The 54807-nt window shown below is 72.5% G+C and carries 58 protein-coding genes and 1 tRNA gene (2 of these 59 running past the window's edge); 23 read left to right on the plus strand and 36 right to left on the minus strand.

Going from position 1 to position 54807, the window contains the following annotated elements; all coding sequences use genetic code 11:
• The 5 genes from IE95_RS0102760 to IE95_RS0102780 all read right to left on the minus strand — a co-directional run.
• Nucleotides 1–623: the 5' portion of a WxL protein peptidoglycan domain-containing protein gene (locus tag IE95_RS0102760; protein WP_051702619.1), read on the minus strand. The gene continues 466 nt to the left of window position 1, outside the view; only the first 623 of its 1089 coding nucleotides appear in the window; its start codon is at nucleotides 621–623; the stop codon falls past the left edge of the window.
• 185 nt (nucleotides 624–808) lie between these two features.
• Nucleotides 809–2707: an alkaline phosphatase gene (locus IE95_RS0102765; RefSeq protein WP_030150104.1), complete on the minus strand. Its 1899-nt coding sequence runs from the start codon at nucleotides 2705–2707 to the stop codon at nucleotides 809–811.
• A 194-nt stretch (nucleotides 2708–2901) separates the two neighbouring features.
• On the minus strand, nucleotides 2902–3498 hold the full coding sequence (locus tag IE95_RS0102770) for a CE1759 family FMN reductase (protein WP_206053310.1): 597 nt from the start codon (nucleotides 3496–3498) through the stop codon (nucleotides 2902–2904).
• A complete protein-coding gene (locus tag IE95_RS0102775) occupies nucleotides 3495–4001 on the minus strand; it encodes a MarR family winged helix-turn-helix transcriptional regulator (protein ID WP_036570575.1) in 507 nt (168 codons plus the stop codon). Before IE95_RS0102775 ends, IE95_RS0102770 begins: the two co-directional genes overlap by 4 nt.
• A gap of 145 nt (nucleotides 4002–4146) precedes the next feature.
• A complete protein-coding gene (locus IE95_RS0102780; RefSeq protein WP_030150107.1) occupies nucleotides 4147–4908 on the minus strand; it encodes an isoprenyl transferase in 762 nt (253 codons plus the stop codon).
• A 374-nt stretch (nucleotides 4909–5282) separates the two neighbouring features.
• Between IE95_RS0102780 and trhA the strand changes: the two genes are divergently transcribed.
• Nucleotides 5283–5969 carry a PAQR family membrane homeostasis protein TrhA gene (gene trhA, locus IE95_RS0102785; RefSeq protein ID WP_051702653.1) on the plus strand — a complete coding sequence of 229 codons (687 nt, stop codon included), beginning with the start codon at nucleotides 5283–5285 and terminating at the stop codon, nucleotides 5967–5969.
• Nucleotides 5970–5986: 17 nt separating this feature from the next.
• On the opposite strand, the gene IE95_RS0102790 is transcribed toward trhA, so the two are convergent.
• From IE95_RS0102790 to mca, 3 genes are read right to left on the minus strand one after another with little or no spacing between them, the layout of a single operon-like run.
• On the minus strand, nucleotides 5987–6823 hold the full coding sequence (locus IE95_RS0102790; RefSeq protein ID WP_030150109.1) for a carbon-nitrogen hydrolase family protein: 837 nt from the start codon (nucleotides 6821–6823) through the stop codon (nucleotides 5987–5989).
• Nucleotide 6824: 1 nt separating this feature from the next.
• Nucleotides 6825–7208: a hypothetical protein gene (locus IE95_RS18580; protein ID WP_036570576.1), complete on the minus strand. Its 384-nt coding sequence runs from the start codon at nucleotides 7206–7208 to the stop codon at nucleotides 6825–6827.
• Nucleotides 7205–8074: a mycothiol conjugate amidase Mca gene (mca, locus tag IE95_RS0102800; RefSeq protein ID WP_030150110.1), complete on the minus strand. Its 870-nt coding sequence runs from the start codon at nucleotides 8072–8074 to the stop codon at nucleotides 7205–7207. The genes IE95_RS18580 and mca overlap by 4 nt, the downstream gene beginning before the upstream one ends.
• 166 nt (nucleotides 8075–8240) lie before the next feature.
• Between mca and IE95_RS0102805 the strand changes: the two genes are divergently transcribed.
• Complete coding sequence (locus tag IE95_RS0102805; RefSeq protein ID WP_051702621.1) at nucleotides 8241–8732, plus strand: DUF4307 domain-containing protein; 492 nt, start codon at nucleotides 8241–8243, stop codon at nucleotides 8730–8732.
• A gap of 227 nt (nucleotides 8733–8959) precedes the next feature.
• Complete coding sequence (gene greA / locus IE95_RS0102810; protein WP_030150112.1) at nucleotides 8960–9442, plus strand: transcription elongation factor GreA; 483 nt, start codon at nucleotides 8960–8962, stop codon at nucleotides 9440–9442.
• A gap of 367 nt (nucleotides 9443–9809) precedes the next feature.
• On the opposite strand, the gene ilvA is transcribed toward greA, so the two are convergent.
• Genes ilvA through IE95_RS0102825 form a run of 3 tightly spaced genes read right to left on the minus strand, consistent with a single transcriptional unit; the run spans nucleotide 9810 to nucleotide 13635 of the window.
• The gene (gene ilvA, locus IE95_RS0102815) at nucleotides 9810–10976 is read right to left on the minus strand and encodes a threonine ammonia-lyase (RefSeq protein WP_084689749.1); all 1167 of its coding nucleotides are present in this window, start codon (nucleotides 10974–10976) and stop codon (nucleotides 9810–9812) included.
• A 50-nt stretch (nucleotides 10977–11026) separates the two neighbouring features.
• Nucleotides 11027–12406: an AI-2E family transporter gene (locus IE95_RS0102820; RefSeq protein ID WP_338068430.1), complete on the minus strand. Its 1380-nt coding sequence runs from the start codon at nucleotides 12404–12406 to the stop codon at nucleotides 11027–11029.
• Complete coding sequence (locus IE95_RS0102825; protein ID WP_030150115.1) at nucleotides 12403–13635, minus strand: cystathionine gamma-synthase; 1233 nt, start codon at nucleotides 13633–13635, stop codon at nucleotides 12403–12405. Before IE95_RS0102825 ends, IE95_RS0102820 begins: the two co-directional genes overlap by 4 nt.
• A 197-nt stretch (nucleotides 13636–13832) precedes the next feature.
• On the opposite strand from IE95_RS0102825, the gene msrA reads away from it, so the two are divergent.
• On the plus strand, nucleotides 13833–14495 hold the full coding sequence (gene msrA, locus IE95_RS0102830) for a peptide-methionine (S)-S-oxide reductase MsrA (RefSeq protein WP_030150116.1): 663 nt from the start codon (nucleotides 13833–13835) through the stop codon (nucleotides 14493–14495).
• Between the two features lie 92 nt (nucleotides 14496–14587).
• Here msrA and IE95_RS18585 read toward each other — a convergent pair whose 3' ends face one another.
• Nucleotides 14588–15526 (minus strand): glycoside hydrolase family 19 protein, encoded by a 939-nt coding sequence (locus IE95_RS18585; RefSeq protein WP_240666281.1) that lies wholly within the window; start codon nucleotides 15524–15526, stop codon nucleotides 14588–14590.
• Between the two features lie 379 nt (nucleotides 15527–15905).
• Nucleotides 15906–16679: a phosphatase PAP2 family protein gene (locus tag IE95_RS0102840; RefSeq protein ID WP_051702623.1), complete on the minus strand. Its 774-nt coding sequence runs from the start codon at nucleotides 16677–16679 to the stop codon at nucleotides 15906–15908.
• A 126-nt stretch (nucleotides 16680–16805) separates the two neighbouring features.
• On the opposite strand from IE95_RS0102840, the gene IE95_RS0102845 reads away from it, so the two are divergent.
• Nucleotides 16806–17654 (plus strand): type II CAAX endopeptidase family protein, encoded by an 849-nt coding sequence (locus tag IE95_RS0102845; RefSeq protein ID WP_030150119.1) that lies wholly within the window; start codon nucleotides 16806–16808, stop codon nucleotides 17652–17654.
• 10 nt (nucleotides 17655–17664) lie between these two features.
• On the opposite strand, the gene IE95_RS0102850 is transcribed toward IE95_RS0102845, so the two are convergent.
• A complete protein-coding gene (locus IE95_RS0102850) occupies nucleotides 17665–18606 on the minus strand; it encodes a LysR family substrate-binding domain-containing protein (protein WP_051702624.1) in 942 nt (313 codons plus the stop codon).
• 59 nt (nucleotides 18607–18665) lie between these two features.
• Between IE95_RS0102850 and IE95_RS0102855 the strand changes: the two genes are divergently transcribed.
• Nucleotides 18666–19100 carry a DUF5997 family protein gene (locus IE95_RS0102855; protein ID WP_030150121.1) on the plus strand — a complete coding sequence of 145 codons (435 nt, stop codon included), beginning with the start codon at nucleotides 18666–18668 and terminating at the stop codon, nucleotides 19098–19100.
• A 102-nt stretch (nucleotides 19101–19202) separates the two neighbouring features.
• On the opposite strand, the gene IE95_RS0102860 is transcribed toward IE95_RS0102855, so the two are convergent.
• Genes IE95_RS0102860 through IE95_RS0102870 form a run of 3 tightly spaced genes read right to left on the minus strand, consistent with a single transcriptional unit; the run spans nucleotide 19203 to nucleotide 20621 of the window.
• Nucleotides 19203–19655, minus strand: a complete 453-nt coding sequence (locus IE95_RS0102860; protein WP_030150122.1) for a DUF5680 domain-containing protein — start codon at nucleotides 19653–19655, stop codon at nucleotides 19203–19205.
• A gap of 10 nt (nucleotides 19656–19665) precedes the next feature.
• Nucleotides 19666–19974: an Rdx family protein gene (locus IE95_RS0102865; RefSeq protein WP_240666282.1), complete on the minus strand. Its 309-nt coding sequence runs from the start codon at nucleotides 19972–19974 to the stop codon at nucleotides 19666–19668.
• A gap of 35 nt (nucleotides 19975–20009) precedes the next feature.
• Nucleotides 20010–20621 carry a LysE/ArgO family amino acid transporter gene (locus IE95_RS0102870; protein ID WP_030150124.1) on the minus strand — a complete coding sequence of 204 codons (612 nt, stop codon included), beginning with the start codon at nucleotides 20619–20621 and terminating at the stop codon, nucleotides 20010–20012.
• Between the two features lie 69 nt (nucleotides 20622–20690).
• On the opposite strand from IE95_RS0102870, the gene IE95_RS0102875 reads away from it, so the two are divergent.
• Both IE95_RS0102875 and IE95_RS0102880 read left to right on the plus strand, forming a co-directional pair.
• Entirely contained in the window at nucleotides 20691–21560 is an 870-nt protein-coding gene (locus IE95_RS0102875) for a LysR family transcriptional regulator ArgP (RefSeq protein WP_030150125.1), read from the plus strand.
• 170 nt (nucleotides 21561–21730) lie between these two features.
• Nucleotides 21731–22885: a class I SAM-dependent methyltransferase gene (locus tag IE95_RS0102880; RefSeq protein WP_051702655.1), complete on the plus strand. Its 1155-nt coding sequence runs from the start codon at nucleotides 21731–21733 to the stop codon at nucleotides 22883–22885.
• A gap of 40 nt (nucleotides 22886–22925) precedes the next feature.
• On the opposite strand, the gene IE95_RS0102885 is transcribed toward IE95_RS0102880, so the two are convergent.
• On the minus strand, nucleotides 22926–23330 hold the full coding sequence (locus IE95_RS0102885; protein ID WP_030150127.1) for an FKBP-type peptidyl-prolyl cis-trans isomerase: 405 nt from the start codon (nucleotides 23328–23330) through the stop codon (nucleotides 22926–22928).
• Nucleotides 23331–23540: 210 nt separating this feature from the next.
• Between IE95_RS0102885 and IE95_RS0102890 the strand changes: the two genes are divergently transcribed.
• Genes IE95_RS0102890 through IE95_RS0102900 form a run of 3 tightly spaced genes read left to right on the plus strand, consistent with a single transcriptional unit; the run spans nucleotide 23541 to nucleotide 25759 of the window.
• A complete protein-coding gene (locus IE95_RS0102890) occupies nucleotides 23541–24395 on the plus strand; it encodes an alpha/beta fold hydrolase (RefSeq protein ID WP_030150128.1) in 855 nt (284 codons plus the stop codon).
• On the plus strand, nucleotides 24388–24987 hold the full coding sequence (locus tag IE95_RS0102895) for a TetR/AcrR family transcriptional regulator (protein ID WP_030150129.1): 600 nt from the start codon (nucleotides 24388–24390) through the stop codon (nucleotides 24985–24987). The genes IE95_RS0102890 and IE95_RS0102895 overlap by 8 nt, the downstream gene beginning before the upstream one ends.
• 58 nt (nucleotides 24988–25045) lie before the next feature.
• Nucleotides 25046–25759, plus strand: a complete 714-nt coding sequence (locus tag IE95_RS0102900; protein WP_051702625.1) for a hypothetical protein — start codon at nucleotides 25046–25048, stop codon at nucleotides 25757–25759.
• Between the two features lie 173 nt (nucleotides 25760–25932).
• On the opposite strand, the gene IE95_RS0102905 is transcribed toward IE95_RS0102900, so the two are convergent.
• From IE95_RS0102905 to IE95_RS0102915, 3 genes are read right to left on the minus strand one after another with little or no spacing between them, the layout of a single operon-like run.
• Nucleotides 25933–27339: a cystathionine beta-synthase gene (locus IE95_RS0102905; protein WP_030150131.1), complete on the minus strand. Its 1407-nt coding sequence runs from the start codon at nucleotides 27337–27339 to the stop codon at nucleotides 25933–25935.
• A 7-nt stretch (nucleotides 27340–27346) separates the two neighbouring features.
• Entirely contained in the window at nucleotides 27347–27838 is a 492-nt protein-coding gene (locus IE95_RS0102910; protein WP_030150132.1) for a hypothetical protein, read from the minus strand.
• 59 nt (nucleotides 27839–27897) lie between these two features.
• Nucleotides 27898–28767 (minus strand): Bax inhibitor-1/YccA family protein, encoded by an 870-nt coding sequence (locus tag IE95_RS0102915; protein ID WP_030150133.1) that lies wholly within the window; start codon nucleotides 28765–28767, stop codon nucleotides 27898–27900.
• A 286-nt stretch (nucleotides 28768–29053) separates the two neighbouring features.
• On the opposite strand from IE95_RS0102915, the gene IE95_RS0102920 reads away from it, so the two are divergent.
• From IE95_RS0102920 to IE95_RS0102945, 5 genes are all read left to right on the plus strand, one after another.
• Complete coding sequence (locus IE95_RS0102920; protein WP_036570581.1) at nucleotides 29054–30028, plus strand: ABC transporter ATP-binding protein; 975 nt, start codon at nucleotides 29054–29056, stop codon at nucleotides 30026–30028.
• Nucleotides 30025–30873 carry an ABC transporter permease gene (locus tag IE95_RS0102925; protein WP_030150135.1) on the plus strand — a complete coding sequence of 283 codons (849 nt, stop codon included), beginning with the start codon at nucleotides 30025–30027 and terminating at the stop codon, nucleotides 30871–30873. Before IE95_RS0102920 ends, IE95_RS0102925 begins: the two co-directional genes overlap by 4 nt.
• 152 nt (nucleotides 30874–31025) lie before the next feature.
• Nucleotides 31026–32375 (plus strand): sensor histidine kinase, encoded by a 1350-nt coding sequence (locus IE95_RS19390; RefSeq protein WP_051702626.1) that lies wholly within the window; start codon nucleotides 31026–31028, stop codon nucleotides 32373–32375.
• A 50-nt stretch (nucleotides 32376–32425) separates the two neighbouring features.
• Nucleotides 32426–33130, plus strand: a complete 705-nt coding sequence (locus IE95_RS0102935) for a response regulator (RefSeq protein WP_030150137.1) — start codon at nucleotides 32426–32428, stop codon at nucleotides 33128–33130.
• Nucleotides 33131–33232: 102 nt separating this feature from the next.
• Nucleotides 33233–34510 carry an alpha/beta hydrolase family protein gene (locus tag IE95_RS0102945; RefSeq protein ID WP_030150138.1) on the plus strand — a complete coding sequence of 426 codons (1278 nt, stop codon included), beginning with the start codon at nucleotides 33233–33235 and terminating at the stop codon, nucleotides 34508–34510.
• 118 nt (nucleotides 34511–34628) lie between these two features.
• Here IE95_RS0102945 and IE95_RS0102950 read toward each other — a convergent pair whose 3' ends face one another.
• Nucleotides 34629–37823 (minus strand): efflux RND transporter permease subunit, encoded by a 3195-nt coding sequence (locus tag IE95_RS0102950; protein ID WP_030150139.1) that lies wholly within the window; start codon nucleotides 37821–37823, stop codon nucleotides 34629–34631.
• A gap of 157 nt (nucleotides 37824–37980) precedes the next feature.
• Here IE95_RS0102950 and IE95_RS19395 point away from each other — a divergent pair, with 157 nt between their 5' ends.
• The 5 genes from IE95_RS19395 to IE95_RS0102975 all read left to right on the plus strand — a co-directional run bounded on the left by IE95_RS19395 (nucleotide 37981) and on the right by IE95_RS0102975 (nucleotide 40849).
• On the plus strand, nucleotides 37981–38487 hold the full coding sequence (locus IE95_RS19395; RefSeq protein ID WP_051702627.1) for a MarR family winged helix-turn-helix transcriptional regulator: 507 nt from the start codon (nucleotides 37981–37983) through the stop codon (nucleotides 38485–38487).
• A gap of 150 nt (nucleotides 38488–38637) precedes the next feature.
• Nucleotides 38638–39267: an ArsR/SmtB family transcription factor gene (locus IE95_RS0102960; RefSeq protein ID WP_051702628.1), complete on the plus strand. Its 630-nt coding sequence runs from the start codon at nucleotides 38638–38640 to the stop codon at nucleotides 39265–39267.
• Nucleotides 39264–39491 carry a hypothetical protein gene (locus IE95_RS0102965; RefSeq protein WP_030150142.1) on the plus strand — a complete coding sequence of 76 codons (228 nt, stop codon included), beginning with the start codon at nucleotides 39264–39266 and terminating at the stop codon, nucleotides 39489–39491. The genes IE95_RS0102960 and IE95_RS0102965 overlap by 4 nt, the downstream gene beginning before the upstream one ends.
• 117 nt (nucleotides 39492–39608) lie before the next feature.
• The gene (locus IE95_RS0102970; RefSeq protein ID WP_030150143.1) at nucleotides 39609–40244 is read left to right on the plus strand and encodes a ClpP family protease; all 636 of its coding nucleotides are present in this window, start codon (nucleotides 39609–39611) and stop codon (nucleotides 40242–40244) included.
• Entirely contained in the window at nucleotides 40244–40849 is a 606-nt protein-coding gene (locus IE95_RS0102975) for an ATP-dependent Clp protease proteolytic subunit (protein ID WP_030150144.1), read from the plus strand. Before IE95_RS0102970 ends, IE95_RS0102975 begins: the two co-directional genes overlap by 1 nt.
• Nucleotides 40850–40916: 67 nt before the next feature.
• Here IE95_RS0102975 and IE95_RS19400 read toward each other — a convergent pair whose 3' ends face one another.
• Complete coding sequence (locus IE95_RS19400) at nucleotides 40917–41681, minus strand: DUF6882 domain-containing protein (RefSeq protein ID WP_051702629.1); 765 nt, start codon at nucleotides 41679–41681, stop codon at nucleotides 40917–40919.
• Nucleotides 41682–41799: 118 nt separating this feature from the next.
• The gene (locus IE95_RS21230) at nucleotides 41800–42225 is read right to left on the minus strand and encodes a helix-turn-helix domain-containing protein (RefSeq protein ID WP_084689731.1); all 426 of its coding nucleotides are present in this window, start codon (nucleotides 42223–42225) and stop codon (nucleotides 41800–41802) included.
• Nucleotides 42226–42380: 155 nt separating this feature from the next.
• Between IE95_RS21230 and IE95_RS0102990 the strand changes: the two genes are divergently transcribed.
• On the plus strand, nucleotides 42381–42776 hold the full coding sequence (locus tag IE95_RS0102990; RefSeq protein ID WP_051702630.1) for a VOC family protein: 396 nt from the start codon (nucleotides 42381–42383) through the stop codon (nucleotides 42774–42776).
• A 51-nt stretch (nucleotides 42777–42827) separates the two neighbouring features.
• Here the strand turns inward: IE95_RS0102990 and IE95_RS0102995 are convergent, their stop codons facing one another.
• The 8 genes from IE95_RS0102995 to IE95_RS0103030 all read right to left on the minus strand — a co-directional run bounded on the left by IE95_RS0102995 (nucleotide 42828) and on the right by IE95_RS0103030 (nucleotide 49238).
• A complete protein-coding gene (locus IE95_RS0102995; protein WP_030150148.1) occupies nucleotides 42828–43073 on the minus strand; it encodes a hypothetical protein in 246 nt (81 codons plus the stop codon).
• Nucleotides 43074–43307: 234 nt separating this feature from the next.
• A complete protein-coding gene (locus tag IE95_RS0103000; protein ID WP_030150149.1) occupies nucleotides 43308–43691 on the minus strand; it encodes a hypothetical protein in 384 nt (127 codons plus the stop codon).
• The gene (locus tag IE95_RS0103005) at nucleotides 43691–43888 is read right to left on the minus strand and encodes a type II toxin-antitoxin system HicA family toxin (protein WP_211249068.1); all 198 of its coding nucleotides are present in this window, start codon (nucleotides 43886–43888) and stop codon (nucleotides 43691–43693) included. Before IE95_RS0103005 ends, IE95_RS0103000 begins: the two co-directional genes overlap by 1 nt.
• A 717-nt stretch (nucleotides 43889–44605) precedes the next feature.
• Nucleotides 44606–44679, minus strand: a tRNA-Leu gene (locus IE95_RS0103010).
• 104 nt (nucleotides 44680–44783) lie between these two features.
• The gene (locus IE95_RS0103015) at nucleotides 44784–45641 is read right to left on the minus strand and encodes an oxygenase MpaB family protein (RefSeq protein WP_030150151.1); all 858 of its coding nucleotides are present in this window, start codon (nucleotides 45639–45641) and stop codon (nucleotides 44784–44786) included.
• A 123-nt stretch (nucleotides 45642–45764) separates the two neighbouring features.
• Nucleotides 45765–47324: an NAD(P)/FAD-dependent oxidoreductase gene (locus IE95_RS0103020; protein ID WP_084689732.1), complete on the minus strand. Its 1560-nt coding sequence runs from the start codon at nucleotides 47322–47324 to the stop codon at nucleotides 45765–45767.
• Between the two features lie 175 nt (nucleotides 47325–47499).
• On the minus strand, nucleotides 47500–48906 hold the full coding sequence (locus IE95_RS0103025; protein WP_030150153.1) for a hypothetical protein: 1407 nt from the start codon (nucleotides 48904–48906) through the stop codon (nucleotides 47500–47502).
• Complete coding sequence (locus IE95_RS0103030; protein WP_030150154.1) at nucleotides 48906–49238, minus strand: PadR family transcriptional regulator; 333 nt, start codon at nucleotides 49236–49238, stop codon at nucleotides 48906–48908. Before IE95_RS0103030 ends, IE95_RS0103025 begins: the two co-directional genes overlap by 1 nt.
• A gap of 278 nt (nucleotides 49239–49516) precedes the next feature.
• On the opposite strand from IE95_RS0103030, the gene IE95_RS0103035 reads away from it, so the two are divergent.
• The gene (locus IE95_RS0103035; RefSeq protein WP_030150155.1) at nucleotides 49517–50419 is read left to right on the plus strand and encodes an endonuclease domain-containing protein; all 903 of its coding nucleotides are present in this window, start codon (nucleotides 49517–49519) and stop codon (nucleotides 50417–50419) included.
• Between the two features lie 58 nt (nucleotides 50420–50477).
• Here IE95_RS0103035 and IE95_RS0103040 read toward each other — a convergent pair whose 3' ends face one another.
• From IE95_RS0103040 to eno, 4 genes are all read right to left on the minus strand, one after another.
• A complete protein-coding gene (locus IE95_RS0103040; protein ID WP_030150156.1) occupies nucleotides 50478–51431 on the minus strand; it encodes a Ppx/GppA phosphatase family protein in 954 nt (317 codons plus the stop codon).
• Nucleotides 51432–51544: 113 nt separating this feature from the next.
• The gene (locus tag IE95_RS0103045) at nucleotides 51545–52000 is read right to left on the minus strand and encodes a DUF501 domain-containing protein (RefSeq protein WP_240666290.1); all 456 of its coding nucleotides are present in this window, start codon (nucleotides 51998–52000) and stop codon (nucleotides 51545–51547) included.
• Nucleotides 52001–52412: 412 nt separating this feature from the next.
• Nucleotides 52413–53345 (minus strand): FtsB family cell division protein, encoded by a 933-nt coding sequence (locus IE95_RS20815; protein WP_206053311.1) that lies wholly within the window; start codon nucleotides 53343–53345, stop codon nucleotides 52413–52415.
• A gap of 221 nt (nucleotides 53346–53566) precedes the next feature.
• A protein-coding gene (gene eno, locus IE95_RS0103055; protein WP_030150159.1) for a phosphopyruvate hydratase crosses the window boundary here: on the minus strand, nucleotides 53567–54807 show its 3' portion. The gene runs 40 nt beyond the window's last position; the window shows 1241 of its 1281 coding nt (coding positions 41–1281); its start codon lies off the right edge, out of view — the gene reads right to left on this strand; its stop codon occupies nucleotides 53567–53569.

Consider the following 54807-nt stretch of genomic DNA (forward strand, 5'->3'; position numbering starts at 1 on the left):
GCGAACGGGTTCCAGCTCGGCGCGTAGGTCGCGCGGACGTCCGTGAGCGCGAGCGCCGGGGCCAGGTCGCCCGCCACCCGCAGGTGCACGCGGGCGCCCACGCGCGTGTCGAACGTGACGGCCGACGCGTCGCCCTCGGGGCGCGCCAGTGCCGCGACGACCCCGGCCGGGTGGTCCCCGGGCGTCGCGTCCGCAGGGACCGCGACCGTGAAGGGCACGGTCACCGACGACTCGGCGGCGACCTCGACGCGCTGGGTCGGCCCGGCCGTGTCCCCCTCACCGAGCGTGATCCACGCGCCGCCGTCGACCGGGGTCGCGCCCGCGGGGAGCAGGTCGAACTGCCCGTCCGCGGTCACGACGCCGTCGCTCGCGTACACGTCGAACGTCGCCGGGTGGTCGCTGAAGTTGGTCACGGTCACGTGGTCGTCCGCCAGCCCGCCGGGGTCGACGGTCAGGCGGAACGACACGCGCCCGTCGGGCCCGTCGGACGTCGCGGGCTCGACGGCCCACGTGGTCTTCGTGGGAGCCGGGTCGGACGCAGCGGCTGCCGGCACGCCGGGCAGCGACGCGAGGACGAGGACGAGGACGGCCGCGGGACGGACGGCGCGGGACAGGACGTTCATCGAGGAGCTCCGAGCAGAGAAGGAACACGACCCGCTCCGGTCGGCGACCTACGCGCACGGGGCACGCGACGCCGTCGGGCGGGACGTGGGCGGACGGGCGGACGGGTGCGCCGCAGGGAGACGGCCCGCCGGACCCCGGCGCGCCACGAGAGCGCACCGGGGCCCGACGGCTCGTCGGGCGAGGATCAGTCGACCGGGAAGAGCGAGACCGTCAGGGCGCCCGCGTAGTCGCCCGCGCGGGTGTCGACGAGGACCTCGAGCGCCAGGTCGGCCGAGACCGTCGTGGTGCCCTGACGCCCGTCCGCCGTCGCGGTCGCGAGCGTGGCCGGGGCCGCGAGGCCCGTTCCGCCGCCCAGGAGCGACGCGACCGGCGACCCGGCGCTCACACCGTCCTTGGCCGTGACCAGGCCCGGCGTCCAGCCGAGGTTCTGGGCGCGCAGCGTGCGCGGGCCCGACGTCAGGTCGCTCGACTGCCCCGAGACGGTCCAGCCGCCCGCACCGACCGTGGCGGCTGCACGCGAGTCGGTCACCGAGACCTCGGGGAGCCGTCCCGCGAAGCGCAGGCGGTCGCCCACGTTCTCGCCACCCGTGAGCGCGACGCCCGCACCGGCGTCCGCGACCGACAGCGTGAGCGTGCCGCCCACCTCGCCGGCCTCGGGCACCGTCGCGACGAGCGGGATGCCGTCCGCGTCGTTCGCGGCCCACAGGTCGTGCGAGACGCGGCCCACGTCGGCGTTGTCGAGGTACGCGCCGCGCACCGGGTCGGTGCCCGTCGCGGCGGCCGCGAGCAGCTCGGACCCCGGGCCCTTGGCGTACACGGGCACGAGGTGGTTGGTGTGGCCGCCGCTGTTCCAGCTCACCTGCGGGGCGCCGCCCTGCACGCCCTGGACCGGGGTCCAGGCCGGGTTCGCCGCGGGGCCCGAGAGGTAGCCGCACTCGTGGTCGGCCGTGATGACGACGAGGGTCTCGTCCCAGCTCGAGCTCTCCTCGACCCAGTCCACGACCGTCTCGATGGTCCGGTTGAAGTCGACCTGCTCCTCGACCGCGCCCGCGGTGTTGTTGTCGTGCGAGGCCCAGTCGATCGCGCCACCCTCGATCATGACGAAGAAGCCCTCGTCCGAGGCGTTGGACAGCACGTTGAGCGCGGCGTCCGTCATCTGCGGGAGCGAGGGGACGTTGTCGTTCTGCGGGGCGGTGAACGGCACGTCGCCCGGCTTCAGGGCCGTGCGGTCGGCCTGGAGCGTGCCCGCGACCTGCGCGGTGCCCAGCACGTGCGTGGGCGTGTCGCCCTCGGCGAGGGCCAGGAAGTCGTCCTTGGACTCGACCAGGTCGAACGCCGACTGGCCGTCGACGAGCTTGTTCCACTCGGTCTCGCCGATGTAGCTGTAGCTGGGCGCGGCCCGCTTGTCACCGTTGGCGTCGTACCAGGGGTTGCCCGCGCCGAAGATCACGTTGGCGCCCGAGTCCATCATGTCGGCCGCGATGTCGTGGTAGTTGTTGCGGTGCTCGTTGTGCGCCAGGTAGGACGCGGGCGTCGCGTGGGTCCACGGCACCGACGTGACGACGCCCGTGGCCTTGCCGAGCTCGAGCGCGCGCTCGGCGACGGTCTTGAGGTCCTCGTGGTTCTCGTCCTGGCCGATCACGTTGTTGAGCGTCTTGACGCCCGTCGCCAGGGTCGTGGCCGCCGCTGCGGAGTCGGTCGAGCTCTTGAGCGGTGCCGCGAAGCTGCTCCAGTTCTGCGCCGGGTCGTACGTGCTGCCGAACTGGTACGTGGACATCGCGAGGGCGACAGGGAACTCCTGGTACACCTGCGTGCCGGCCTGGCCGGGGACGGGCGTCGAGGCGCCACCGGGCTTCACGGTCGTCTGGTAGGCCGTGCGGCCGTGCTCGAACTGGCTGCCGAGGTCGACCTGGTTGAACCCCATCCCGTCACCGATGAGGTGGATGATGTTCTTCGGTCCCGGCGCCCCGGGGTCGGCGGACGGCGCGGCGAGCGCCGGCGTGGTCGAGGAGATCGCGATACCTGCCGCGAGGACGCCCGTGCCGGCGACCCGCAGCCACTTCATCGGTACACGTGAAGTCATGGTCTCTTCCCTGTCGAGGTCTGGTCCGGTCCGGAGTCGAGTTCCGGCCGGCACGTCAGAGCCAAGCGGTCAGAGGTGGCGAGGGGGTGAACGGCGAAGGGCCGCGCGGGGGCGGATGGGGTAAATGTCCGTCTCGGCCCGGCGCGCCGCGAAGGCGCCCCGCGGCAGGGTGCGCCGCGGGGAGGCGCGTCGCCTCAGTCCGGTGCGGGCAGGTCCGCGAGCCGCACGAGCTGCCCCACGGCCCGCTCGGCGCGCTCGTCGAGCCACGGCATGGGGAAGAGCTCGATCGTCCAGTCCTCCGTGGACGCGAACACGCCCGTGGGCACGATCAGGTCGCCCAGGAACGCGAACAGGGGCCGCAGCGCCTGGTCGATCACGAGGGTGTGCCGTGCGGTGCCGCCCGTGGCCGCGAGCAGCACGGGCTTGTCGACCATCGCGAGCGAGTCGACGAGGTCGAAGAACGACTTGAAGATCCCGGAGTAGGAGCCACGGAACACGGGGCTCGCGACGATCAGCAGGTCGGCCTGCTCGACCGTCTTGAGCGCGAGCTCGAGCTCTTCGCTGCGCATCCCGATCACGGTCGCGGTCGCGACGTCCTGCGCGTGCTCGCGCACCTCGATCGTGCGGGCGTCGACCGCGACACCCGTGGCCGTGAGCCGCGCGACGGTCTTGTCGAGCAGGAGGTCGGTCAGGGCCCGCGTGGTCGAGGGGAAGCTGACCCCGCCGGTCACGGCGACGACGCTGAGCGGGCGCGGTGCGGACGCTCGGGCGTCCCGGGGTCCGGCACTCACGCCGCGCTCCCGTCGCGTGCAGGGATGTCGCCCTGGGCGCCGCGGAGCTTGTCGAGCAGTCCCTTGAGGGTCGCGAGCTCGTCGGCGTCGAGGGCCCCGCCCACGTAGGCGCTGATGGTGCGGACGTGCCTGCGCCCGATCTCCTTCTGCAGGCGCGCCCCCTCGGGCGTGAGGCGGACGATCGTGCCGCGTGCGTCGTCGGGCGCGGGGACGCGCTCGACGAGGCCGCGCTGCTCGAGGCGCTCGGCCATGCGGCTGAGCGAGGGCTGGCTGATGAGGACGTGCTCGTTGAGGTCGCGCAGGCGTGTGCCACCGCCCGGGCAGGCGGCGAGCGTGAAGAGCACGTCGTACTCGCGCATGGTCAGCTCGTCCCAGATGTCGTCGGCCTGGAAGCGGCGCATGAGGGCGACCTGGGTGCGGAAGAGCGACTCCCACGCCTCGGCGGCCTCGCGCGTGGTGGCTCGGTCGTGGACGGTGGGGGGCGAGGTGGTGCTGCTGGTCATGTGTCTCTCGATCCTGCGGGGTGCACCGGCCCGACGGCGCCGCTCGCCGCGTCGGCGCACGTCACCCAGGTAGATGCGTTCGTATGAACTCGAGTGGTACAACCGGCGAGACGAGAGGTGTATTCCGGGCGGCCCGCCCGCAGGGCTATCTCCCGAGCCGCCGCTCGCGCTGCGAGTACGACCGCAGGGCGCGCAGGTAGTCGACCCGACGGAAGCTCGGCCAGTACGCCTCGCAGAAGTAGAACTCGGCGTGCGCGCTCTGCCACAGCAGGAACCCGCCCAGACGCTGCTCGCCCGACGTGCGGATCACGAGCTCGGGGTCCGGCTGCCCCTTGGTGTACAGATGCTCCTCGATGTGCTCGACGTCGAGGTTCTCGGCGAGGTCCTGGAGCGAAGCCCCGCTCGCGGCCTGCTCGCTCAGGTAGGAGCGCACGGCGTCGGCGATCTCGTGCCGGCCTCCGTACCCGATCGCTACGTTGACCTGGAGCCCGTCGACCCCGGCGGTCCGGTCCTCCGCGTCGCGCAGCGCCTTGGTGAGACGCTCGGGCAGGAGGTCGAGCCGGCCCATGACGCGCAGGCGCCAGCGGCCCGTCTCGGCGAGGTCGCACACGGCGTCCTCGATGATGTCGAGCAGCGCGCTGAGCTCCTCGCGCGAACGTGAGAGGTTGTCCGTGGAGAGCATCCAGAGCGTGACGACCTCGATCCCGAGGTCCTCGCTCCAGGTGAGGAACTCGGCGATCTTGTCGGCGCCGCGACGGTGACCGGTCGCGGCCGTCTCGCCGAAGGACTTCGCCCAGCGCCGGTTCCCGTCGAGGATGACCCCGACGTGACGCGGCATCGCCTCTCGGGGCAGGGAGCTCGCGAGCCGTCGTTCGTACAGCCCGTAGAGCAGGTGGGGCATGCGCACGTGAGGTCCTTCGCGGTGTGTAATGGATGAGCGGCGACGGGGCCGGGCAAGGCCCGGGAGCGTCGCACGGACGACACAGGCACCGAGGAGCGCTCGGGGGCGTCGCTCGCCACACGGTACCGGAGGGAGCGGTCGATTTGTCCCGAGGTCGGGCCCGGGTGACGCCTTTGCGCAGGATCTTCACAGTCCCGCACAGCAACCTACGGTGACGTAACTTACGATGGCGTAGGTTGTTCCTGAGCCACGCACGCCGACTCACGCGCAGTCCCCCGGGCCAGGGACACCTCGTCCCACCCGACCGTCGAACGATCAGGAGCACCCCCGTGGCACGACCCTCCGACCGCCCGACCTCGGGCGACACCGTCGAGAACGCCCTGGACTCGGCCGCGGACGCCGTGTCGAGCGCGAGCGCGAAGGTCGCAGAGGCCGTCAAGCCCCGGCTGCGAGGCTGGATCCACGCCGGCACGTTCCCCGTCGCCCTCGTCGCGAGCATCGTCCTCGTCGCCCTCGCGCCCCCCGTCGCGGGCAAGGTCTCGTGCGCGATCTTCGGCCTGAGCGCGTGCCTGCTGTTCGGCACGAGCGCCGTCTACCACCGCGGCACCTGGTCGCCGAAGGTCGCGGGGATGCTGCGCCGGGCCGACCACTCGAACATCTTCCTCATCATCGCGGGCACGTACACCCCGCTCGCCGTCCTGCTCCTGCCGCAGCAGACCGCGACGATCCTGCTGCTCATCGTGTGGACCGGCGCCCTGCTGGGGCTCGCCGCGCGCATCATCTGGCTGGGCGCCCCGCGCTGGGTCTACGTGCCGATCTACGTCGCGCTCGGCTGGGTCGCGGTGGGGTACATGCCGCAGTTCTGGACGACGCCGTCCGGCCCCGCGATCGTGTGGCTCGTCGCGATCGGCGGCCTGGCCTACACGCTCGGCGCGGTCGTCTACGGGCTCAAGCGCCCCAACCCGAGCCCTCGCTGGTTCGGCTTCCACGAGATCTTCCACGTGCTGACGGTCGTGGGATTCGGGTGCCACTACGCGGCGATCATGATCGCGGCGCTCAACGCCTGAGCCTGGCTGTCATCCGCTCAGCGCTGCTGCTGGTCCGTGGGCACGACGGCGTAGCGCCGGTTCGCGAGCGACGGGTTCGCGTCGCGCACCGCGACCAGGGCCTCGGGGTCGATGTCCGCGGTCCGCAGGCCCGCACGCTCGTCGAGCTCGAGCCCGACCTGCCCGTCGGGCCCCACGAGCAGCGACCTCCCGGTCACGCCCTTCCCCGCCTGCCCGACGGCGAGCACCACCGACGTGTTCTCGATCGCCCGGGCACGGGCCAGGGTGCGCCAGTGGTCGGCCTTGAGGTCACCCGCGGCCCAGGCAGCAGGCACGACCAGGACGTCGGCGCCGGCGTCGACCAACCGGCGCGCCGACTCGGGGAACCGCAGGTCGTAGCACGTCATGACGCCGAACGTCAGACCGCCCACGGTCATCGTGGTCGGGGCGGCGTCGGCCGGGCCCGGCTCCAGCCGGTCCGACTCACGGCGCCCGAACGCGTCGTAGAGGTGCACCTTGCGGTACACCCCGACAAGGTGCCCGCCCCCGTCGATCGCGACGACGGCGTTGACGGCACGGGTGGTGCCGGTGCCGGTGCCCGGAAGCGTCGTGCCCGCGACCACCGCGACCCCGGTCTCCGCCGCCCAGCGCTGGAGAGTCGTGACGAACGGTCCGTCGAGCGGCTCGGCGTGCTCGACCCCGACCCCCCGCGGGTCGAAGCCCGAGGCGTACTCGGGGAGCACCAGGAGGTCGGCCTGGAGCCGCTGAGCCTCCGTGAAGGCCGAGCGCACCACGAGCAGGTTCGCCGCGTGATCGTTCGAGACCTCGATCTGGGCGATCGTGACCCGCACCGGACCGCTCGGCGTCCGTGCCACGTCAGTCGCCGCCGCCACCGGAGTCGCCGCCCGAGCTGCCCGAGCCGCCCGAGTCGTCGCTCGGACCGTCGTGCGAGCGCGAGCCGCCGTCCGACGCACCAGACCCACCGCCGTTGCCGGGGCGGACCGACCTCTCGTCGTGCCGGACCTTGCGGAGCTGCTTGTTCATCGACAGGAACAACGCGACGCACGCGAGCGCGACCGCGAAGATCGTGAGGAACCCCGGCAGGCCCGGAGACACGTCGGTCGGTTCGAGGCCCGGGCGCAGCTCACCACCCGTCGGGGCGGGGGACGGCGTCGTCTCGGCCGTCACGCCGACGGCCCAACCGGGCCCTCCCGCGAGGTGGGACGACAGGTCGACCGCGAGCTGCGGCGTCGGGCTCATGCGTGGCCTTCCTCGGTGCGGACACCGGCGAACAGGTCGTCCTCCGGAAGCGTGGTCGGGACGCGCGACTCGGCGAGCTCGAACTCCTCGATCGGCCACACCGCGACCTCGAGGTCGCGCGGGATCGCGAAGAAGAAGCCGTCCGGGTCGATCTGCGTCGCGTGCGCGATGAGCGCCGCGTCGCGCTGCGGGAAGTACGGGGCGACCTCGACGCGCGTCGTGACCTCGCGCTCGGGGATCTCGCGCGCCGCCCGCGACTCGACCCAGTCGCTGAACGGCGACTCGAGACCGGCGTCCACCACGGCCTCGTGGATCGTGCGGATGCGGTTCATCGAGAAGTCGTGGTTGTAGTACAGCTTGAGCGGCTCCCACGCGGGCGCGCCGCCCTCGACCCGGTAGCGCTCCGGGTCGCCCGCGGCGTGGAACGCCTCGAACGCGACCTTGTGGCACATGATGTGGTCCGGGTGGGGGTAGCCACCGCTCGGGTCGTACGTCGTGATGACGTGCGGGCGGAACTCACGCACCAGCTCGACGAGCGGCGCCGCAGCCTCCTCGAGCGGGACGAGCGCGAAGCAGCCGTCCGGCAGCGGGGGCAGCGGGTCGCCCTCGGGGAGGCCCGAATCCACGAAGCCCAGCCAGCGGTGGCTCACGCCGAGCGCCCTGGCCGCCGCCGCCATCTCCGCGCGGCGCAGCTCGGCCATGCCCTCGGGGGTCGAGGGGACCTCACCGAAGCTCGGGTTGAGCACGTCGCCGCGCTCACCGCCCGTACAGCTCACGACGAGCACCTCGACGCCCTCCGCGGCGTAGCGGGCCGACGTCGCGGCGCCCTTGCTCGACTCGTCGTCAGGGTGCGCGTGGACGGCCATGAGGCGCAGCGGTGCGCCGTCGACCGTCCCGGGCGCCGATGCAGTCCGCGGGCGCGCCGTCGATTCGGTCACAGGTCCTCCAGGGGGTACTCCGGGGCGAAGAAGTTCAGAGACAATGATGACTCACGAGCAGGTAGTCCACCCAACCCCTGGACCTCGATTCACCATGACGAACAGCACTCCCCCGTCGGGAACAGCTCCGCAGGTCGGCCCTGATGCGCTCGACGAGCACGAGAACCCGATCGGGCTCGCGCCGCAGACCCCGGGACCGCAGCCGCCCGCCGGGCGCTACGGCCCCCCGTCGACGCCCGCCCGCCGCCGCCTCACGATCGCGGGCATCGTCGCCGCCGCAGTCGTCGGCGTCGGGATCACGATCTGGATCGGGCTCGGGCAGGCCTCGACCCCGGTGCGCTACGACAACTTCGGGTTCAAGGTCATCAGCTCCGAGCAGATCGACGTGACGTTCCAGGTCTCGATGGAGCCCGGCACCCAGGCCGAGTGCACGATCGACGCCCTCGCCGAGAGCTACGCGCAGGTCGGGACGGTCGACGTCGTCGTCGGACCGAGCGACCAGCTCGAAGGGCGCTACACCGTGAGCGTCGCGACGTCCGAGCTCGCCACGACCGGCATCGTCGAGAGCTGCCGCGCACTGCCCTGACGGGGGAACGGCGGTGTGATGCAGCGGACATTTGGTATCCTGAGGGATTCACGCTGCCCCAGAAGCATCAGGTCCAGCGAAACCCGCCACGCGGCGTCGGCGACCGGCCGACGTCACCACCCCGGGCAGGCAGCGGAGTCGATCTCACCCGCACCCACTGCCTCACCCTGTGCGGTCGCGTCCACCGACGTCGGCCGCCGGAACGCAAGGAAAGGAAGGAGCGAACCGTGACCGAGACCAGCGTCACCTGGCTGACCCAGGAGGCACACGACAGGCTTCAGGCCGAGTTGGCTCACCTGTCCGGTGCCGGCCGCACCGACATCGCCGAGCGCATCGCCGCCGCCCGCGACGAGGGTGACCTCAAGGAGAACGGCGGCTACCACGCCGCCCGCGAGGAGCAGGCCAAGAACGAGGCGCGCATCCGCGAGCTGACCGCGAAGCTCCGCAACGTGCAGATCGGCACGCCGCCGGACGACGGCAAGGTCGAGCCCGGCATGGTCGTCACGGCCCTGGTGGCCGGCGAGGAGATGGCGTTCCTGCTCGGCTCGCGCGAGATCGCGGGCGGCACGGACATCCGCGTGTACTCCCCGACGTCCCCGCTCGGCGAGGCCATCAACGGGACCTCGATCGGCGACAAGGTCTCGTACGCCGCCCCCAACGGGAACCAGATCCAGGTCGAGATCCTCGCGGCCAAGCCGTTCGAGGCGTGACCCACCGCTGACGCACACGGCCACCACCGACGGCGGCCGCACCGCACCGCACCGCACGGAGCGCACGCGTCACGACCACGCAGGCCCGGGAACCTCAGGGTTCCCGGGCCTGCGTGCGTCCGGGCCTGCGTGCCTGCTCGGCGGGCGCCCCCTGATGCCGCTCGGCGAGATGCGGCCAACTGGGGTCCTGCGAGTGGATCGACCCCAGATGGCCTCGTCTCACCTACGCCGCACCGACCACCCCGCGGCCCCCGGGCACCCCGTCGTCCACAGATGCCGCCGACGGCCCCCCATGGACGCACGAATCTGCCACCCTCTCCTCGTGCCCAGCGCTCTCGTCCCGCTCCCGCCCACCCCGTTCAGCCCGTCAGCCCGTCAGGACCCGGTACCCCGCGCCCCGCAGCTGCGCGACGAGCGCCTCGCAGTGCTCCTGCCCCTTGGTCTCGACCTGCATGCGCACCCACGCCTCGCCGATCGCGAGGTGCACGTCGGTGCGGTCGTGGTCGATGTGCATGATGGAGCCGCCGACCCCCGCGATGACGTCGAGCATCTGCGCGAGCGCCCCCGGCCGGTCGTCGAGCAGGACCTGCATCTGCATGTACCGGCCCGCGGCCGCGAGCCCGTGCCGCAGCACGCGCAGCAGCACCAGCGGGTCGATGTTCCCCCCGGACAGGATCACCACGACCGGGCCGTCCCACCCGGTCGGGTCGGCGAGCAGCGCAGCGACCCCTGCGGCCCCCGCCGGCTCGACGACGAGCTTGGCCCGCTCGGTGATCATCAGGAGCGCGCGCGACAGCTCGTCCTCGGTCACCGTCCGCACCTCGGCGCCCAGCTCGGAGACGATCGAGAACGGCACAAGCCCCGGGGTGCCCACCGCGATCCCGTCGGCCATGGTCGACCGGGCGAGCGACGTCGTCGGGACGCCGGCAGCGAGCGAACCCGGGTACGCCGCCGCCCGCGCAGCCTGGACCCCGACGACCTTGACGTGCGGTGCGACCTCGGCCATGGCCGCCGCGACGCCCGCGACCAGACCGCCGCCGCCGAGCGGCATGACGACCGTGCGGACCTCGGGCACCTGCTCGAGGATCTCGAGCGCGATCGTGCCCTGGCCCGCGACGACGTCCGGGTGGTCGAACGGGTGGATGAACACCGCGCCCGTGCGCTCGGCCTCGGCCTTCGCGGCCGCGAGCGTCTCGTCGACGTCGACGCCGACCAGTCGCACCTCGGCCCCGTACTCCCGGGTCGCGGCGACCTTGGGCAGCGCGGCGTCGACCGGCATGTACACGACGGCCTGGATGCCGAGCAGCCCCGCCGCGAACGCCACACCCTGGGCGTGGTTCCCGGCACTCGCCGCGACGACGCCGCGCGCCTTCTCCTCGGCCGAGAGCCGGGCCATGCGGATGTACGCGCCGCGGATCTTGAACGACCCGGCGCGCTGGAGGTTCTCGCACTTGAGCGCCACGGGCACGCCCGTGACCTGGCTGAGCGCGCGGCTCGTCTGGACCGGGGTCCGGTAGGCGACGCCGTCGAGCATGCGGGCCGCGTCGCGGATGCTGTCGAGCGTCACGGCAGGCTGAGCGAGGGTCACGCGTCCTCGCCCGCGCCAGCACCAGCGCCCGACGACGGCGCTCCCCCAGGGCGCGACGCCCTGCGCCCGGCGGTGCGCGCCGAGGCGGGCACCTTCTCGTCGTCGGCGAGGTCTTCCTCGGCACGCCGGACCATGACCGGGAGCGCGGGCCTGCCGCGTATCACGAGCGTGTCGTCGGTGCCGAGGTCCGGAAACTTGTCGTGCCCGTTGAAGTACAGGACCACCGTGTTGATCAGGGCAGCGAGCGGCACCGCGAACAGGGCCCCGACGATCCCGGCGGCGAACCCGCCGGCCGCGACCACGAGCAGCACCGCGACCGGGTGCAACGAGACCGCGTGCCCCATGAGGAACGGCTGGAGCGCGTGGCTCTCGATCTGCTGGACCGCGAGCACGATGCCCAGCATGATGAGCGCCGCGACCCACCCGTTCGCGACCAGCACGACGAGCACCGCGACCGCACCCGTGACGACCGCACCCACGATCGGGATGAACGACCCCACGAACACCAGGATGCCGAGGGGCAGCGCGAGCGACGGCACGAAGAACGCCGCGCCCACACCGATACCGACCGCGTCGACCAGCGCCACGAGGATCTGGGTGCGCGTGTAGGCGGACAGCGTGACGATGCCGCGACGCCCTGCCTGATGGATCGTGTCGCGCGACCGCGCCGGGAACAGGCCCACGCACCAGGACCAGATCGTCCGACCGTCGAGCAGGAAGAAGAACGTGCAGAACAGCGCGATCACAGCCCCCGCAGCCACGTGGCCCACGGTCGTCGCCGCGCCCAGCGCGCCGGACACGATGCTGTCCTGGCTCGAGCTGATGAACTTCTCGAGCTCCTTGAGGTAGCCGTCGACCTGCTCCACACCGATCCCGAACGGCCCCGCCTGCAGCCAGTCCATGAACTCGTTGAAGCCGTCGATCGCCTGCTCCCGGAGCTCCGAGATCCCGCTCACGATCGTGCTGCCTGCCACCGTGATGAGCCCACCCACGACCAGGAGAAGCCCCAGCAGCGCCGAGATCGAGGCCAGGCCGCGGGAGAAGCGCAGCCGCTTCTCGAGGAAACGCCGAACCGGTGTCAGCAGCACCGTGAGGAGCAGCGCGATCGCGACCGGGACCACGATGACCTTGAACAGCGCCGTGACGTACAGGCTCGCCGTGACGAGCGCACCGATCAGGAGCAGGCGCCACGACCAGGCCGCAGCGGTCTGGATCGAAGGCGGGACGGCGTCGGCACCGTGCGGCCTGCCGGCGCGCACCTTCGGGGTCGCCGCGGGCGTCGGGGCCACCGCCGTGGCGACCGCCCCTGCCGAGGCGGGCGACGTCGTCGGGCCCTGTGCCTTCTGGGCGCGGTCCCGGCGCGGTGCCGCGCTCACGCGAGAGCCCGCGTGAGGTCCGCGATCAGGTCCGCGGCGTCCTCGATGCCGACCGACAGCCGCACGAGGTCGTCCGGGACCTCGAGCGCAGAACCCGCGACCGACGCGTGCGTCATGCGCCCCGGGTGCTCGATCAACGACTCCACCCCTCCGAGCGACTCCGCGAGCGTGAACACCTGGGTGCGGGCGCAGACCGCGAGCGCCCTCTCCTCGCTCCCCACGCGGAAGGACACCATGCCCCCGAAGCCGCGCATCTGGCGCTTCGCGAGCTCGTGCCCAGCATGCGACGCGAGACCGGGGTAGACGACCTCGGTCACCGCGGGGTGCGACGCGAGGAACTCCGCGACCGCCGCCGCGTTCGCCGAGTGCCGGTCCATGCGCACCGCGAGCGTCTTGAGACCGCGCAGCGTGAGCCACGCGTCGAACGGCCCCGCGACCGCACCCGACGAGTTCTGGTGGAACCCGACCGCGTCGGCCAGGCCGCGCGTCCCCGCAGGCGAGACGAGGTCGCCCGGGAGCTCGGCGCCGTCGGCCACGACGAGCGCTCCCCCGACGACGTCGCTGTGCCCGCCGATGTACTTGGTCGTCGAGTGCACGACGACGTCCGCGCCCAGGCCGAGGGGCTGCTGCAGGTAGGGCGTCGCGAACGTGTTGTCGACCACGAGAGTCGCGCCGTGCTCGTGCGCGACCTGCGCGAGGGCCGCGATGTCGCTCACGCCCAGCAGCGGGTTGGTCGGGGTCTCGACCCACAGGACCCTCGTGCGACCCGGCTGGACCGCGGCCCGCACGGCGTCCAGGTCCGTCAGGTCCACGGCCGTGTGCTCGATGCCCCACGGGCCGAACACCCGGGCGACCAGGCGGTACGTGCCGCCGTACGCGTCGTCGGGCACCAGGACGTGGTCGCCCGGACGCAGCGTCGCCCGTAGCAGCGTGTCCTCCGCCGCGAGGCCCGAGGAGAACGCGAACCCGCGCGCCTGCGCAGCCCCGGCAGGCGTCTCGACGGCGCCGAGCGCCTCCTCGAGCGCCGTGCGGGTGGGGTTCGCGGACCGGGAGTACTCGTACCCCCCGCGCAGACCGCCGACACCGTCCTGCTTGTAGGTGGAGACCTGGTAGATCGGGGGCACGACGGCCCCCGTCGTCGCGTCCGGGTCCTGTCCCGCGTGGATGGCGCGGGTCGCGAAGCCGGTGCTCGACCAGTCGGGGTGGGAGGGAGTGCTCGCGCTGCTCATCCTGTGAGCCTACGTGTCCGGTGGCCGCGAGTTCCTGCGGAACACGACGGTTCTCGGAGAGCGGATGTGGACATCTCGCACGGACGGTCGGGACAGGGCGGCACGGACCGTCGGGACGGGACGCTTTCCGAGGCGTGCGGGGAACAGGCGACGACGGCGAGGTGTTGCCCAGGTGTCGGCTACAGGTGGAGGTAAAGATGTTCGAGTCGTTGTTCGGGTCCTCGATGAAGACCCAGATGGTCGCGCCCGAGAAGGCGCTCGCCGGGCGGGACCAGCCCGTGCTCCCCACCGCACGCCCGCACACCGTGCTGGGGACGCCGATCACCGGTCCGTGGCCCGAGGGCACGCGCGTGCTGTACCTCGCGATGGGCTGCTTCTGGGGCGCCGAGGAGATCTTCTGGCAGGTGCCGGGAGTGACCTCGACCGCCGTCGGGTACATGGGCGGCACCACGCCCAACCCCACGTACGAGGAGGTCTGCACCGCACGGACCGGGCACACCGAGACCGCGCTCGTCGCGTACGACCCGGCGGTGGTGAGCGAGGAGGAGCTGCTCAAGATCTTCTGGGAGCGCCACGACCCCACGCAGGGCTACCGGCAGGGCAACGACGTCGGCACCCAGTACCGCTCGGCGGTCTACTGGACGACGCCCGAGCAGGAGGCCGCGGTCCGTGACACCGAGGAGCGATACCAGAAGGTCCTGACCGCCCGTGGCCTGGACCCCATCACCACGGAGGTCGCCCCGGCCGAGGGCCGCACGTTCTACTACGCCGAGGACTACCACCAGCAGTACCTCGACAAGAACCCGAACGGGTACCGCTGCCACGCGACGACGGGCATCCCGTTCCCCGGCGCGGCGTGATGCCGGGCTGAGCGTCGGTGCAGAACCCCAGGTTCGTCAGGCAGCCCGCCCCGGCTGCCTGACGAACCCAGGGTTCGGGACGTCTCAGCTGCTCAGCAGGTCAGGCCCGAGCCCGGCGCGACGCCCAGGATCGCCGTGATCTTCTGGTAGCGGTCGACCCTGCTCTGGACCGAGGCCGGGTTGCCGCCGTCGCACTCCAGCGCCCCGTTGAGCGAGTTGATCGTCTGCCCGAACCCGGCGCCGCCGATCATCGCCTCGTGCGACGTCATGACGCCCGGACCGTTCTGCGTGTTCCAGTACCAGAGGGCCGTCTGCCACGCGATCGACGGGTCCTGCTCGACGAGCCACGGGTTGTTGAGCAGGTCGATGCCGAGCGCGTCACCGGCCGCCTTGTAGTTGAAGTTCCAGCTGAACATGATCGGTCCACGGCCGTAGTAGGCCTTCTGCCCGGCCGGGCAGCCGAACGGCTGCGAGTAGTCGCACTTGATCCAGTAGTTGGCCTCGTTGATCTCCTTGACGTACCTCAGACCGACCGACTCGAAGTCGGCGTGCGTCAGGAACGCCGCCGCCTCCTGGGTCCGGGTCGTCTCGGTCCCCGTGTTCGCGAACCTCGGGTACGCCGCCAGGGCGTCCACGAGGCCCTGGTAGGTGTAGAACGCGTCGCGCTTCGGGAAGATCGCGTCGAACTCGGCCTCGCTGATCACGAAGTCGGACGCGCCCCCCTGGCAGGCCCCCATGTCCACCCAGACGGACGTGGCCCCCGGGTTCTCGCGCTGCGTCCACCACTTCGCGGTGAAGTTGCGGCCGTGGTGCGAGACCGTGGCACCACCCTGGTACGCGGTGGTCTCGCTCCACGTCGCGGCGCACGGGTTCGCGGGCGCCGCGGTGGCGACCGTGAGCGGTGCTGCGGCAGGTACGTCGACCGCGGTCGCCGGCACTGCGGCGGTGGTCGCGACGACCGCGCTCACGAGCCCCACCGCGATGATCGCGGCCCCTCGGCGCATGCCGACGACAGTTCTCTTGCCAAACATCGAGCCCCCATTTGCTCATCGTTGAACAATCCTTGTGAACGGCTGGCGCCGCGGTCACAAGGTAGCGATCCGCACAAATGTCAGCAACTCGAACAAACCGTCCGGTCCGCTGAGCCTTCCTGGTGTACTCCCGGGTGCTTCGAGTCGCCCCGGGCCCGTCGAGGGCGACGCGCACAACCGCCGACGGTGACCGGCGCGGCTGCCGAGGGTGACGCCGTCGACGTCCGAAGGCGTCACCCTCGGCACGGTCGGTGGTCACCATCGGCGACCGGTCACGTCACCGTCGGCGGGCGAGATGGTCACCATCGAGTGGACGGCGGGTCACCCTCGGCGACCAGGCGCGTCACCCTCGGCAGGCCGTCGACAGCGGCCGTGCCCCTCAGCGCCGGACCAGCGCCCTCTCGTCGGCCTCGACCCGGGCGCCCGGTGCGAGCAGCACCCGGCCCACGGCCTCGTTGCGGCACAGCGCCACCAGCAACGCCGCGACCGGACCGCGCAGCGCCAGGACGAGCGCCACCACGACGCACACACCGACCGTCGCGCCGGCGACGACGTCGTGCGGGAAGTGGACCCCCTGCACCAGGCGTGCCGCACCCGTCACGATCGCGAGGGCCGCGGGCGCGGCGACCATGGCCCGGTACGGCGGGAGGCGACGTGCCCGCCGGAACCGGAGCGCCGTCGTCGTGCCGAGCGAGTCGCGCGGGCGGCCCGTGGCGAGCGCCGTGAGCACGACCGACGTCGCGAGCGCGAACGCGATGGTCGTGTGGTTGCTCGGGAAGGACCAGTCCCCCGCGGCGGGGCAGTGCGCGATCTCGATGAGGTCCCAGCACCCGCGGGGCTGCTGGACGATCGTCTTGGCGACCTCGGACGTCGCGTACGCGACCACGGTCCCGGCGCCTCCGACGAGCGCCGTCGCGACGGCGCCGAGCCCGGCCCCGCGCGCCTGCCACGCGGCGAGCAGCCACAGCAGTGCGAGGGCGATCACTCCGACCTCGGCGACCAGCTCGACGCCGGGCAGCTCCGTGGTCCGGGCCGTCACGGCGAGGTAGAGCTCGGTGCTGGGCCCGCGCAGGAGCAGCAGCGACGGCACGACCACAGCGGCCGCGAGCAGCCAGAGCAGGGCCAGGAGCAGGGGCGATCTGGGGGACTTCACCCCGGAATGGTACGGAGGTGAACGGCCGATGAACATCAGACCGCGGTCGGACCCGGACACCTCCCGCCGTCCCCCTCGCGGCCCACACCCCGCCTTCACGTCCGTGCCCGTGGCATCGTGGGGTGGATGACCGACGCCCGCACCGCCGCGACGCCCGACACCACTCGCGCCCCCGTCCGCACGACCGCCCTGCGCCTGCTGGCCGCAGCACTCGTGTGCGGGTCGGCGGTGCTCCTGTTCGCGGTGCACGTCCGGCCGCTCGGGTACGTGCCGCTCGTCGCGGGCGTGGTGCTGGGGCTCCTGGTGGACCGCCGCCTCGGTCGCGACCTGCTGCTGATCGCGCTGGGCATGGGCATCATCAGCACCATCCCGCTCGCAGCGGACCTGAGCGATGCCGGGATCGCGCGCTTCGCCGTGGTGCTCTCGCTCGCGGTGCTGGTCCCGTGGGCCGTCTCGCGGTACGTCTACCGCGACGACGCGATCCGGTTCCCGGTCCGCACCGGCAGGCGGTGGAACCGTACCCAGATCGTGTACCTGCTGGTCGTGCTCGTCGCGGGGTACCTGATCCTGCCCGCGTACTTCATCGGGTCCGGGTCGTACCAGAACTGGCCCGCGATCGAGACGCCCCAGGAGATCGCGCGCCTCTTCGTGGGCGTCAACGCGGTGGGGATCTGGGACGAGCTGTTCTTCGTGTGCGTCGTGTTCGCGCTGCTGCGCCGCCACTTCGCGTTGTGGCCCGCGAACCTTCTGCAGGCGATGGTCTTCGTGTCGTTCCTGTGGGAGCTGGGCTACCGGAGCTGGGGTCCGCTCCTGACGATCCCGTTCGCGCTGGTCCAGGGGTGGATCTTCGCCCGCACCAAGTCGCTCACGTACGTGGTGTGCGTGCACCTGCTGTTCGACGCGATCGTCTTCGCGGTCCTGGTGCACGCGCACCATCCCGAGCTGTTCGACGTGTTCGTCACGGGCGGGCGCTGAGCCCGGGGCGTCAGCGTCCCTTCTTGCGGCCCTTCATCGACTGCGACTTCCCGAGCCGCTTCGCGACGGACTTGCCGGACTTCTTGCCGCCCTGGGGTGCCTGCTTCGCACCGCTGCGCGCGGCGCTCGCCGTCCTGGCCCCCTTGGTGGTCTGCCCGGCCCTCCCGCCGTTCTTGGTGCCCGACGGCGAGCGCCCGTCCCCCTTCTTGCTCGCCTCGGGGGCGGGTGGGGTGGGGCCCGCGACGCCGCGCGAGCTGTTGGCCGTGCGGCCGCGCACGATCCCGATGAACTCCTCGACGAGGTCCGACTTCTCCTCGGTCACCCAGCCGAGCGCGACGGGCGCCTCGGGTCCCCCGTCGAGGGTCCGGTAGGTCAGGTCCTTGCGGTGGTGCAGGCGCGCGAGGGACTGCGGCACGACGAGCAGCCCGATCCCGGCCGCGACGAGCTCGATCGCGTCGGCCGTCGTCGCGGGGCGTTCCCGGGCCGGCTTGCCGGGCAGGGCAGGGGGCGCCTCGTCGTCGGCACCCGACGCAGCAGCAGAGGGAGCCCAGCCGAGCACGTCGTCGAGCGGGTGCAGGACGACCTCGTCCGCGAGGTCCGCCGCGGTGAGCGCTTCGTCACTCTCGAGGGCCGCGAACACGTGGTCGCGCGGGACCACGACGACCGGCACCTCGGTGTACATCGCGATGTGGCTCAGCCCCTCGCTGCGCACGGGGCGACGCAGGATCGCGACGTCCGCTCCGCCGTCGTGCAGGAGGGCCTCCACCTGGGAAGCCGGGACGGCGAGCGCCTCCAGGCGCACGTCGGGGACACGGTCGATCCATGTCCGCACCCACTTCGAGGGCGTCACGCCCGGGACGTACGCGAGGCGGAACCCGGGGGTCTGCGCGTCGGTGACGTCCTCGGCCGGTCGGTCGGCGTCGTGCTCGGCGCTGCGCGCAGTCTCTTCCACCCCACAACCCTAGCCGCCCCAGGACAAGGAAACCGGGCCGGGACCGATACCCTGGGACCATGAGCACCCCGCACTCCTCCCAGACCATGAAGCCCGCGACCGCGGCGAAGAAGCTCGGGGTGTACCTTCCCGCCACTCCCCCGGAGTTCCAGGAGGGGACCATCACGCGCGGCCGGCTCGAGGAGCTCGAGACGAACCCGCCCGAGTGGCTCGTCGACCTGCGCCGCAACGGCCCCCACCCGCGCCCCGTCGTGGCCGGCCGCCTCAACGTCTCGATCGCCGGCCTGGCCCGCGGCGGCGTCGAGGAAGCTCTGACCACCGAGCAGATCAACGAGCTGCGCGAGGACCCGCCGGCGTGGCTCGTGCGCGAGCGCGAGATCCAGGCCGAGGTCCGGGCGGAGGAGGAGCGCATCAAGGCGCGCGACCTCAAGAAGGCCAAGAAGGTTGCCCGCGCCAACCGCGAGGCCGAGCAGAAGGCGCCGTCGGCCGAGTGACGCCGCGTGGCGCCCGGCGGGCGCCACGCACCGCTGTGCCGTCGGGCCACCCGACGGCGCAGACGCCCCAGGGCACCCGGCGCCCCGGACACCCCGGGCGCTTCACCCGATGAAGCCGCCCGCGTACTGGAGCCAGTAGACGACCTCACCGTCCGCGGTGATCTCCTCCCGGCCCAGGAACGCGTCCCGGGTCCCCTCGCCCCGGCACGTGTACCGGAACGCCCCGTAGTCGGCGTCGACGGACTCGTGGGTGCGCGTCGTGGCCGCGTGCTCGACGAGCGCGGGCTGGAGCATGAGGTCCGCCTGCCCCTCGCTCATCGACGAGAAGTCGCCCGAGTAGGACACCGACCACACGGGCACGCCGTCGTGGTGGACCACCTCGATGCCGGGGAAGATCCCGTTGCCGATGTAGTACACGTCGCGGTAGAGCCAGGGCCCCTCGGCGAACTCGTACTGCACCGACCCCGCGAGGATCGCGGTCGTCTTCCCCTCCCCTGCGGCGTAGGTCCGGGCACGGGCGCGGGTGAGGAACGCGTAGGCGTCGTCGGCGAGCATGGCGCCGATGCTAGGAGGCGCCACCGACACGGTCGGTGTGGCCGAGCGCGAGGCCGGGGGCGACGCGGTCACGCACGATCCGCTTGAGGACGGGCACCTCCGGGAAGCCCTTGCGCTCCTTGCGGTCCCACACGAGCTCGTCGCCCACGTGGACCTGGAAGATCCCGCCCGTGCCGGGCACCAGTGCGACCTCGGTCAGCCTCGTGCCGAACGTCGTCAGGAGCTCCTGCGCGAGCCAGGCGGCGCGGAGCATCCAGTTGCACTGCGTGCAGTAGGTGACGGTCACGCGGGCAGGGGTCACGTCGGTCTGTTCGTCCACGGGCCCAGCGTGCCAGAGGTGGTGCCTGCCTCACGTCACCTGACCACGAGCACGACCGCGAGCGCGGCCATGACGAGCGCGATGACGCCGTCGAGCACGCGCCACGCGACGGGTCGCGCGAAGACGGGGGCGAGCACGCGCGCCCCGACGCCGAGCGTCACGAACCACACGATGCTCGCGATCCCCGCCCCGACGCCGAACACCCAGCGCCCGTCGTCGCCGTACCCGGCCGCGACCGAGCCCAGCAGCAGGACCGTGTCGAGGTAGACGTGCGGGTTGAGCCAGGTCAGGGCGAGGGCCGTCCCGACGGCGGCGCCCACCGACGTCCGCAAGCCCCCCTCGGCTGCTTCGAGGGTTGCGGGGCACAGCGCGCGCCGGGCCGCCTGCACCGCCAGGACCAGCAGGAACGCGGCCCCGCCCCAGCGCACGACCGCGAGCAGCACGGGGGCGCGCGAGACCAGCACCCCCAGGCCCGCGACCCCGGCCGCGATGAGGACGAGGTCCGAGAGCGCGCACACCAGCACCACGGGCAGCACGTGCTCGCGGCGCAGGCCCTGGCGCAGCACGAACGCGTTCTGCGAGCCGATCGCGACGATGAGGGACAGTCCGGTGCCGAGGCCGGCGAAGAGGGGGGCGAGGGGGAGCACGTCCTCCACGGTAGGCACGACCGGTGGTTCAGTACAGCGAATGATTCTGTCGAACCATAAGATCTGCTCATGGTGGACCTTCAGCCCGACCAGCTTCGCGCGCTCGAAGCGATCGCGACCACGGGCACGTTCGACGCCGCCGCGCAGCATCTGGGCGTGACCCCGTCGGCGGTCAGCCAGCGCATGCGAGCGCTCGAGACGGCCGTGGGTCAGGTGCTCGTGCGTCGCGGCCGGCCGGCGACGCTCACCGGCCCCGGCGAGGTGCTCGTCCGGCACGCGCGCCACCTCGCGCTCCAGCACGCCGAGGTCCTGGCCGAGCTCGACCTGACCTCGGGCAGCGCTCCCGAGCTCACGCTCGTCATCACGGGCGACGCCCTGACCACGTGGGCGCTGCCCGTGCTCGCCGAGGCGTCGTCGTGGGCGCGGCTCGAGATCCTGCGCGAGGACCAGGACCACTCGATCGACCTGCTGCGCGACGGGACGGCCGTCGCGGCGATCACGTCGGTGCCGACGGCCGTGCCCGGCTGCCGCTCGACGCCGCTCGGCCGCATGCGCTACCGCCCCATGGCGAGCCCCGCGTTCGTCGAGCGGTGGTTCCCGGGCGGTCCCACGACGGCTGCCCTCGCCGTCGCACCCGTGCTCGTCTTCGACCGCAAGGACGATCTCCAGGACCGCTACCTGGGCCGCCGACCGGGCGGCCCCCGTCACCACGTCCCGGCCTCGCACGAGTTCCTGCGCGCCGTCGAGCTCGGCATGGGCTGGGGCATGCTGCCCGACCTCCAGAGCCATGACGGCGAGGCCGCCGGACGGCTCGTCGGGTTCGACGACGCCGCGAGCCTGACCGTGCCGCAGTACTGGCAGCAGTGGCGCCTGCACTCGCCCACGCTCGACCGGGTGGCCGCCGTCGTGCGCGAGGCGGCGGCCACCCACCTGCGGTGACCTCGGCGCCCCCGCCCGGGGTCGTCCGAGCAGGGCAGACTTGTCCCGTGCCCCTTCTCCCCAGCGACGGCCCCCTGCCCGACGACGCCGCCCACCCCGACGCCTCGGCCGACCCTTCGCGCGCCGCCCGGGACCTCCTCCTCGCCGGGCTCGAGCGCTTCTCACCCGACGTGCACCCCGGCGCCGAACAGCGCACCGGCACCCGCACAGGCAGCACCACGCGCGACCCCGACCCGACGCTCGTCGCGGTCGACGCGACCGACCGCCTGCTCCTCGACGAGGCCGCGAGCGCCCTCGCGGCGGCCGGACCGGGCGAGGTCGTCGTGATCGACGACCGGTTCGGGGCGCTGACGCTGGGCGCCGCGGTGGCGCACGGGCTGACCGGCATCCGCGTGCACCAGGACGCCGTCACGGGCGAGGTCGCGCTCGACCGGAACGCCCGGGAGGCCGCACGCCGTGCCTTCCAGGGGGTGGACGCCACGTTCACGCACCTGCCCCTGGGTGAGGACCTGCTGCGCGGCGCGCGCGTCGTGCTGCTCCAGCTCCCGCGCTCGCTCGCGGCGCTGCGCGACGTCGCGGAGCACGTCGCGCGCTTCGCGGCCCCTGACGTGGTCGTGCTCGCGGGGGGCCGGATCAAGCACATGACGACGGCCATGAACGACGTCCTGGCGGAGTCGTTCACGGACGTGCGGGCGAGCCTCGCACGGCAGAAGTCCCGCGTGCTCGTGGCTCGCGGTCCCCGGCCTGGTACCGACCTCACCTACCCGGTCACGGAGCACCTGGCCGACCTGGACCTCGACGTGGTCGCGCACGGCGCGGCGTTCGCGGGTGCGAGCCTCGACCTCGGGACGCGCTTCCTGCTGGGGTTCCTCGACCGGGTCTCGCCGGGGGCGCGTGACGCCGTGGACCTGGGCTGCGGCACGGGCATCCTCGCCGTGTCCTTCGCCCGCGCGCGGCAGGGCGCCGCGGTCGTCGCGACCGACCAGTCGGAGGCGGCCGTCCGCTCGGCCCACGCCACCGCGGTCGCGGCCAGCGTCGGTGACCGGGTCCGGGTGGTGCGCGACGACGTCGGGTCCTCGCTCGCGGACCGCAGCGCCGACGTCGTGCTGTGCAACCCGCCCTTCCACCAGGGCGCGGCCCTGAGCACCGATGCGGCGCACCGCATGTTCGCGGCCGCGGGCCGCGTGCTGCGCCCGGGAGGTGAGCTGTGGACCGTGTACAACTCGCACCTGCGCTACCGGCCCGCGCTCGAGCGCGCGGTCGGGCCCACGACGCAGGAGGGCCGGGACCCCAGGTTCACGGTGACGCGCAGCGTCGCCCGCTGAGACCCCGGGGCCCCGGCCCGTCAGGCGCGAGGGGTCGAGGTCACTGGACCCCGACGACGTCCACCACGAAGACCAGCGTGTCCGTGCCGCCGATGCCCGCCTGCGGGACGCCGCGCATGCCGTAGCCGTGCTCCGGCGGGATCGAGAGCAGGACGCGCGAGCCGACGTTCTGGCCCACGAGGCCCTTGTCCCAGCCGCCGATGACCGCGCCGGTCCCGATGGGGAAGCTGATGGTCTCTCCGCGGTCGTACGACGTGTCGAAGATGCCGCCGTCCCAGACCTGACCCAGGTAGTGCACGACGATCGTGCGGCCGGCCGTCACGACCGGGCCGCTGCCCTCCTCGAGGACCTGGACCTGGAGGCCGGCGGGAGCGCCACCCTCGGGGAACGTCAGGACCGGCTTGTCGCCGAACGAGCCGGACGCGGTGGGGAGCTGCGTGCTCATGGTGCTACCTCTCGGATGGAGTTGCGGGTTCGAGGACAAGCCTAAGCGCGCGGCGCCCGCACCCGCCCGCCCGCCGAGGGTGACCGCCCCACCCGCCGAGGGTGACGCTCCCACCCGCCGAGGGTGACGCTCCCACCCGCCGAGGGTGACGAGGACTCACGCTCCCCCACTCCTTGCCCTCCATTGGCTAATGGCATTAGCCTATAAGCTATGAACACTCTCCCCACCGTCGGACTCCTACCGCGCCCCGAGGGTCGGCTCGCGTACACCGTGACCGGCACCGGCCCTCTCGTCGTCGCCGTCCCCGGCATGGGCGACCTTCGCGCGACCTACCGCGACCTCGTTCCCCCGCTCGTCGAGGCCGGCTACCGCGTGGCCGTCATGGACCTGCGCGGTCACGGGGACAGCGACACGACCTTCCGCGCGCACGGCGACGTCGCGACCGCCCAGGACCTCCTGGCTCTCGTCGAGCACCTGGGCGGCCGGGCCGTGCTCGTCGGGAACTCGATGGGAGCCGGGGCCGTCGCGTGGGCGGCCGCCGAGGCACCCGACGCCGTCGCGGGCCTCGTCCTCCTCGGCCCCTTCCTGCGCGACCGGCCCACGGGACCCGCGAAGGCCGCCGCGAGCAGGCTGCTCTACCGCGTCGCGCTCGCCCGCCCGTGGGGCGCCTCCGCCTGGGCGGGCTTCTACTCGGTGCTGACCAAGGGCCGCAAGGCCCCCTGGCATGCCGAGCACGTCGCCGCGGTCCGCGCCTCGATGCGCGAGCCGGGCCGACTGCGGAGCTTCCGCGACCTGGCGCTGACCCTGACGCACGCGCCCGTCGAGGCGCGCCTCCCCGAGGTGCACGCGCCCGCGATCGCCTTCATGGGTTCGCTCGACCCCGACTTCACGGACCCGGCCGCCGAGCTCGCCTGGATCCAGGAGGCCGTCGGCGCCCAGGGGCATCTCCTCCCCGACGTCGGGCACTACCCGCAGCACCAGGCGCCCGACGTCGTCGTGCCCGCGACCCTCATGTTCCTCGCCGGCCTGCGCGCAGGGACCCAGGGCTGGACCGCCCGTGGCTAGGGCCGGGCTGAGCCGCGAGGGTGTCACGGCGCTCGCGCTGCGCGTGGTGGACGACGGCGGAGCGCAGGGGTTCGCCGACCTCACCCTCGCGAAGGTCGCGGCCGCGGCAGGGGTCGCGACCCCGAGCCTGTACAAGCACGTCGGCTCGCTCGCCGACCTGCGACGCGCGGTCGCGCTCGTCGCGGTGACCGACCTGACGCGCGCGACCGCGGCCGCGACGATCGGCCGCTCGGGGGCCGACGCGCTGTCCGCGCTCGCGTGGGCCGTCCGCGACTTCGCGCGCGAGCACCCGGGCCGGTACGCCGCGATCCAGCTCTCGCCCGACCTCGGCGCCGCCGACGACGACCCCCTCTCGCTCGCGGGCGCCGAGACGATCGCGGTGATCGTCGCGGTGCTGCGCGGCTTCGACCTCCCGGAGGTCAGCACGGTCGATGCGATCCGCGCCGTCCGGTCCGCGGTCCACGGGTTCGTCTCGCTCGAGCTCCAGGGTGGTTTCGGCCTGCCCGACGACGTCGACCACAGCTTCGAGGTCCTCGTCCGTCTGCTCGTGGCCGGGATCGAGGACCTCTCCAACGTGTCAGAACCAGCGTGACCCCCAGGCCTCGCTCGTTCTGACAAGAGCGGGCCGCACCCACCGAAGGAGAGTCGCCGTGAACGCACCGTCGATCGACCGGACCCACCCCGACCTGGGTCTCGTCCGTCCCCGTACCGGAGCCGTCCTGCTCGCGGTCGCGGGCGTCGTCTTCCTCGTCTTCCCGCTCCTGCGCCCGTGGGTCCCCGAGGACGTCACCACCCCCGAGCTCGCGGCAGCGTTCGCCTCGGGACGCTGGATCGCGGCGCACCTGTGCGGCGCGGCCGGGTTCTGGCTGCTTCCCGCCGCGTTCCTCGGGCTGCACGAACGGCTCGCCGGGACTCGGGGCCAGGCTCCGGCGTCGGGCGCGGTCGTCACGGGCTGGCTCGGTGCCGGGCTCGTCCTGCCGTACTTCGGTGCGGAGGTCTTCGGGGTCCACGCGATCGCGCGCAACGCGGTGACGACGGGGTCCCTCGACTTCCTGACGACGATCGACGCGGTCCGGATGCAGCCCGTCGCGATGACGCTGTTCGGTCTGGGCCTGCTCGCCGTGGGCGCGAGCGGCCTGCTCGCCGCCGTGGCGGTGTGGCGCGGCGGGTTGGTTCCACGATGGCCCGGGATCCCGCTCGCCACGGGCATGGTGCTCTATCTGCCGCAGTTCTTCACGCCACCGGCAGGGCGGATCGCGCACGGGGTGCTCCTGGCGGTGGGCTGCTGGCTCGTGGCGTGGGCCCTCTCCTCGAGTGCCGAGGGTGACCTGGATCGGCCGGCGACGCCCGTTCGCCGAGGGTGACCGCCATCCATGCCGAGGGCGACGTCCGATGTCACCCTCGGCGGACGGTGCCGTCACCCTCGGCGGGCGTGTGCGTCACCCTCGACGGGCGGGTGCGTCACCCTCGGCACGCGTGTGCGTCACCCTCGGCGGGCGGGTGCGTCACCCTCGGCGGGTCGGCGGACCAGCCGGCGTCAGTGCGCCAGGAAGCCCAGCAGGTCGTGGCGCGTGAGCACCCCGACCGGGTCGCCGTCGTCGATCACGAGCAGCGCGTCGGCGTCGTGCAGCGCGGCCCGGATCGCCGCGATCCCCTCCCCTGCGCCGATGAGCGGGAAGCGCGGCTCCATGTGCTTGTCCACGCGGTCGGCGAGCGAGGCCCGCCCGGAGAAGACGGCGTCGAGCAGCGCCCGCTCGCTCACTGCCCCGGCGACCTCGCCGATCTTGACGGGCGGTTCGGCCCCGACGACGGGCATCTGCGAGACGCCGTACTCGCGCAGGATCTCGATCGCGTCGCGCACGGTCTCGCCCGGGTGGGTGTGGACGAGGCTGGGCAGCTGCCCGCTCTTGGAGCGCAGCATGTCGCCCGCGGTCACGCCCTCCTCGGCGTCGAGGAACCCGTAGGACCGCATCCAGGAGTCGTTGAAGATCTTGGAGAGGTAGCCGCGCCCGCCGTCGGGCAGGATCACGACGATCACGGCGCGCGCCGCGGCCTCGGGGTCCTCGTCCTGGAGCCGGCGGGCCAGGCGCAGCGCGGCGACGACCGCCATGCCGCACGAGCCGCCGACGAGCAGGCCCTCCTCGCGGGCGAGGCGGCGGGTCATCTCGAACGAGTCGGCGTCGCTCACCGCGATGATCTCGTCGGGCACGGTCGGGTCGTAGGCGGCGGGCCAGAAGTCCTCGCCCACACCCTCGACCAGGTAGGGACGCCCGTCGCCACCCGAGTAGACGGACCCGGCGGGGTCGGCTCCGACGACGTGCACCCGTCCACCAGCCTCAGCCGGACGCGAGGCCGAGGCGTCCTTGAGGTACCGCCCGGTCCCGGTGATGGTGCCGCCGGTCCCGACCCCTGCGACGAGGTGCGTGACGCGGCCGTCGGTGTCGGCCCAGATCTCGGGGCCGGTGCTCTCGTAGTGGGACGCGGGACCGTGGGGGTTGGCGTACTGGTTGGGCTTCCACGCCCCGGGGATCTCGGCGACCAGCCGGTCCGAGACCGAGTAGTAGGAGTCGGGGTGGTCGGGGGCCACGGCCGTCGGGGTCACGACGACGCGCGCCCCGTAGGCGGTCAGGACGTCGCGCTTGTCCTGGCTCACCTTGTCGGGGCAGACGAACACGCAGTCGTACCCCTTGCGCTGGGCCACGAGCGCGAGCCCGACCCCGGTGTTCCCCGAGGTCGGCTCGACGATGGTGCCGCCGGGCGCGAGCTCTCCGGAGGCCTCGGCCGCCTCGATCATCGTGAGCGCGATGCGGTCCTTCACGGACCCGCCCGGGTTGAGGTACTCGACCTTGGCGAGGATCGTCGCGGAGAGGCCGTCGGTCACCGATCCGAGCCGGACCAGGGGTGTCCCGCCGACGAGGTCGGAGATGTGGTGTGCGAACTTCATGCACCGATCATGCGCTGCCGAGGGCCATTCCGCCGAGCACGGCGCACAGTGCGACGCTCACGCCGACGATCACGACGAGCAGCGGGCGGTCCGCGGCGTCGCGTGCGAAGTACCGCCCGACGGCGGCGCTCAGCCCGCCCGCGACGGCCAGGTACAGCACCGACGCCAGGGCGACGCCGCTCGTCGCGGTGCCCGGGTTCCCGGTCGTGGCGCTGAGCAGCGAGCCGAGCACCATGAAGCTCCAGATCCCGACGCCGACGAATCCGAGCGCGAAGAACAGTGTCGTGGCCTTGCGCTCGTCCCACTCGCGCGAGATGCGGTGCCCGAGCCAGGCGAGCACCGCCCCGGCCGTGAGGGTCACGAGCAGGATGACGACGGCGGAGACCGTGACCCACGCGACGGCGTTGGAGACGCCACGGCCGACCAGGAGACCGTAGGGGACCTGGAGGACGAGCAGCGTGAAGGCGGCCAGCGCGAGGCCGGCGGCAAAGACCGGCACCCGCGTCGGAACGGGTTCCGATGCGGGTGCCGGGGACTTCTTCCGGGCGTCGGCCAAGGTCAGTCGCTGCTCTGCAGGATCGCGAACAGGCGCAGGAACTCGAGGTACAGCCAGATGAGCGTGACCATGAGCCCGAACGCGGCCGACCAGGCGAACTTGGCGGGCACGCCGCCCTCGACGCCGCGCTTGATCGAGTCGAAGTCGACGATGAGCGAGGCGGCTGCGAGGCCGACGGCGACGAGGCCGACGATGATGCCGATCGTGCCACCCCGCGCACCCCAGCCGTCCAGCACGCCCGTCATGATGAGGACCATGTTGATGAGCGAGAAGGCGAGGTAGCCGACCATCGCGATGAGGAGCCAGCGCGTGAACTTGGGCGTGACCCGCACCTTGCCGGACTTGAAGAGGAACAGTGCGGCAGAGAACGTCACGACGGTCGCGAGCACGGCCTGGAGGACCACGCCGTCGAACCGCGCGTCGTAGTACGCGCTGATGCCGCCGAGGAACGCACCCTGCGCGATCGTGTAGGCCACGATGAGCGCGGGGCTCGGGTTCCGCTTGAACGCGTTGACCAGACCCAGGACGAGGCCGACGATCGCGCCGCCGATCCACAGGAACGGCATGGTGTCGACGAGCTGCCAGCTGCCCGCGCCGACGACGACGAGCAGGGCGAGGAGCCCACCGGTCTTGATGATGACGTCGTCGTACGTGAGGCGCTTGGTGTCCGCGGTGGTCGCGGTCGGCGCGTCGTACATGGCGTCGAGCGTCGCGGCGTCGGCGGTCTGCGCGCCGTAGCTGCCGTACTGCGCCTGCTGGGGCGGGGTGCCGTACGCGGGGTTCTGCTGGACGGTGCCCGCAGCCCCCTGGCCGGTGCGCGCGCGCTTCGGCTCGCCGAAGATGGCGCTGTTGTTGAAGACGGGGTTGCTCATGCTTCCTCCTGGTCGCGGCGTCCAGTGCCCTCTGTCGAGGCGGGTGTCGCTGGCCGTGTTTCCATCTTATGCAACGAGCGGGTTCGCGCCGGTGTTCCCGGGGGTTTCATCCGACTTTTCCCCCTGCCGCGGACCAAGATCGCTCGACCGGCCGACGGGCGTCATCCTTGCGGCGTACGGACCCGCGCCGAGAAGATCGGCCATGAGGGGGCATCGTTCGGCCGGCTCACCTCTCTAGGCTGGGGAGGTACCCAGCCACCATCCGCAACCCACCCGAGGGGCGAGCATGATCGAAGCACGAGGCCTGACCAAGCGGTACGGGCCCAAGACCGCTGTCGACGGGATCTCCTTCACCGTCCACCCTGGCCAGGTGACGGGCTTCCTGGGCCCGAACGGCGCCGGCAAGTCGACCACGATGCGCATGATCATGGGCCTGGACCGTCCCACGGGCGGTTCCGTGACGGTCAACGGCCAGCCGTACGCCGCGCACCGTTCGCCCCTGACCGAGGTCGGGGCACTTCTCGACGCGAAGGCCGTGCACACGGGCCGCAGCGCCTACAACCACCTCCTCGCGATGGCGGCCACGCACGGCATCCCGAAGACCCGCGTGCAGGAGGTCATCGAGATGACCGGCCTGCAGTCGGTCGCGAAGAAGCGCGTCGGCGGCTTCTCGCTGGGCATGGGCCAGCGACTGGGCATCGCGTCCGCGCTGCTGGGCGACCCCAAGACGCTGATCCTCGACGAGCCGGTCAACGGCCTGGACCCCGAGGGCGTCCTGTGGGTCCGCAACCTGGCGCGCTACCTCGCCTCGGAGGGCCGCACGGTCTTCCTGTCGAGCCACCTCATGAGCGAGGTCGCGCTGACCGCGGACCACATCATCGTGATCGGCAAGGGCCGCATCATCGCCGACGCCCCGGTCAAGGACATCGTCGACGGCGGCGCTCAGCACACGGTCCGTGTCCGGACACCGCAGGCCACGCAGCTCGCCGAGCTGCTGACGCGTGACGGTGCGACGGTCACGTCCGACGAGCCGAGCCTGCTCCAGATCACGGGGGCCGAGGCCGCCGGGATCGGCGAGCTCGCCGCCGCCTCGGGCATCGTCCTGCACGAGCTCACGCCCGTGACCTCGACCCTGGAGGAGGCGTACATGCTCCTCACGGCGGACTCGGTCGAGTACCAGACCGAGTCCGCGAAGCAGCACGTGGGCCACGGCGTCGACTCTCCGGCCGACGCCCCGATCTCCGAAGGAGCCAAGCGATGACCGCCGCCACCGTCTCTCCAGCACGCCCGACGGCGCAGCGCGCGTCGTCCTCCCGTCTCACCTTCGGCGGGGTCCTGAAGTCGGAGTGGATCAAGTTCCGCTCGCTGCGTTCGACGTGGTGGACCATCGGGGCGACCGTCGTCGTCATGGTGCTGTTCAGCCTGACCATGGCGGCCTCGCTGAACTTCGCGGCGAGCGAGCCCGAGATGGCTGCCGAGATGGGCAACGTCTCGACCGTGCAGGCGCTGGTGCTGGGCTACGTGTTCGCCCAGCTCGCGGTCGCGGTCCTGGGGGCGCTCATCATCACCGGTGAGTACTCGACGGGCATGATCCGCTCGACCCTGAGCGCCGTGCCGACCCGGCTGCCCGCGCTGGCCGCCAAGGCGGCCATCATCGGTGTGGTGACGTTCGTGGTGGGGCTGATCGGGATCGCCCTGTCCTACCTGGCGACGGCGCCGATGCTCTCGGGCAACGACCTGGTCCCGGACCTCGGCGACCAGACGGTCCAGCGCGTGATCCTCGCGTGCGCCGGGTATCTCGCCCTCGTCGCGTTGATCGCGGTCGGCGTCGGCACGATCATGCGGCACTCGGCCGGGAGCATCTTCACGCTCGTGGCACTGCTGTTCGTGCTCCCGCTCGTCGCGAGCTTCCTGAGCCAGGACTGGGTGCAGGACGTCGCGAAGTTCCTGCCGATGAACCTCGGCACGGCCATGATGGCGGTCACCGAGGCCGACACCGGTGGCGTCGACGTCCTCACCCCGGTCGGGGCGACCGTCGCGATGGTGATCTGGGCCGTGGTGTCCCTCGTCGCAGCGGCCGTCGTCCTCAAGCGTCGGGACGCCTGACCATCTCACGCACCGCGCACAGCCCGGCGCCGGACCACGAGACCCGTGGTCCGGCGTCGGGCGCTGTGCGTCCTGAGGGGGGCGACGCCCCGGGTGACGCCGGTGGCTCTGCGGCCACGGCTCCCCGGAAGCCCCGGCCCGGCAGCGCCGCGGTGTTCACCGAGCTCGACGCGCGCAGGCTCGGGCCGGTGCGCCGGTACTTCGTGCGCCACCCGGTCGTCATGGACTGGTTCGTCGCGGCCTGGTTCGCGGTCCCTGGCCTGCTGGTGGCGCTGCTGTCCCCGGAGCCGCGCTACGGCGTCGCGGTCGCGACCCTGGCGGGTGGCGCGGTACTGCTGTGGCGGCGCCGCTACCCGCTGTGGACCGCCGCGGCGATCGGGGCCCTCGCGATCCTGACGCTCGCGCTGACGGGTGACTCCGCGGGCTTCGAGCTGGCCACCGCGTTCGCGGTCTACGCCGTCGCGACGACGTACCGTCCGGCCGTGGCGTGGAGCGCGCTGGGTGTGCTGGTCCTGACGGTGTGCACCGCGGAGATGCTCTGGTACGACTTCACGGTGAGCGACACGGGCGCGATGGTGCGTGCGGACGTCGGGAGCGGCGAGCTCACGGGGCAACGTGTCGCCACGATCGCGATCACGATCACATTCGCCCTGCTGGGCATAGCGATCGGGTCGAGCGTGCGCGGTCGTCGCCTGCACGTCGCCGACCTCGTGGGCCGCGCGAACGCGATCGCGCGCGACCGCGACCAGCAGGCGCAGCTCGCGGCCGCGGCCGAGCGTGCACGGATCTCGCGCGAGATGCACGACGTCGTCGCGCACTCCCTGACCGTCATGGTCGCGCTCGCGGACGGCGCCAAGGCGCTCGGTGCGAAGGACCCCGAGCTCGCGGGCCAGGCCCTCGACGAGCTCACCGAGACGGGGCGCGCGGCCCTGGCCGACATGCGTCGCGTCCTGGGGGTCCTGCGCGATCCCGACGGCACGGTCGCCCCGCTGACCCCGACCGCGGACGTGCCGAGCATGGAGGACATCGCCGAGCGGTTCCGGCACGCGGGCCTGCCGGTGCGCCTGGTGCGCGTGGGCGTCCAGCCCGACCCGGACCCGGGGTTGCGCCAGGCGGCGCACCGGATCGTGCAGGAGTCCTTGACGAACGTCCTGCGGTACGCGCCGCTGACCCCCGTGGTCGTGGTCGAGATTGCGCGGCGTGACGCGGGCACGCCCGACGGTGGAGACTGGCTCGAGATCACGGTCACGAACAAGGCGGGACGTGCCCCGGGCGGCACGGCCCGCGACGGGGCGGACGCCCGCCCGCTGCCTCCGGGCATCACGGGCGACCAGCCCATCGGCACAGGGAGAGGGATCATCGGGATGCGTGAACGTGCGGCCGTCTACGGGGGCACGGTCACGGCCGGGCCCACGAGCTCGGGGTGGGAGGTCGTCGCGAGGCTGCGCCTCGACGGCGCCACGCAGCCCAGGCCCGACGGCGTGGCCGGGGTCGCGCTGTGACCGCCCCCTTCCCGGAGGCGACGCCGGGCGACGCGGCCGGTCACGAGACCGTGCCCCACAGCGCCGCCCGCCCGGTCCGGGTGCTGCTCGTCGACGACCAGTCGCTGCTGCGCATGGGTTTCCGCATGATCCTCGCGGCCGAGGACGACATCGAGGTCGTGGGCGAGGCGAGCGACGGTGAGACCGCGTTCGCGCAGGCCACGGCTCTGCGTCCCGACGTGATCCTCATGGACGTGCGCATGCCGGGCGTCAACGGAATCGACGCGACCGAGCGGATCGTGTCCGCGCTGCCTGCGAGCCGGGTCATCATCCTCACGACGTTCGACCTCGACGAGTACGCGTTCGCGGCGTTGCGCGTGGGTGCGAGCGGGTTCCTGCTCAAGGACGCCCGCCCGGCCGACCTGGTCGGGGCGATCCGCAACGTCGCGAGCGGCGACGCGGCCGTCTCGCCGCGCGTCACGCGCCGCATGCTCGAGATGTTCGCGGGCTACCTGCCGGAGGACCCGCGGTCGCAGGGGGCGGCGCCCGGCCACGGGGTCGACGACCCCCGGCTGCGCGAGCTCACGGCCCGCGAGCTCGAGGTCTTCGCGGCGCTCGGCGAGGGGCTGTCCAACGCCGAGATCGCGGCACGGTTCGTGGTCTCGGAGGCCACGGTCAAGACGCACGTCGGGCGTGTGCTCGGCAAGCTCGGGCTCCGGGACCGGGTCCAGGCCGTGGTGCTGGCCTACGAGACGGGCGTGGCGCGCCCGAGCTGAGCGGCGTCGTCGGGCCTCGAGTGGTGCGGGGCGGCGTGCGCGGGCATGGTCGTGGAGGGGAGCGTCTCGGCTCCGTCGTCCACGACGCGGGAGGCAGCCACCATGTCCGTCCACCACGACCCGTTCTCCGCCGGCTTCGCCGGCGACCACGGGCGCGACTACGAGATCCGCACCGTCCTGGGGAGCGCGTACAGCCGCGCGGCGGACGTGGGCGAGGTCCTCGCGGCCGTCGAGCACGTGCACGACAAGGACCATCAGGGCTGGTTCGACGCGTGGCACGCGCTCGGGGACCGCGTGGCCCAGGCCGCCGCCGACGCCGCGGCGGCCGGGCACGGGACGAGCGCCGCCGCGGCGTACCTGCGGGCGTCCACGTACTACGCGGCCGCGGTCAACGCGGTCGCCGCGCTCGAGGACGAGAGCCTGCTCGTGCCCGCGTTCCGCAAGCACCGCACCGCGTGGGACCGGTGGGTCGACGCGAGCGGGCTCGTCGTCGAGCGTGTCGCGGTCCCGTACGAGGGGACGACCCTGCCGGGGTACTTCTTCAGCGCGTCCGACGCTGCGTCGACCGCGGCGATCGCCGCGGACCCGGGACAGGTCCGTCCGCGGTCGACGATCGTCGCGGTCAACGGGTCGGACGGCTCGCTGACGTCGATGTGGACCGCGTGCGTCGCGGGCGCGCTGCGCCGGGGGTACCACGCGTTCGTGTTCGACGGCCCCGGGCAGCAGTCGATGCTGTTCGAGCACGGCGTGCCCTTCCGGCCCGACTTCGAGGCCGTGCTGACTCCTGTGCTCGACACGCTCGTGGGACGCCCGGACGTCGACGAGGGACAGGTCGTGGTCTACGGGTCGAGCCAGGCCGGGTACTGGGTGTCCCGCGCGCTCGCGTTCGAGCACCGACCGGCCGCGGCGGTCGTCGACCCGGGCGTCGTCGACGTCTCGGCCTCGTGGACCCGTTCCATGCCCAAGAGCCTGCTCACGCTGCTGCAGGAGGGCAAGGACCACGCGTTCGACCGCGACATGGACCTGGGCCTGCGCCTGTCGAAGGCCACCGCGGCGACGTGGCGCTTCCGCGCCCGCCCCTACGGCGTCGAGGGCTACGCGGCGACTCTCCGCGAGGTCCAGAGATACGACGCGCGGGACGTCGTCGCGCAGATCACCACTCCGCTGCTCGTCACGTCGCCCGAGGGCGAGCAGTTCTGGCCGGGCCAGTCCGAGGAGCTCGCACGGCTCACGCCCGACGTGTCGACCCTGGTGCGGTTCACCGCCGCCGAGGGCGCGAACCTCCACTGCCAGCCCCTCGGGCGCGCCCTGACCGAGCAGCGCGTGTTCGACTGGCTCGACGAGACGCTCGCGCCGCGGCTCCTCGGCGACGACGGCTGAGGCGTCGTCCCCGGGTGAGCGACGTCGTCGGACGTCGGGCCTGCGCGCCTTCCCCGGACGGAGGAGGCCCGCCCGTTCGTCGAACGGGCGGGCCTCTCGCGTCCCGGTACGGGTCGGGTCAGCCGCGCGCGGCAGGCTCCGCCGACCTGTCCGCGGCGTGCCGGCCCACGAGCTCGGCGGCCTTCGCCTCGTGCTTCGCCTCGCGACGTGCCGCGCGCTTCTCCCCTGCACGCTCGGCGAGCGTGTAGAGCACGGGCACCACGACGAGCGTGAGCAGCGTCGAGGACAGGAGGCCGCCGATCACGACGAGCGCGAGCGGCTGCGAGATGAACGAGCCGCCGCCCGTGATCCCGATCGCCATGGGCGTGAGCGCGAAGATCGTCGCCGCGGCCGTCATGACGATGGGTCGCAGTCGCTTGCGCGATCCCTCCATGACGGCCTCGTCCAGCCCGCGTCCCTGCTCGCGGTACTGGTTGATGAGGTCGATCAGGACGATCGCGTTCGAGACCACGATCCCCACCAGCATGAGCATCCCGATCAGTGCCGGCACCCCGAGCGGCGTACCGGTCGCGAGCAGCAGGAGCAGCGCTCCCGTCGCGGCGAACGGGATCGACACGAGCAGGATGAACGGCTGGAGCAGGCTGCGGAACGTCGCGACCATGACGAGGTAGACGATCGCGATCGCGACCAGGAGCGCGAGGCCCAGGTCGGCGAACGCGTCGGCCTGCTGGGTCGCGACGCCGCCGAGCTCGACGGTCGCGCCGCCCGGCAGCTCGAGGTCGTCGATCGCGGCCGTGAGCACGGTCGTGAGCGTGCCGAGGTCCTGACCGGCGGGCGTGACCGCGATGGTCGCGCTGCGCTCGCCGTTGACGCGCGTGATCGAGGTGGGCACCTCGACCTCCTCGACGCTCGCGATCTGCGTGAGCGGGACGACGCCCGCGGCCGTGGGCACGACGAGCGCCTGGAGCTCGTCGACCGTCGCGGGCGCCTGCCCGACGGCGACGCGCACCTGCACGGGTCCGTCACCGAGGTTCACGGTGCCCACCGGCGAGGGCGACATGAGGCCCGCGACGGTCCCCGCGACCTGGGTCTCGGTGAGCCCGACGGCGGCTGCCGCGTCCCGGTCGACCGTCACCTGGATCGTGGACTGGGCGCTCGCGAGGTTGTTGGTGACCTCAGAGGCTCCCTCGGTGTCCTCGGCGACCTGCTGGACCTGGTCGGCCGCGGCGGCGAGCGTCTCGGTGTCGGGGGCGCGCACCACGAGGTCGACGGTCGAGCTGCCGAACGCGGCGTCGGCGCCGGCGACCGTGATGCCCTCGGAGTTCTCGCCGCCGAGGTCCGCGACCGCGTCCCGGACCTGCTGCTGCGCCTCGACGCCGTCGGCGTCCGCATCGAGCGTGAGCGAGAACGTGGCCTGGGGCGAACCGCCGCCGCCGAAGAACGCGGCCTCGGGGCCGCCCGCCGAGCCCACGGTCGTCTGGACCGTGTCGACCACGTCGAGGCCCAGGAGCACGTCCTCGACCTCGCGCGCCGCGGTGTCCTGCGTCGTGAGCGACGTACCGGGTGCGAAGGTCTCGGTGACCGTCAGGGTGTCCTGGCCCGAGTCGCCCAGGAAGTTGGTCTCGAGGCGCGGCACGAGCGCGACCGTGCCCGCGAGGACCGCGAACGCGACGGTCAGGGTGATCACGGGGTGGCGCAGCGCGGCGCGCAGCGTCGGCAGGTAGCCGCGCTGCCACAGCCCGCGGCGCTCCTTGGCCTCGGCCGCCTCGCGCGCCTGCTCGGCGACGATGCGGGCCTGCTCGGGGTCCGCCGGGACGACGGGGGCCTTGATGAACCAGTAGGCCAGCACGGGCACGATCGTCAGGGCGACGAACAGCGACGCCGCCATGGCGATCGCGACGGTCATGGCGAACGGGCGGAACAGCTCGCCGACCATGCCGCCGACCAGCGCGATGGGCAGGAAGACCGCGACGGTGCAGACCGTCGAGGCCGTGATGGCGCCGCCGACCTCCTTGACCGCCTTGAGGATCGCGGCGGTCTTCTGCTCGCCGTAGGACAGGTGACGCTTGATGTTCTCGATGACGACGATCGAGTCGTCGACCACGCGCCCGATCGCGACCGTCATGGCCCCGAGCGTGAGGATGTTCAGGGTGTAGCCGGTCGCGTTCATGACGATGAACGTCACGAACAGGGAGAGCGGGATCGAGACGGCCGAGACGAGGGTCGAGCGCAGCGACGTGAGGAACAGCAGGATCACGACGACCGCGAAGACCAGGCCGAGCATGCCCTCGGTCGCGAGGCCCTCGATGGACTCCTCGATGAACGGCGCCTGGTCGAACACGACCTCGACGCGCACGTCCTTGGCCTCGAGCGCGCCGTCCATGTCCTCGATCGCGCTCTGGACGGCGTGCGAGACCTCGACGGTGTTGCCCGCCGGGGTCTTGGTGATCGCGACCGCGAGCGCGGGCTCGCCGTCGAGTCGCGAGAAGGAGGTCGCGGGCTGCGGGGCCACGGTCACCGTCGCGACGTCGCCGAGGGTCACGGGTGCCGTACCGGGTGCGGCTGCGGGGGGTGCGGCGACGAGCGGGAGGTTGATCAGGTCGTCGGTGCTCGTGACGGCCGTGCCGACCTGGACGGACAGCGTGCGGTCGCCCGCGGCGACCGTGCCCGCGGGGATCACGACGCCGTTGTCCTGGAGGATCGTGGTGACCTGGGCCGGGCTGAGCCCTGCCGCGGCGAGGGCCGCGACGTCGAGGTCGATCGTGACCTGCTGGTCGGCGATGCCGCTGACCGCGACGCTGCGCACGTCGGCGACCTCTTCGAGGGCGGGCACGACGACGTTGTCGACCGTCTCCGCGAGCGCGGCTTCGTCAGCTCCGCCCGAGACCGCGAGCTGGACGACGGGGAGGTCGTCGACCGAGCCGGTCACGACGGTCGGGTCGACGTCGGCGGGCAGCTGGCTGCTCACGCGAGTGACCGCGGTCTGGAGCTGCTGCGCCGCGAGGTCCATGTCGGTGCCGTACGTGAACTGCACGGTCGTCACCGACATGCCGGTCGACGAGCTCGACGTGACGTCCTCGACGCCGTCGACCCCGCGCACGGCGGTCTCGAGCGGGGCGGTGACCTGCTGCTCGACGATCGCGGGAGCGGATCCGGGGTACGCGGCGACGACGGCGGCGGTGGGGATCTGCAGGCTCGGGATGAGCTCCTGCTTGAGCGATCCCATGCTGACGACGCCGAACACGGCGATCGCGATCGTGGCGAGCGCGACGACGGCGCGGTTCGCCAACGATGTTCGGGCGAGACGGAACACGGGGCCTCCAGGGCACGGTGGATGGTCACGACGTCGTCGTCGCAGAGTCGTTAGCCTAACGCTAAGCAAAACCGGAGAGTTCCCGCGTCTCGCGGAACGATCCGGTCCACCCAGGCGCCTCGGGAGGCGCCGAGAACCCCTCCGATAGAGTCTCGCCGTGACATCGGACCCCCCTGGCGATCGCGCCCGGCTCCAGCGCGAGCTGATCGACGCGCAGCACGCCCTCCAGGAGCTCGTGCTCGCACGGCGCCTCGAACCGCTCATGCGCACCCGCCTGACCGCTCAGCAGATGCGCGCCCTGGGGATCCTCCTCATCGACGGCGAGCGCAGCACGGCCCACCTGGGCGACGTCCTGGGCGTCAGCCCCGCCACGATCTCGGGAATCGTCGACCGGCTCGAGGCCGCAGGCATGGCCTCCCGGCGCCCCGACCCCGAGGACGGCCGCGTCCGGCTCGTCGCCGCGACCGAGCGCGGGGCCGAGGCCGTGCGCAGCATCGTCGCGAGCGACGCACCTGCCGGACCCGAGACGCTCGAACGCCTCACGCTCGACGAGCTCGAAGGACTCCGGCTCGGGCTCGCGGGGCTGCTGCGGGTCGTGCGCGAGAGCGGCGACGAGGTCGAGGGCGCCGCGGGCGGGCCGAGCCCGGACCAGGGCGAGAGGTAGGCAGGGGCGCGCGACGCCGTCGGGCCCGGACCCCCGCACGACGACGCCGCGCGCCGCCCGCTCAGACACCACCCAAGCCAAACAGGTTTCCAAAGAACTCGTTGCAAAGAAACCCTTGCAAAGGGATCTCTGCATCACTACGGTGGTGCCATGCCCACGAACCACGACCCCGAGCAGGCACCCGGCACCCGCACCCAGCGGACCGTCGGCCCCGCCGCCCTCAAGGCGCTCTCACACCCCCTGCGGATCCAGATCCTCGACCTGCTGGGTCACCACAGCGCCCTCACCGCGAGCGGTCTCGCCGAGCTGCTCGGCGAGACGAGCGGCGCCACGAGCTACCACCTGCGCCAGCTCGAGCGCCACGGGTTCGTCCAGGACGTCCCAGGCCGCGGCACCGCGCGCGAGCGGTGGTGGGAGAGGGCACCCGGCGGATTCATGATCGAGCTGCCCGACGGCGAGGCCGAGGCCGGAGACGGCACCCTCACCGCGACGGTCACCGTCAACCGCGAGTTCGAAGCCATGCGTCAGCGCAAGATCATGGACTTCCTCGACGGCGCCCGCTCCCTCGACCGGGCCTGGCTCGAGTCCGGCGCGACGCTCGCCACGATCAACATGTGGCTCACCCAGGAACAGCTCGCAGAGGTGCAGGCCGAGTGGCAGCGCTTCAGCGAGACCGTCCTCGACCGGTTCGCCGGCCAGCAGGACACCCCCGGGGCCCGCCCCGTCCAGGTCCACTTCAACGCGTTCCCCCTGATCAACGGCAAGGAGAACCCCTCATGAGCACCTACGCCCCGACCCGGCCAGACCTCCACGGACCGTCCCTGCGCGCCCTGCGCCCGAGCGACCGGTTCCTCGTCGCCGCAGGCACCCGGCTCGCGACGTGGGGTGAGCAGCGAGCCGCCTCGCACGCGCTGCGGACCGCCCGGCGTGCCGGGCTCGACGCCGCCGCCGAGGACCGCGCCCGCCTCGCCGCCCGCCTGCACTCGGGCCGCCCGATCGCCTGACCCGCGCTCGCGGTCCGTCACCGCGCCCGACCACGGCGAAGCAGCCGTCTGCCCTCGGCAGATCCGCCCCGGGCAGATACCGGCGCCCCGGCCCCTCACCGGGAGCAGGGTCGAGGCATGACGAACCAGACACCGCTCCCGCGGTCCGAGGCGGCCCCGCCGCCCACCACCCCGTTCGACGACCAGCTCGCGTCCCGCCTCCTGCACCAGCGCATCGTCGTCCTCGGCACGGCCGTCGACGACGCCGTCGCGAACCGCGTGTGCGCGCAGCTCCTCCTGCTCTCGGCCGAGGACCCACGCACCGACATCGCGCTCTACATCAACTCCCCCGGCGGCTCGGTGAGCGCGGGCCTCGCCATCTACGACACGATCCGGCTCGTCCCCAACGACGTCAGCACGCTCGCGATGGGCTTCGCCGCGAGCATGGGGCAGTTCCTGCTCTGCACCGGAACCGCCGACAAACGGTACTCGCTCCCCCACGCGCGCATCATGATGCACCAGCCCTCGGCCGGGATCGGTGGCACCGCGGTCGACATCGCGATCCAGGCCGAGAACCTCGAGTACACCAAGGGACTCCTGCACCGGCTCACGGCCGAGCACACGGGCCAGACCACCGAGACCGTGACCGCGGACAGCGACCGCGACCGCTGGTTCACAGCATCCCAGGCCCTCGCCTACGGCATGGTCGACCACGTCGTCACCTCGGTCGACGACGTCCGCCCCACCGCCCGCTCCCGGAAGGTCGGCCTCTGATGTCCGGCTACACGATCCCCACGGTCGTCGAGCGCACCCCGCTCGGCGAGCGCGCGTTCGACGTCTTCAGCCGCCTCCTGTCGGAGCGCATCGTCTTCCTCGGCACCGAGATCGACGACGGCGTCGCGAACGTCGTCATGGCCCAGCTCCTGCACCTCGAGTCGGACGCCCCCGACCAGGAGATCGGCCTCTACATCAACTCCCCCGGCGGCTCGATCACCGCGCTCATGGCCGTCTACGACACGCTCCAGTTCATCCGCTGCGACGTCTCGACGATCTGCATGGGCCAGGCCGCGTCGGCCGCCGCGGTGCTGCTCGCCGCGGGGACGCCCGGCAAGCGGTTCGTGCTCGAGCACTCGCGCGTCCTGCTGCACCAGCCCTCGGGCGGCGCCGAGGGCACCATCTCCGACCTGACGCTCCAGGCCCAGGAGATCCTGCGCCTGCGGGAGGAGACCGAGCTCGTCCTGGCCCGGCACACGGGCCAGACCGTCGAGCGGCTGCGCGCCGACACCGACCGCGACCGCATCTTCACCGCGCACCAGGCCGTGGAGTACGGGCTCGCCGACGCGGTCGTGACCTCGCGCAAGCTGGCCGTGGCCGCATAGGTCAGCGGCGCCGTCGGGCCTTCTCCTGCCCGACGGCGCCGCCCACCTCCCGCGCCCGGGTCGCCCGCTACTTCTTGCGGCCGAACCAGCCGCGACGCTCAGGCCGCGCAGGTGCGGGCGGCGGCGCAGGGACCGGCTCGGGAGCACCCGCGAGCGACCCCGACACGTCCCTCAGACGCCCCCGCTCGTCGAACGACACCGTCACCTCGCCGTCGCTCACCCCCAGGAGCGCCGTCTGCTCGTCCTGCCAGCGGAGGTCGAGCCCGCGCAGGACCGCATAAGCCCGCACGGCACGGCGGTGATCCGCCACGACCGTGCTGCCGATCCCCTCCGGGACCACGCGCACGACCCGCGCGACCGTCGCGGGCGGCAGCTCGAACCGCGGGTGCGTCACGAGGAACCACGCGCACGTGCCACCACCCGTCGGACCCGCGAAGTGCGTGAAGTGCCCCGTCACCGCCTTGGCCGCGAGCGCGAGCCGGTACGGGACGGCGTCCGTCAGGAGGATCTCCGGCGTGCTCAGCTCGAAGATGCCGCCCGTCACCCCACGCTGGTGCACGTGCTCGGCCGCCGCGACGACACCCTCCGAGAAGTGGTTCACGTTGTGCCAGCCCCACAACCAGCTCTGCGTCTCAGGAGCCGCCGTCCCCAGGAAGTGCGCCCCGCACACGAGCGGGATCTCGCTGTGGAACGTGACCGTGCCCGCCTCCAGGTCCGCGTCCCACGCCGACTCCCCACCCAGGTCGGCGAAGTGCGCCTGATGCTCGGCGGACAGGATCACGGCGCGATCGACCAGGTCCTGGAGGGTCGGGGCCGGGTTCGTCTGCGACATCCGTTCAGCACACCACCGACCGACGCGCGGCGCGCGGCGAAACGGACACATTGCTGCCGCTCGCGCGGGGATTCACCCTGGGCGGAACCCGGGGCCGGACCCGGAGCGCGCCGGCTGCTCAGGCGGCGCGCAGCAGGACCGTCGTCGAGGGCGCGGCCACGCGCGGAGGCTCGCTACGTCGTCGGGCCTGGCGCAACGCGTGGAGCTCGCGCACGGCCCGCGGCTGCGAGGAGAGGCTGCGCCGCTCGGCGCCCGCCCGGCGGCTGGCCTCCGCGTCGAACTCGTCCTGGCTGCGCGCCAGGAGGTCCACCACGCGCAGGCCGAGAGCACGGCAGATCGCGGCCAGGACCTCGGACGACGCCTCCTTGCGGCCACGCTCGACCTCCGAGAGGTACGCCGTCGAGACCTGCGCCGCGAGCGCGACGTCGAGCAGCGTGCGCGCCTGCTCGGTGCGCTCGGCCCGCAGGATCCCGCCGACGACGTGCCGCAGCAACGGCTCGGCGGTCCGGCGCTCGAAGAGCACCACCTGGCCTGCGGCTGCCATCGCGTGCTCCCTCTTCGCGGGTCGTGGGGCGCGGGTGCGCCGTCCCCTCAACCTAGCGGCGGCTGCCGCCGCGCACGCCCCCGCAGGAGGCGCGTCTGCTGCTGGCGTAACGTGGGAACGGCCCCGAGGAGACCATCGCGAGAGGCGGCCCACCGATGTTCCGCACGCTCTTCCCCATCCTCACCACGACAGACCTCGACCGGTCGCTCGGCTTCTACCGCGACCTCCTGCGCGGCACCGTGACCTACCAGTTCCCCGACGCCGGACCACCCGTCTACGTGTCGGTCGCCGTGGGCGACGCGTCGCTCGGGATCGGGGTCGACCGCGAGAGCACCGACGTCGGGCACGCGCACCTGTGGGTCACGGTCGACGACTGCGACCAGGCCGTCTCCCACCTGGCCGCGGCCGGGGTCGTCGTGGTCTCCCCGCCCGCCGACCAGCCCTGGGGAGAGCGCGTCGCGCGCGTGCTCGACCCCGACGGGAACCAGGTGTCGATCGGACAGGAGGCGGGCGAGGCGCCGGAGCCGGACGGGCCGACGGGGTTGTCGTAGTGCCCTCTGGGGTACGTAGACGACGGCAAGGCGGCGCTCCAGCCGATGCAGCTAGCCCGGTGAGCCCTTGACCCGGCACCGGACGATCCAGGCGAGGTGAACCGCCGCGATGACGCCTACGGAGCCGAGCGCCACGAACCAGTAGGCCCAGGGTTTGGCCGTGATCAGGACCGCTACCGCGAAGGCGATGGTGGCCCAGAGCACGTATGACCACAGACTTCCGCGCGAGGTCGAGGCCGGGGCCGCCTCCGGCTCTCCCCGATAGTCGTCCGGGTCGACCGGCAGCATCTTCTTCACATGAGTCCGTTTCGGGTCGCTCCACCGCATGGGACCGCTGCAGTGGTGTGCATACGTTTGCACCGACCCACGGGGATGTCCAGCCGCCGTAGACCGAGGTGAAGAGTCTCTTTGACGAGATGCTCGCGGCCATCGGTCGGGAGATGGCCCCAACCGGAACGGCCCCGCTCCCGCCCTAGCAGCAACCCTCACCCCGGGCGAGGGCCCCATCACAGTCGAAGCCTAGTTCTGGCACTAGCTGGAGGCGAGCAGCTGGGCGACGCGCTGGTGCGAGACCCCAAGGATGCTCCCGATGTCGCGCATGGCGAGCTCGGCCGACGCGAGCTCACGAGCGAGCTCGCGAGCCTCGGCCGACGCCTGACGCTCGAGGCGAGCAGCCTCGGCGCGTTCGTCGCGGATCTTGCTGAGCGCCTCGGCGACGTCGACATCTCCGACGGCGGTCACGGCGACCGCGACCGCGACGTCGTCGAGGGGGACGTCGAGGGTGACGGCGATGAGCTCGCGCGCCATCTCCTCGACGTCACCGAGGCGACGGGCCTGGGTGAGCCCGTCGATCTCGGGGACCTCGATCATCCACCAGCGGCCCTCTCGCCGGGCCCGGGCGGTGTAGGTGCCCATCACTCCTCCTCCTGGTTCATGGCCTTCAAGATCTTCCGGTAGACCCCGGGGCTGATCTCCTTGTGACCGTCCGGCACGGTGACCGAGCGGCTACCGTCTGCCGACTTCCACGTCGAGTGGCTTCCGACCGTGCGGCCGCGGTACCAGCCCGCACGGGTCAGCATCTTCACGACGTCCTTGGTCTTCTGCTCACTCACCACGAGTTTAGTCTATACCGACTAGACATATCTTGTCTAGTCGGTATAGACAAAGCGCCGTCGAACGTGTATTCGATACTGGACACATGTGCGACGACCTCGACAGGGACCTCGCGCGACGCGCGTCGCAGTCGTGGGACGCGCATCGCGACGACTGGCAGGCGGTCCTCAACGCCCGCCCGATACCGCCTCTGCGTGTCCAGTCGATCGCGCGCGACCTGATCCGGTCACGGCCCGCATCGTGTGAGAGCGCGACGGCGTCGAGCTCGTCGAGACGGCCGCGACCGGGTGGACGCCGCGCCTGGTGCTCATCCTGATGTCCGACCGGCGGACACGAACCCGTGGTGCCTGGCTCGATCCCGCGGGCGTCAGACGCAGACCTTGCAAGTATCCCCATGACGCTGATCGAAGACCTCGGGATGACGGGCTACCGCACGCAGAACAGGCCTGAGGGCTTCCACTGTGCTGCGGACGTTGAGCGTGTACGCCCTACGCCCTCCCCGCCTACGACGACGCGTGGGTCACGCTGCACGCCGACCTGCCCGACGGCTGGCGTGTCCTGTGGGTCTGGAGCGCGTGAACAGAGGCCGCAGGACGGGCACCGACCACCTCGTTCATGACGGTCGATGTCGATGAGACTCCGCCTCATGTTGACGAGTGTCGTCGAGAGATCGAAGGGCTCCGTCCTGGCGCGTCTCTGACCTGCACCGATGGGGGTGCCCCCACTGGGACTCGAACCCAGACTGCGCCGATTTTAAGTCGGATGCCTCTGCCGATTGGGCTATGGGGGCCGGGGGTGAGGATATCCCGGCCGAGGACGCGCCGACAGGCGGGACCAGGGTGCCGGTCCCGGTGGCAGCCGCTCGGGGCGACGCCCCGGCGCGGGTCGCGGCCCCTACCGCGACCCCGCCAGCGCCCAGCGGATCGCCTTCGTGACCGTCCGGCCACCGGCCCGCACCAGCACCGACTCGCCCCGCATCGGCCACCGCACCGGGATCATACGCCGCGACCACGGGGGCAGCGACGCGACCGAGGCTGCCCCCAGCGCGGCGTACGGGCCCCGGGCGAGGAACGGGAGAGGTGGCTCGGACAGCAGGAAGCGAGCGACGTCGTCGGACTCCGTGGTCCTCGCGAGCTGCGGGCGGAACTCCTCGAAGGCCCTCGCCAGCTCTGCGCGCGAGCGCGGCGGGTCCACCGCCCCGAGCCGGTCCGCGATCGTCGCGGCCTGCGCCAGGTACTCGTCGCAGCCCTCGGCGTCGAGCGGTCGCTCGCCGTAGCGCTGGTGCGCGGCGAGGAAGCTGTCGGCCTCGGCGACGTGGACCCAGCGCAGCAGCCAGGGGTCGTCGGCCGCGTACGGGCGCCCGTCGGAGGCCGTGCCACGCACGCGGACGTGCACCGAACGGACCACGTCGATCGCCTGCTGCGCGTGCTCGACCGTCCCGAAGGTCGTGACCGCGAGGAAGGTGCTCGTGCGGGCCAGGCGCCCCCACGGGTCGCCCCGGTACCCCGAGTGCGCCGCGACCGCGGCCATCGCGAGCGGGTGCAACGACTGGAGCAGCAGGGCCCGCAGACCGCCCACGAACATCGACGCGTCACCGTGCACGCGCGCGATCGCGGAGTCGGGCGCGAACCAGCGCGGACCCGGGGTGTCGTGGATCCGCGAGCGCTCGGCCGGGCCGTCCGGCCCTGCGACACGCTCGAACAGGGCGCGGCCCGCCCGGGACCGCAGGTCGTCGACCACGCGAGTGCTCACGCGTCCATTGTGCGCCGCGGAGGATTCACGTGAAACGGGTGCCCAGCAGCCGTGCAGCAGAACGCCGCGAGGGCGGCCCCACCAGGGACCGCCCTCACGGCGTGCGCAGCACTGCGATCAGGCTCAGGCCTTGGTCGCGGCCTTCTTGGTCGTCTTCTTGGCGGGACCGTGGTTCGCGTCGGCGCCCGCGGCCTCGGCCGGAGCGGCCGTGGAGGACTTCGCCTCGGCGCCGCCTGCCTCTGCCTCCGCGGCCGACGACACGGCCTCCTGCTTGACCTTCTCGCCCGCTGCGGCCGGCGGCACGGACGCCTGGCGGAACTCCGCGCGCGGGTCGTGCAGCGAACCGAGCGAGATGATCTCGCGGCCCATGAGGAACTGGCCCATCCAGCCGATCGCGATGCGGATTTTGCGGTTGCCCGTGGGCATCGCCATGACGTGGTAGCTGCGGTGCATGGCCCAGGCGAGGAAGCCCTTGAGCTTGAAGATGCCGAACAGCTCCGCGACACCCTTGTACAGGCCGAGCGAGGCGACCGTACCGACGCTCTTGTGCTTGTACTCGACGGGCTCGTCGCTGTGCAGGATCGCGACCAGGTTGTCGGCGAGGCGCGTGGCCTCACGGATCGCGTGCTGCGCGTTCGGCGGGCAGAACTTGCCGGGGTTCAGCAGGTCCGGGACGGCAGCGCAGTCGCCTGCGGCCCAGGCGTCGGGGACGACGTTGCCGTCCTCGTCCGCGACCTGGAGCGTCGGGAGCACGATCACGCGGCCGAGCTTGTCGACGGGCAGGTCCGAGTTCTCCTTGAGGACCGGGTTCGCCTTGACGCCCGCGGTCCACACGATGGTGTCGGTGTCGAACTCGACGCCCGTCGAGGTCACGACGTGGCCGTCGACGCACGACGACAGGAACGTGTTCAGGTGGAACTCGATGCCGCGCTTCTTGAGCTCCTCGAGCGCGTACTGGCCCATGGGCTCGGAGACCTCGGGCAGGATGCGCCCGGAGCCCTCGATCATCACGAAGCGCAGGTCCTCGGGCTCGATCGTCGGGTAGTTGCGGGCCGCGTAGCGCGCCATGTCCTCGATCTCGGCGATCGCCTCCATGCCGGCGAAGCCACCACCGATGAACGCGAACGTGAGCATGCGCTTGCGCACGTCCTGGTCCCAGGTGGACGACGCGACGTCCATCCGGTTGATGACGTGGTTGCGGACCGCGATGGCCTCTTCGACGTTCTTGAAGCCGATCGCGTTCTCCGCGAGGCCCGGGATGGGCAGCGTGCGCGAGACCGAGCCGAGGCCGACGATCAGGTGGTCGTAGGAGACCGCGTAGTCGTCGCCCTCCTCGGGGTGGATCGTGATGCTGCGGCCGGCGTGGTTGATCTCCACGACCTTGCCCTGCAGCACGTCGACGCCCTTGAGGGCGCGGCGGTGGGGGGCGACGACGTCGCGTGCGTCGATCGAGCCCGCGGCGGCTTCCGGCAGGAAGGGCGCGTACGTCATGTACGGGCGCGGGTCGACGACCACGATGGCCGCCTCGCGCTTGCCGAGCTTCTTGCGGAGACGGCGAGCCGAGTAGAGACCGACAGAGCCGCCACCCAGGACGATGATGCGAGGGACCTTGCGAGGACGCGGCGACGCAGCGCTGTCCGCGTTCTGGGCAGGCGCGACCGAGGTCTGGTCATTCAGAGGCATGAAACCAGAGTATTACTGTCTTCAACTTCTTGGTGAACATCTGTCCGATTGGTGAGCGTGACAACCTTCACAAGCGCCTCGGAGGCCGTCGTTGTGGGGTGTTTCTGCGGTGTGCGAGGTTCCGGACCCGGGGGTGGCCAGGGCGCCTGGCTACCCCCGGGTCCGGGAGAAAAGGTCAGCCGCCCGACGGCGCAGCGCCCGTCGAGGCCTCGAGCACCGGCGTCGCGGTGGCCGGGGAAGGCGCCCCCGGGACGCGGGCCGAGGGTGCGGTCGTGCCGTCGACCCCCTGGCCCGCTGGTGGCTCTCCGCCGGTCGGAGCCTGCGGGTCGACCGGCGTCCCGGGGTCGGCCGGGGCCGTTCCTGCGTCCGGTGCCGCGTCGGGCGCGGGGGTCGGCGTGCCGCCGGTCGTCGAGGGCACCAGGAGCGGCTGCGCCTGGAGGAACGGCGACGGCATGGACCGTGGCTGCTCGCCCTCGAGCGGGACCGGGCGCTCGGAGCCGTCCCACTCGACCGCGTCCTCGGGCAGACCGCGCAACGGGTAGACGTTCCAGCGCTCGCGCCCGTCGGTCGAGAACGACGGCTGGAAGTACCACCCCTGCTCGAAGCCCGGCAGAGTCCAGGGCTGCGAGGCACCCTCGGCCGCGATCGTCCGAACGGGACGGCCCTGGTCGTCGAAGATCTGCACGTCCTGGAGGGCGCGGCCGCTCGCGTCGTACACGAACAGGTTGCTGACGGGCGAGCCGTCGACGAAGACCCCGCTCCCGGCCCCGCTCGTGCTCACGCCGCTCGCGCCGTAGCCGTTCGAGGCATCGCTGACGCCCTGCTGGTACCCCCGGTCGTACGAGCCCGAGGAGCTCGTGGGGAGACCGTTGAGCTCCGCATTCGCCCCGAAGGCCGCGCTCACGAAGAACGGCACGGCCACGAGGACCGCAAGGACGTTGACGACCTTGCGCAGCAGGTCCAGACCGCGCCAGCGCAGCCACCGGCCCCTCCCCCACTGCACGCTCACGACGATCGCGAGCACCAGGACCAGTCGCCAGACCGCCATCTGAGGCACGAGCTCGAAGCCGTGGTTGCTGATGAGCCACGCGTACAGGACGAGCACCACGACCCACGCCCGCAGCACCCACCACACGGGCCGCAGCACCGCGGCGAACTCGCAGAACGTTGACCACTGCGGGGTCGACGTCACCGGAGCCCACAGGGACTTCCACTCCGCCATGAACTTCTTGCCGTCCGCAGCCAAACGGTCCCCCAGGGTGCGCCGCGGCCGAGGTCCCGGAGCAGCGGGGTCGAGGCCTGCGGCCGACCGGAGCTCGGCCGCGTACTCGGCGGCCGGACCGAAGCGCTCGGTGACGTCGAGGAGGGCGGTGGCTCCGCCGTCGGGCACCTCGCTCCCCTGCGGCAGCGGACGCAGCGCGCCCGGCATGTCGGCGAGCGCCTCCGCGAGGTCCGCCTCGAGGCCGTCGGTGAGGTCGTCGACCTGCTCGGGCGAGAGGTCGGCGAGGTGTGCGCGGACGTCCGCGGCGTAGCGGCGGACCTGGTCGAGGATCACGGCCTCGGGGCTCAGGGTCGTGGACATCACGCGGCTCCTTCCGAGGTCATGAGGAGGCCGGTCAGCGTGCCGGAGAACTCCTGCCACTCCTTGCGCTGGGTGTCGAGCATGGCCCGGCCCTGCGCGTTGATGCCGTAGTACTTGCGGTGCGGGCCCTCGTCCGAGGGGACGACGTAGCTCGTGAGCATCCCGCCCGCGTACAGGCGGCGCAGCGTGCCGTAGACCGACGCGTCGCCCACCTCGACGAGCCCCGCGGCCCGCAGGCGACGCACGACGTCGTAGCCGTACCCGTCCTCGTCCGCGACGACGGCGAGGACCGCCGCGTCGAGGACGCCCTTCAACAGCTGTGTGGTGTCCACCCTGACTCCCTGCTCGCCGACTCCTGTGCGCCAGACACTACTACGCGAACCGCACTACCGGCCAGAGTGAGATACCGCGAGTCGCGCATCTGCCGGGCCGCATCCGCGTCCGCGTCCGCCGAGAAGTGAGTTGACGCCCCTCATGCGTGCGATTCAGGGGCGTGAACTCACTTCTCGGCGAGACACGGCGAGTGTCCACAGGCGCACCGCAGGCGCCCGTGTCCACAGCTCGCGCGCTTCAGCCCCCGCACCCACTCCCGTCGCGGCACAGTGCCCGCATGCGCACCGACGAGCCCTTCACCCTGGCCGAGGGCCAAGCCTCCGGGCTCTCCCCGAAGGCGCTGCGGCACCGGCGCCTCGCGATCCCGACCCGCGGCCTGCGCGTCGCGGCAGAGCAGGCCAACGCTCTCCCGGTCCGGGCCGCCGCCATCTTGCGATGCGCGCCCACAGGCTCCGCGATCAGTCACGGCAGCGCGCTCCGTCTCCACGGCGTCGACCTCCCCTGGCAGGTCTCACGCGATGATCGCGTGCACCTGAGCGTCCCCGGTAGCGCCGTCGTCCCACGTCGCACCGGATACGTGGCCCACACGTACGGCGCCGACCTGCTGCCGGTGCGGTTCCTGAACGGGCTGCTGGTCGTCACCCCCGAGCACGCGTGGCGACAGCTCGCCGGAAACCTGCCGCTCGACGAGGTGGTCGTGCTCGGGGACTCGCTGCTGCGCCGCAAGACTCCGGCATCGACGCTCGGGCAGCTGCGGGAGACCGTGCGTGGCACGCCGGCTGGTGCACGCGGAGTCGCACGGATGCGGACCGCTCTCGACGACCTCCGCACCGGGACCGACTCGCCCATGGAGACGCGAACCCGGCTCGTGCTCGTCCGCGCCGGCCTGCCGTGCCCGCAGGTCAACGTTCCGGTCCTCGACGACACTGGCCGCTTCGTCGCCCTGCCGGACATGGTCTACGTCGCCGAGAGAGTCGCGATCGAGTACGACGGCGACGTGCACCGCACCGACGCACGGACCTGGCGCCGGGACGTCGCGAAGAGGCAGTGGCTCGAGGACCTCGGGTGGCGGACCGTGGTGGCGACGGCCGACGACGTCTATCGCCACCCGTCGCGTCTCGTGGCGCGCGTTGCCGCCCTGCTCAGGTCACGCGCGGTCCCGGTCCGCGCCGAGAAGTGAGTTCACGCCCCTGATTCGTGCGATTCAGGGGCGTGAACTCACTTCTCGGCGGAGGAGATCACGCGATCGACAGCGCGATCCCGTCGAGGATGTCGTGCTCGCTCGTCACGACCGACGTCAGCTCACCGCCCGCTGCCGCGACGTCGTCACGCACCCGGCGCACGACCTCGGCCCACACGAGCGCGCCCGCCCCGATCACGTCGACCCGGCCCGGGTGCATGAAGCCCAGCGCCTCGCGCTCGGCCCGCGTGCGGCCCAGCAGGTCCTCGCACGCGGCCAGCGTCGCCTCGACCGACAGCACCGCGCCGTCGATCCGGTCGCGGTCGTACCGCTCGAGTCCCAGCGCGTGCGCCGTCACGGTCGTCACGGAACCCGCGAGCCCGACGAGCGTCGCCGCCTTGCCCAGGGGGACCGTGAGCGAGGCCGTGTCGAGCGCGGCCCGCACGTCGGCCCGCGCCGCCGCGACCTCCTCGGCCGTCGGCGGGTCCGAGCGCAGGTGGCGCTCGGTCATGCGCACGCAGCCCACGTCCATGGACCACGCGGCCTCCGGGGCGTCAGTACCCAGCACGACCTCGGTCGACCCGCCCCCGAGGTCCACGACCACGAACGGCCCCGGGTGGTTCGCCGCGACCACGCCCGTCGCCCCGCGGAACGACAGCTCGGCCTCCTCCGTCCCCGACACGACCTCGGGCTCGACACCCAGACGCGCCAGGACGCCCTCGACGAACTCCCCTCGGTTCTCCGCGTCCCGGGTGGCCGACGTCGCCACGAACCGGGTGCGCGTCGCACCGAGCTCCTCGATCACCCGGGCGTACTCGCCCGCCTGGTCGAGCGTGCGCGCGAGCGCCTCCGGGGCCAGCCGGCCCGTCCGGTCCACTCCCTGACCGAGGCGCACGACCTCCATGCGACGGTCGAGCTCGGTGAGGACGCCCGTCGCGGGGTCGACGTCGGCGACGAGGAGACGGATCGAGTTGGTGCCGCAGTCGATCGCGGCGACGCGAGAAGAAGTCATGGCATCAAGGGTGCCACCCGTCACCGCCCCCGCGGGCGCGGACGCCGCCCGTGGACGGTCGACGTCACGAGGGTCACAGCCGACGGCGGCGCGCCCGTCCTCGGGTCGACGGCTCAGCAGGTGCAGCGGTCCGCGCGCCACGCCCCCGAGATCATCACGAGCGCCTCGTCACCCAGCGGGTTCACTCCCGGCCCGGCCGCGAGCGCGTGGCCCACGAGCACGTGCAGGCACTTGACGCGCACGGGCATGCCGCCCGCGGAGATGCCCGCGATCTCCTCGACGTGCCCGAGCGACTCGCGCGCCGCGAGGTAGTGCTCGTGCGCGCGGGCGTAGGCGGCGGCGAGCTCCTCGTCCTGCGTCAGGCGCTCCGACATCTCCTTCATCACGCCGTTCGCCTCGAGCGTCGAGGCGCCCGCGACAGCCCCGGGGCCCGTCAGGTAGTACGTCGTGGGGAACGGGGTGCCGTCCGGGAGACGAGGCGCGGTGTGCACCACGAGCGGACGCCCGCACACGCAGCGCGCCGCGATCCCGACGACGCCGCGGGCCGGGCGACCGAGCTGCTCCTGCAGGACCTCGAGATCCTGCGGGGTGACCTCGGGACGCGAACGGTCCGCCTCCGGGACGGCCGGGGCGTCGGCGCTGCCCGCGAGGCCGCGGTCGGTCACCGGGGCCGTGTCACGGGCTGCGGCGCCGGCTGCGGCAGCGTGGTCCGCGGAGTCCGGAGCGGAGGGGGTCGAGTCGTTCACGAGGGGTCTTCCGTTCTGCGGCGTGCGGTGCTGGTCCGGCGCCGGGAGCCGGCGCCTTCCCATTGTCCCCGGTCGAGCAGCCGGATCAGCAATCGGGACCCTCACGAGTCGTTCCGGGGCCCCGAGAGCACCGAGGACGCCGAGGACCTGGACGAACCCGTCGCGCGGACCGTTGCCTCCGCGCCCATCGGTCCGGCGCGGCACGCTCCGGCACCGCACCGCAGCACAGCGCGGGCTACGGGGTCGGGGCGTCCGGGGCGTCCGGGGCCGGAGGCTCGTCGCCCCCCTGGTCGGCCGGCGCGTCGCCGGGGGCGGGCTGCTCCCCGGCGAGCTGTACAGACCGCCAGAGCGAGGTGTACCAGGGTGCGCCGTCGTTCCCCTCGACGCCGACCGGCCCGTCGGTGACCTTCCTGCCCGTCTCAGGGTCGAGGTCGTCGACGACGATCTCCGGGTCGATGACCCGCCAGGCACGCTCGCCCGGCATCACGTAGCTCAACCGGTCGCGCGCCTGTGCGATCACGTAGGCGTCGTCGTCCCACCGCCCGAGCTGGACCTGGAGGTCGTCGCGCTCGGCCTCGGCCGCCGCGACCTCGGCACGCAGGGCCCGCAGCTCACCCGTCTGGTTGACGTAGGCGCGAACGGTCGGCAGGAGCAGGATGACCGCGAGGAGGACAACGACCGCGATCACCAGCGAACGGACCGTGACGACCTCAGGCAGCAGGAAGCCGTTGCGGCTGCGCCGACGATCCGCGAGCGCCGGGGCCCGCGTCGAGGTGCTCGGTCGCGGGGTGCGCGCCGCCGAGGATGCCCGGGACGTCGAGGTCGCGGACCGCCCGCCAGCCCCCGAGCCAGCACCAGAGCCCGCCGCCGACGTGGTCGACGGCTTGCGCGGCGCCGCCGGCTTGCGCCCCGCACCGGTCGCGGAGCCCGAAGCCTTGGCCGCGCTCGCGTCCTTCGCCGCGGCCTTCGCAGGACCCGCCTTCGGGGTGCCCGACCCGGCCCCGGACCTGCCGGACGTGCCCGCGTCCGGGCGCGACGTCGTCGGGCCGGAGGCGCCCCGTGCGCGGCCGGTCGACGACCGACCGTCCCCTCGCGCACCTCCCCCGCTTCGTCCGCCCCCAGGGCGCGGCGAGGCGCCGGGCGTGGACGGGCGACGGTTCGTGGGCATGGAGCCGATTGTGCCGCCCCGCGCGGCTGCTCGGGCGCAGGATCCACGGCGCGCCGGGGCAACGAGGCCGGATCCACACCAAGCGTTCACAAGCCCGCGCGTGTCGGGAGACCGGCCGTGGACGCACGGACGCCCGGTGGTTCCGAGGAACCACCGGGCGTCCAGGTGCCGGCGTCGGCCAGACCCGAGGGTCAGGCCGCGCTCAGCGGGGATGCGTCAGCTCACGCCTTCCAGCGCGGGAACGCCGAGGCGCCGGCGTAGCGGGCCGCGTCGTCCAGGGCCTCCTCGATGCGCAGGAGCTGGTTGTACTTGTTGATGCGCTCGCCACGGGCGGGAGCACCGGTCTTGATCTGGCCGGCGTTGACCGCGACGGACAGGTCCGCGATCGTCGTGTCCTCGGTCTCGCCCGAACGGTGCGACACCATCGCGGTGAAGCCGTTGCGCTGCGCGAGCTCGACGGCGTCGAGCGTCTCCGTGAGCGTGCCGATCTGGTTGAGCTTCACGAGCAGCGAGTTCGCCGACTTGAGCTCGATGCCCTTGGCGAGACGCTCCGGGTTGGTGACGAACAGGTCGTCGCCCACGATCTGCACCTTGTCGCCGACCTCGGCCACGAGCTGCGACCAGGCGCTCCACTCGTCCTCGGACAGCGGGTCCTCGATCGAGACCAGCGGGTAGTCCGCCACGAGCTGCTTGTAGTACGCGATGATCTCGTCCGAGCTCGTCGCCTTGCCCTCGAACTGGTACGCGCCGTCCTTGAAGAACTCGGTCGCGGCGACGTCGAGCGCGAGGCCCACGTCCTTGCCCGGCGTGAAGCCGGCCTGCTCGATCGCGACGAGGATCAGGTCGAGCGCGTCACGGTTGCTCGGCAGGTTGGGGGCGAAGCCGCCCTCGTCGCCGAGACCCGTCGCGAGGCCCTTGCTCTTGAGCACGGACTTCAGGGAGTGGTAGACCTCTGCACCGGTGCGCAGCGCCTCACGGAAGGACGTGGCGCCGATCGGGGCGACCATGAACTCCTGGATGTCGACGTTGGAGTCGGCGTGCGACCCACCGTTGAGGATGTTCATCATCGGGACGGGCAGGACGTGGGCGTTGGGGCCGCCGACGTAGCGGTACAGGTCCAGGCCCGAGCTCTTCGCGGCGGCCTTCGCGACCGCGAGCGAGACGCCGAGGATGGCGTTCGCGCCGAGCTTGCCCTTGTTCGGCGTGCCGTCGAGCTCGATCAGCGCCTGGTCGATGAGGCGCTGGTCCTCGGCCTCGAAGCCGAGCAGCTCGGGGGCGATCTCGTCGATGACGGCGTTGACCGCACCCTCGACACCCTTGCCCAGGTAGCGGGACTTGTCGCCGTCACGACGCTCGACGGCCTCGAAAGCGCCGGTCGAGGCGCCCGAGGGGACGCCTGCGCGGGCGAAGGTACCGTCGTCGAGCACGACCTCGACCTCGACGGTGGGGTTTCCGCGCGAGT

It is taken from the genome of Oerskovia turbata (assembly GCF_000718325.1).
GTDB lineage: Bacteria > Actinomycetota > Actinomycetes > Actinomycetales > Cellulomonadaceae > Oerskovia > Oerskovia turbata.

What these genes read in the sequence shown, in the direction of transcription:
- IE95_RS0103020 (WP_084689732.1), bottom strand. Translation starts at nt 47,324, where the DNA reads ATGCCTCTGAATGACCAGACCTCGGTCGCGCCTGCCCAGAACGCGGAC.
- mca (WP_030150110.1), bottom strand. Translation starts at nt 8,074, where the DNA reads ATGGCCGTCCACGCGCACCCTGACGACGAGTCGAGCAAGGGCGCCGCG.
- IE95_RS0102765 (WP_030150104.1), bottom strand. Translation starts at nt 2,707, where the DNA reads ATGACTTCACGTGTACCGATGAAGTGGCTGCGGGTCGCCGGCACGGGC.
- IE95_RS0102925 (WP_030150135.1), top strand. Translation starts at nt 30,025, where the DNA reads ATGACCGCCGCCACCGTCTCTCCAGCACGCCCGACGGCGCAGCGCGCG.
- IE95_RS0102970 (WP_030150143.1), top strand. Translation starts at nt 39,609, where the DNA reads ATGACGAACCAGACACCGCTCCCGCGGTCCGAGGCGGCCCCGCCGCCC.
- IE95_RS0102945 (WP_030150138.1), top strand. Translation starts at nt 33,233, where the DNA reads ATGTCCGTCCACCACGACCCGTTCTCCGCCGGCTTCGCCGGCGACCAC.
- ilvA (WP_084689749.1), bottom strand. Translation starts at nt 10,976, where the DNA reads ATGCTCGACGGCGTCGCCTACCGGACCCCGGTCCAGACGAGCCGCGCG.
- IE95_RS0102885 (WP_030150127.1), bottom strand. Translation starts at nt 23,330, where the DNA reads ATGAGCACGCAGCTCCCCACCGCGTCCGGCTCGTTCGGCGACAAGCCG.
- IE95_RS19400 (WP_051702629.1), bottom strand. Translation starts at nt 41,681, where the DNA reads ATGTCGCAGACGAACCCGGCCCCGACCCTCCAGGACCTGGTCGATCGC.
- IE95_RS0102920 (WP_036570581.1), top strand. Translation starts at nt 29,054, where the DNA reads ATGATCGAAGCACGAGGCCTGACCAAGCGGTACGGGCCCAAGACCGCT.
- IE95_RS0102990 (WP_051702630.1), top strand. Translation starts at nt 42,381, where the DNA reads ATGTTCCGCACGCTCTTCCCCATCCTCACCACGACAGACCTCGACCGG.
- IE95_RS0102975 (WP_030150144.1), top strand. Translation starts at nt 40,244, where the DNA reads ATGTCCGGCTACACGATCCCCACGGTCGTCGAGCGCACCCCGCTCGGC.
- IE95_RS20815 (WP_206053311.1), bottom strand. Translation starts at nt 53,345, where the DNA reads ATGCCCACGAACCGTCGCCCGTCCACGCCCGGCGCCTCGCCGCGCCCT.
- IE95_RS0102860 (WP_030150122.1), bottom strand. Translation starts at nt 19,655, where the DNA reads ATGCTCGCCGACGACGCCTACGCGTTCCTCACCCGCGCCCGTGCCCGG.
- IE95_RS0103040 (WP_030150156.1), bottom strand. Translation starts at nt 51,431, where the DNA reads ATGACTTCTTCTCGCGTCGCCGCGATCGACTGCGGCACCAACTCGATC.
- IE95_RS0102905 (WP_030150131.1), bottom strand. Translation starts at nt 27,339, where the DNA reads ATGAAGTTCGCACACCACATCTCCGACCTCGTCGGCGGGACACCCCTG.
- IE95_RS18585 (WP_240666281.1), bottom strand. Translation starts at nt 15,526, where the DNA reads ATGTTTGGCAAGAGAACTGTCGTCGGCATGCGCCGAGGGGCCGCGATC.
- IE95_RS21230 (WP_084689731.1), bottom strand. Translation starts at nt 42,225, where the DNA reads ATGGCAGCCGCAGGCCAGGTGGTGCTCTTCGAGCGCCGGACCGCCGAG.
- IE95_RS0102960 (WP_051702628.1), top strand. Translation starts at nt 38,638, where the DNA reads ATGCCCACGAACCACGACCCCGAGCAGGCACCCGGCACCCGCACCCAG.
- IE95_RS0103035 (WP_030150155.1), top strand. Translation starts at nt 49,517, where the DNA reads ATGCGCACCGACGAGCCCTTCACCCTGGCCGAGGGCCAAGCCTCCGGG.
- IE95_RS0102805 (WP_051702621.1), top strand. Translation starts at nt 8,241, where the DNA reads ATGACGAACAGCACTCCCCCGTCGGGAACAGCTCCGCAGGTCGGCCCT.
- IE95_RS0102965 (WP_030150142.1), top strand. Translation starts at nt 39,264, where the DNA reads ATGAGCACCTACGCCCCGACCCGGCCAGACCTCCACGGACCGTCCCTG.
- IE95_RS0103000 (WP_030150149.1), bottom strand. Translation starts at nt 43,691, where the DNA reads ATGGGCACCTACACCGCCCGGGCCCGGCGAGAGGGCCGCTGGTGGATG.
- IE95_RS0103025 (WP_030150153.1), bottom strand. Translation starts at nt 48,906, where the DNA reads ATGTCCACGACCCTGAGCCCCGAGGCCGTGATCCTCGACCAGGTCCGC.
- IE95_RS0102845 (WP_030150119.1), top strand. Translation starts at nt 16,806, where the DNA reads ATGACCGACGCCCGCACCGCCGCGACGCCCGACACCACTCGCGCCCCC.
- IE95_RS0102890 (WP_030150128.1), top strand. Translation starts at nt 23,541, where the DNA reads ATGAACACTCTCCCCACCGTCGGACTCCTACCGCGCCCCGAGGGTCGG.
- msrA (WP_030150116.1), top strand. Translation starts at nt 13,833, where the DNA reads ATGTTCGAGTCGTTGTTCGGGTCCTCGATGAAGACCCAGATGGTCGCG.
- IE95_RS0102855 (WP_030150121.1), top strand. Translation starts at nt 18,666, where the DNA reads ATGAGCACCCCGCACTCCTCCCAGACCATGAAGCCCGCGACCGCGGCG.
- IE95_RS0102825 (WP_030150115.1), bottom strand. Translation starts at nt 13,635, where the DNA reads ATGAGCAGCGCGAGCACTCCCTCCCACCCCGACTGGTCGAGCACCGGC.
- IE95_RS0102915 (WP_030150133.1), bottom strand. Translation starts at nt 28,767, where the DNA reads ATGAGCAACCCCGTCTTCAACAACAGCGCCATCTTCGGCGAGCCGAAG.
- IE95_RS18580 (WP_036570576.1), bottom strand. Translation starts at nt 7,208, where the DNA reads ATGAGCCCGACGCCGCAGCTCGCGGTCGACCTGTCGTCCCACCTCGCG.
- IE95_RS0102775 (WP_036570575.1), bottom strand. Translation starts at nt 4,001, where the DNA reads ATGACCAGCAGCACCACCTCGCCCCCCACCGTCCACGACCGAGCCACC.
- IE95_RS0102875 (WP_030150125.1), top strand. Translation starts at nt 20,691, where the DNA reads ATGGTGGACCTTCAGCCCGACCAGCTTCGCGCGCTCGAAGCGATCGCG.